The organism is Streptomyces sp. SKN60, assembly GCF_026236535.1.
Taxonomy (GTDB): Bacteria; Actinomycetota; Actinomycetes; order Streptomycetales; family Streptomycetaceae; genus Streptomyces.
Genome location: NZ_JAHTMW010000002.1, coordinates 279,495 through 336,779, shown reverse-complemented (window position 1 = coordinate 336,779; position 57,285 = coordinate 279,495). Strand labels below are relative to the sequence as shown.

54 protein-coding genes and 3 tRNA genes (1 of these 57 cut by a window edge) are annotated in these 57,285 nt (G+C 72.5%); 48 read left to right on the top strand and 9 right to left on the bottom strand.

Annotated features, from left to right (window positions below; translation table 11 throughout):
• The 8 genes from rfbA to KV205_RS04630 form a co-directional block, all read left to right on the top strand.
• Window positions 1–685, top strand: the 3' portion of a protein-coding gene (gene rfbA / locus KV205_RS04665; protein WP_265862339.1) for a glucose-1-phosphate thymidylyltransferase RfbA. The gene continues 206 nt to the left of window position 1, outside the view; the window shows 685 of its 891 coding nt (coding positions 207–891); its start codon lies off the left edge, out of view; the stop codon is at window positions 683–685.
• A 33-nt stretch (window positions 686–718) separates the two neighbouring features.
• On the top strand, window positions 719–1,324 hold the full coding sequence (rfbC, locus tag KV205_RS04660) for a dTDP-4-dehydrorhamnose 3,5-epimerase (protein ID WP_265862337.1): 606 nt from the start codon (window positions 719–721) through the stop codon (window positions 1,322–1,324).
• Between the two features lie 123 nt (window positions 1,325–1,447).
• The gene (galE, locus tag KV205_RS04655; RefSeq protein WP_265862335.1) at window positions 1,448–2,437 is read left to right on the top strand and encodes a UDP-glucose 4-epimerase GalE; all 990 of its coding nucleotides are present in this window, start codon (window positions 1,448–1,450) and stop codon (window positions 2,435–2,437) included.
• A gap of 145 nt (window positions 2,438–2,582) precedes the next feature.
• The gene (gene proB, locus KV205_RS04650; protein ID WP_265862333.1) at window positions 2,583–3,704 is read left to right on the top strand and encodes a glutamate 5-kinase; all 1,122 of its coding nucleotides are present in this window, start codon (window positions 2,583–2,585) and stop codon (window positions 3,702–3,704) included.
• 198 nt (window positions 3,705–3,902) lie between these two features.
• Window positions 3,903–4,379 carry a hypothetical protein gene (locus tag KV205_RS04645; protein WP_265862331.1) on the top strand — a complete coding sequence of 159 codons (477 nt, stop codon included), beginning with the start codon at window positions 3,903–3,905 and terminating at the stop codon, window positions 4,377–4,379.
• 166 nt (window positions 4,380–4,545) lie between these two features.
• Window positions 4,546–5,829: a glutamate-5-semialdehyde dehydrogenase gene (locus KV205_RS04640; protein WP_265862329.1), complete on the top strand. Its 1,284-nt coding sequence runs from the start codon at window positions 4,546–4,548 to the stop codon at window positions 5,827–5,829.
• 89 nt (window positions 5,830–5,918) lie between these two features.
• Window positions 5,919–6,491, top strand: coding sequence for a hypothetical protein (locus KV205_RS04635; protein ID WP_265862327.1), 573 nt, complete (start codon window positions 5,919–5,921; stop codon window positions 6,489–6,491).
• A 123-nt stretch (window positions 6,492–6,614) separates the two neighbouring features.
• Complete coding sequence (locus tag KV205_RS04630) at window positions 6,615–7,694, top strand: hypothetical protein (protein ID WP_265862325.1); 1,080 nt, start codon at window positions 6,615–6,617, stop codon at window positions 7,692–7,694.
• Here the strand turns inward: KV205_RS04630 and KV205_RS04625 are convergent.
• On the bottom strand, window positions 7,679–8,785 hold the full coding sequence (locus KV205_RS04625; protein WP_265862324.1) for a M48 family metallopeptidase: 1,107 nt from the start codon (window positions 8,783–8,785) through the stop codon (window positions 7,679–7,681). The two genes, KV205_RS04630 and KV205_RS04625, sit on opposite strands and share 16 nt — an antisense overlap.
• A gap of 128 nt (window positions 8,786–8,913) precedes the next feature.
• On the opposite strand from KV205_RS04625, the gene KV205_RS04620 reads away from it, so the two are divergent.
• The 7 genes from KV205_RS04620 (at window position 8,914) to KV205_RS04590 (ending at window position 13,214) form a co-directional block, all read left to right on the top strand.
• The gene (locus KV205_RS04620; RefSeq protein WP_265862322.1) at window positions 8,914–9,174 is read left to right on the top strand and encodes a hypothetical protein; all 261 of its coding nucleotides are present in this window, start codon (window positions 8,914–8,916) and stop codon (window positions 9,172–9,174) included.
• An 83-nt stretch (window positions 9,175–9,257) separates the two neighbouring features.
• Entirely contained in the window at window positions 9,258–9,422 is a 165-nt protein-coding gene (locus KV205_RS04615) for a hypothetical protein (protein WP_265862321.1), read from the top strand.
• Between the two features lie 69 nt (window positions 9,423–9,491).
• Window positions 9,492–10,112 (top strand): nicotinate-nucleotide adenylyltransferase, encoded by a 621-nt coding sequence (gene nadD, locus KV205_RS04610; protein ID WP_265862320.1) that lies wholly within the window; start codon window positions 9,492–9,494, stop codon window positions 10,110–10,112.
• A gap of 19 nt (window positions 10,113–10,131) precedes the next feature.
• Entirely contained in the window at window positions 10,132–11,877 is a 1,746-nt protein-coding gene (locus tag KV205_RS04605) for an LCP family protein (protein ID WP_265862318.1), read from the top strand.
• Window positions 11,878–11,960: 83 nt separating this feature from the next.
• On the top strand, window positions 11,961–12,398 hold the full coding sequence (rsfS, locus tag KV205_RS04600) for a ribosome silencing factor (protein ID WP_265862740.1): 438 nt from the start codon (window positions 11,961–11,963) through the stop codon (window positions 12,396–12,398).
• On the top strand, window positions 12,395–13,048 hold the full coding sequence (locus KV205_RS04595) for a histidine phosphatase family protein (protein WP_265862739.1): 654 nt from the start codon (window positions 12,395–12,397) through the stop codon (window positions 13,046–13,048). Before rsfS ends, KV205_RS04595 begins: the two co-directional genes overlap by 4 nt.
• A gap of 93 nt (window positions 13,049–13,141) precedes the next feature.
• Window positions 13,142–13,214: transfer RNA gene (locus KV205_RS04590), tRNA-Ala, on the top strand.
• A gap of 85 nt (window positions 13,215–13,299) precedes the next feature.
• Here KV205_RS04590 and KV205_RS04585 read toward each other — a convergent pair.
• The gene (locus KV205_RS04585; RefSeq protein ID WP_374214623.1) at window positions 13,300–14,172 is read right to left on the bottom strand and encodes a helix-turn-helix transcriptional regulator; all 873 of its coding nucleotides are present in this window, start codon (window positions 14,170–14,172) and stop codon (window positions 13,300–13,302) included.
• Between the two features lie 93 nt (window positions 14,173–14,265).
• Between KV205_RS04585 and KV205_RS04580 the strand changes: the two genes are divergently transcribed.
• Both KV205_RS04580 and KV205_RS04575 read left to right on the top strand, forming a co-directional pair.
• Window positions 14,266–15,699 (top strand): MFS transporter, encoded by a 1,434-nt coding sequence (locus KV205_RS04580; RefSeq protein ID WP_265862314.1) that lies wholly within the window; start codon window positions 14,266–14,268, stop codon window positions 15,697–15,699.
• Between the two features lie 203 nt (window positions 15,700–15,902).
• Window positions 15,903–16,136 carry a hypothetical protein gene (locus KV205_RS04575; protein ID WP_265862737.1) on the top strand — a complete coding sequence of 78 codons (234 nt, stop codon included), beginning with the start codon at window positions 15,903–15,905 and terminating at the stop codon, window positions 16,134–16,136.
• Here KV205_RS04575 and KV205_RS04570 read toward each other — a convergent pair.
• Window positions 16,115–17,446, bottom strand: a complete 1,332-nt coding sequence (locus KV205_RS04570) for a glycosyltransferase 87 family protein (RefSeq protein WP_374214622.1) — start codon at window positions 17,444–17,446, stop codon at window positions 16,115–16,117. The genes KV205_RS04575 and KV205_RS04570 overlap by 22 nt on opposite strands.
• Window positions 17,447–17,567: 121 nt before the next feature.
• Here KV205_RS04570 and KV205_RS04565 point away from each other — a divergent pair.
• The 10 genes from KV205_RS04565 to KV205_RS04520 all read left to right on the top strand — a co-directional run bounded on the left by KV205_RS04565 (window position 17,568) and on the right by KV205_RS04520 (window position 29,337).
• Window positions 17,568–17,640: transfer RNA gene (locus KV205_RS04565), tRNA-Ala, on the top strand.
• 14 nt (window positions 17,641–17,654) lie between these two features.
• A tRNA-Ala gene (locus KV205_RS04560) sits at window positions 17,655–17,727 on the top strand.
• 308 nt (window positions 17,728–18,035) lie between these two features.
• A complete protein-coding gene (gene leuS, locus KV205_RS04555; protein WP_265862312.1) occupies window positions 18,036–20,906 on the top strand; it encodes a leucine--tRNA ligase in 2,871 nt (956 codons plus the stop codon).
• Window positions 20,907–21,039: 133 nt separating this feature from the next.
• Entirely contained in the window at window positions 21,040–21,765 is a 726-nt protein-coding gene (locus tag KV205_RS04550; protein WP_265862310.1) for a hypothetical protein, read from the top strand.
• A gap of 166 nt (window positions 21,766–21,931) precedes the next feature.
• Complete coding sequence (locus KV205_RS04545; RefSeq protein ID WP_265862308.1) at window positions 21,932–22,777, top strand: DegV family protein; 846 nt, start codon at window positions 21,932–21,934, stop codon at window positions 22,775–22,777.
• 110 nt (window positions 22,778–22,887) lie between these two features.
• Complete coding sequence (locus KV205_RS04540; RefSeq protein ID WP_265862307.1) at window positions 22,888–23,961, top strand: ComEA family DNA-binding protein; 1,074 nt, start codon at window positions 22,888–22,890, stop codon at window positions 23,959–23,961.
• Window positions 23,958–26,384, top strand: coding sequence for a ComEC/Rec2 family competence protein (locus KV205_RS04535; RefSeq protein ID WP_374214621.1), 2,427 nt, complete (start codon window positions 23,958–23,960; stop codon window positions 26,382–26,384). The genes KV205_RS04540 and KV205_RS04535 overlap by 4 nt, the downstream gene beginning before the upstream one ends.
• Before the next feature lie 52 nt (window positions 26,385–26,436).
• Window positions 26,437–27,030: a helix-turn-helix domain-containing protein gene (locus KV205_RS04530; protein ID WP_265862306.1), complete on the top strand. Its 594-nt coding sequence runs from the start codon at window positions 26,437–26,439 to the stop codon at window positions 27,028–27,030.
• A gap of 3 nt (window positions 27,031–27,033) precedes the next feature.
• On the top strand, window positions 27,034–28,302 hold the full coding sequence (locus KV205_RS04525; protein ID WP_265862303.1) for an MFS transporter: 1,269 nt from the start codon (window positions 27,034–27,036) through the stop codon (window positions 28,300–28,302).
• Window positions 28,303–28,455: 153 nt separating this feature from the next.
• Window positions 28,456–29,337 (top strand): YceI family protein, encoded by an 882-nt coding sequence (locus KV205_RS04520; protein WP_265862301.1) that lies wholly within the window; start codon window positions 28,456–28,458, stop codon window positions 29,335–29,337.
• A gap of 7 nt (window positions 29,338–29,344) precedes the next feature.
• Here the strand turns inward: KV205_RS04520 and KV205_RS04515 are convergent, their stop codons facing one another.
• Entirely contained in the window at window positions 29,345–29,590 is a 246-nt protein-coding gene (locus tag KV205_RS04515) for a hypothetical protein (RefSeq protein ID WP_265862299.1), read from the bottom strand.
• 56 nt (window positions 29,591–29,646) lie between these two features.
• On the opposite strand from KV205_RS04515, the gene holA reads away from it, so the two are divergent.
• The gene (gene holA, locus KV205_RS04510) at window positions 29,647–30,636 is read left to right on the top strand and encodes a DNA polymerase III subunit delta (RefSeq protein ID WP_265862297.1); all 990 of its coding nucleotides are present in this window, start codon (window positions 29,647–29,649) and stop codon (window positions 30,634–30,636) included.
• Between the two features lie 203 nt (window positions 30,637–30,839).
• Here the strand turns inward: holA and rpsT are convergent, their stop codons facing one another.
• On the bottom strand, window positions 30,840–31,106 hold the full coding sequence (rpsT, locus tag KV205_RS04505; protein ID WP_265862295.1) for a 30S ribosomal protein S20: 267 nt from the start codon (window positions 31,104–31,106) through the stop codon (window positions 30,840–30,842).
• Between the two features lie 185 nt (window positions 31,107–31,291).
• Between rpsT and lepA the strand changes: the two genes are divergently transcribed.
• From lepA to hemW, 3 genes are all read left to right on the top strand, one after another.
• Window positions 31,292–33,160 (top strand): translation elongation factor 4, encoded by a 1,869-nt coding sequence (lepA, locus tag KV205_RS04500; protein WP_265862294.1) that lies wholly within the window; start codon window positions 31,292–31,294, stop codon window positions 33,158–33,160.
• Between the two features lie 170 nt (window positions 33,161–33,330).
• On the top strand, window positions 33,331–35,208 hold the full coding sequence (locus tag KV205_RS04495; protein ID WP_265862292.1) for a long-chain fatty acid--CoA ligase: 1,878 nt from the start codon (window positions 33,331–33,333) through the stop codon (window positions 35,206–35,208).
• 76 nt (window positions 35,209–35,284) lie between these two features.
• The gene (gene hemW / locus KV205_RS04490; protein ID WP_265862291.1) at window positions 35,285–36,517 is read left to right on the top strand and encodes a radical SAM family heme chaperone HemW; all 1,233 of its coding nucleotides are present in this window, start codon (window positions 35,285–35,287) and stop codon (window positions 36,515–36,517) included.
• A 14-nt stretch (window positions 36,518–36,531) separates the two neighbouring features.
• On the opposite strand, the gene KV205_RS04485 is transcribed toward hemW, so the two are convergent.
• Window positions 36,532–37,335, bottom strand: coding sequence for a DUF3097 domain-containing protein (locus KV205_RS04485; RefSeq protein ID WP_265862290.1), 804 nt, complete (start codon window positions 37,333–37,335; stop codon window positions 36,532–36,534).
• Between the two features lie 76 nt (window positions 37,336–37,411).
• Window positions 37,412–38,134, bottom strand: a complete 723-nt coding sequence (locus KV205_RS04480; protein ID WP_265862289.1) for an MBL fold metallo-hydrolase — start codon at window positions 38,132–38,134, stop codon at window positions 37,412–37,414.
• 167 nt (window positions 38,135–38,301) lie between these two features.
• On the opposite strand from KV205_RS04480, the gene hrcA reads away from it, so the two are divergent.
• The 7 genes from hrcA to KV205_RS04445 all read left to right on the top strand — a co-directional run bounded on the left by hrcA (window position 38,302) and on the right by KV205_RS04445 (window position 45,001).
• A complete protein-coding gene (gene hrcA / locus KV205_RS04475) occupies window positions 38,302–39,321 on the top strand; it encodes a heat-inducible transcriptional repressor HrcA (protein WP_265862287.1) in 1,020 nt (339 codons plus the stop codon).
• On the top strand, window positions 39,322–40,461 hold the full coding sequence (gene dnaJ / locus KV205_RS04470; RefSeq protein WP_265862286.1) for a molecular chaperone DnaJ: 1,140 nt from the start codon (window positions 39,322–39,324) through the stop codon (window positions 40,459–40,461). It begins immediately after the preceding gene.
• 227 nt (window positions 40,462–40,688) lie between these two features.
• Window positions 40,689–41,828 (top strand): nitronate monooxygenase, encoded by a 1,140-nt coding sequence (locus KV205_RS04465; protein ID WP_265862285.1) that lies wholly within the window; start codon window positions 40,689–40,691, stop codon window positions 41,826–41,828.
• Window positions 41,825–42,568: a 16S rRNA (uracil(1498)-N(3))-methyltransferase gene (locus tag KV205_RS04460; RefSeq protein ID WP_265862284.1), complete on the top strand. Its 744-nt coding sequence runs from the start codon at window positions 41,825–41,827 to the stop codon at window positions 42,566–42,568. The genes KV205_RS04465 and KV205_RS04460 overlap by 4 nt, the downstream gene beginning before the upstream one ends.
• A gap of 133 nt (window positions 42,569–42,701) precedes the next feature.
• Window positions 42,702–43,061: a histidine triad nucleotide-binding protein gene (locus KV205_RS04455; protein ID WP_265862734.1), complete on the top strand. Its 360-nt coding sequence runs from the start codon at window positions 42,702–42,704 to the stop codon at window positions 43,059–43,061.
• Between the two features lie 14 nt (window positions 43,062–43,075).
• Entirely contained in the window at window positions 43,076–43,990 is a 915-nt protein-coding gene (locus KV205_RS04450) for a ribonuclease Z (RefSeq protein ID WP_265862282.1), read from the top strand.
• A 12-nt stretch (window positions 43,991–44,002) separates the two neighbouring features.
• The gene (locus KV205_RS04445; RefSeq protein ID WP_265862281.1) at window positions 44,003–45,001 is read left to right on the top strand and encodes an adenosine deaminase; all 999 of its coding nucleotides are present in this window, start codon (window positions 44,003–44,005) and stop codon (window positions 44,999–45,001) included.
• A gap of 31 nt (window positions 45,002–45,032) precedes the next feature.
• Here KV205_RS04445 and KV205_RS04440 read toward each other — a convergent pair whose 3' ends face one another.
• Window positions 45,033–46,448, bottom strand: coding sequence for an MFS transporter (locus tag KV205_RS04440; RefSeq protein WP_374214620.1), 1,416 nt, complete (start codon window positions 46,446–46,448; stop codon window positions 45,033–45,035).
• A gap of 160 nt (window positions 46,449–46,608) precedes the next feature.
• On the opposite strand from KV205_RS04440, the gene KV205_RS04435 reads away from it, so the two are divergent.
• The 5 genes from KV205_RS04435 to KV205_RS04415 all read left to right on the top strand — a co-directional run bounded on the left by KV205_RS04435 (window position 46,609) and on the right by KV205_RS04415 (window position 51,225).
• Window positions 46,609–47,817: a carbohydrate kinase family protein gene (locus tag KV205_RS04435; RefSeq protein WP_370416725.1), complete on the top strand. Its 1,209-nt coding sequence runs from the start codon at window positions 46,609–46,611 to the stop codon at window positions 47,815–47,817.
• Between the two features lie 165 nt (window positions 47,818–47,982).
• Window positions 47,983–49,035, top strand: coding sequence for a PhoH family protein (locus KV205_RS04430; protein ID WP_265862280.1), 1,053 nt, complete (start codon window positions 47,983–47,985; stop codon window positions 49,033–49,035).
• 12 nt (window positions 49,036–49,047) lie between these two features.
• Complete coding sequence (gene ybeY / locus KV205_RS04425; RefSeq protein ID WP_116161066.1) at window positions 49,048–49,545, top strand: rRNA maturation RNase YbeY; 498 nt, start codon at window positions 49,048–49,050, stop codon at window positions 49,543–49,545.
• A gap of 13 nt (window positions 49,546–49,558) precedes the next feature.
• Window positions 49,559–50,875 (top strand): hemolysin family protein, encoded by a 1,317-nt coding sequence (locus tag KV205_RS04420; RefSeq protein WP_265862276.1) that lies wholly within the window; start codon window positions 49,559–49,561, stop codon window positions 50,873–50,875.
• Entirely contained in the window at window positions 50,872–51,225 is a 354-nt protein-coding gene (locus tag KV205_RS04415; protein ID WP_265862274.1) for an MmcQ/YjbR family DNA-binding protein, read from the top strand. Before KV205_RS04420 ends, KV205_RS04415 begins: the two co-directional genes overlap by 4 nt.
• A gap of 17 nt (window positions 51,226–51,242) precedes the next feature.
• Here the strand turns inward: KV205_RS04415 and KV205_RS04410 are convergent, their stop codons facing one another.
• Window positions 51,243–52,661, bottom strand: a complete 1,419-nt coding sequence (locus KV205_RS04410) for an MFS transporter (protein ID WP_265862272.1) — start codon at window positions 52,659–52,661, stop codon at window positions 51,243–51,245.
• 92 nt (window positions 52,662–52,753) lie between these two features.
• Between KV205_RS04410 and KV205_RS04405 the strand changes: the two genes are divergently transcribed.
• From KV205_RS04405 to KV205_RS04385, 5 genes are all read left to right on the top strand, one after another.
• A complete protein-coding gene (locus KV205_RS04405; protein WP_265862270.1) occupies window positions 52,754–53,638 on the top strand; it encodes a helix-turn-helix transcriptional regulator in 885 nt (294 codons plus the stop codon).
• A gap of 194 nt (window positions 53,639–53,832) precedes the next feature.
• A complete protein-coding gene (locus KV205_RS04400; protein ID WP_265862269.1) occupies window positions 53,833–54,570 on the top strand; it encodes a hypothetical protein in 738 nt (245 codons plus the stop codon).
• Window positions 54,571–54,659: 89 nt separating this feature from the next.
• The gene (locus KV205_RS04395) at window positions 54,660–55,022 is read left to right on the top strand and encodes a cytidine deaminase (RefSeq protein ID WP_265862268.1); all 363 of its coding nucleotides are present in this window, start codon (window positions 54,660–54,662) and stop codon (window positions 55,020–55,022) included.
• A 180-nt stretch (window positions 55,023–55,202) separates the two neighbouring features.
• Entirely contained in the window at window positions 55,203–55,682 is a 480-nt protein-coding gene (locus tag KV205_RS04390; protein WP_265862267.1) for a hypothetical protein, read from the top strand.
• A gap of 217 nt (window positions 55,683–55,899) precedes the next feature.
• Window positions 55,900–57,258, top strand: a complete 1,359-nt coding sequence (locus KV205_RS04385) for a beta-xylosidase (protein WP_265862266.1) — start codon at window positions 55,900–55,902, stop codon at window positions 57,256–57,258.
• Window positions 57,259–57,285: the final 27 nt, after the last annotated feature.

Sequence of the window (57,285 nt, the reverse complement as noted above, 5' to 3'; positions counted from 1 at the left end):
CGACTGGGGCCTGGACATCCGGTTCGCGACCCAGGAGAAGCCGAACGGCATCGCCGAGGCCTTCGTCATCGGCGAGGAGTTCATCGGTGACGACCCGGTCGCGCTGATCCTCGGCGACAACATCTTCCACGGCGTCGGCCTCGGCCGGCAGCTGGCGCGGTACAGCGAGCCGGAGGGCGGCGTCGTCTTCGCCCACGCCGTCTCCGACCCCACCGCCTACGGTGTCGTCGACTTCGACGAGAACGGCGTCGCCCGTTCCATCGAGGAGAAGCCGAAGAACCCGAAGTCCCGCTACGCGGTGCCGGGCCTCTACTTCTACGACAGCCGGGTCGTCGAGATCGCCAAGAACCTGGAGCCCAGCGCGCGCGGCGAGCTGGAGATCACCGACGTCAACAAGTACTACCTGGACCGCGGCGAGCTGCAGGTCTCGGTCCTCGACCGCGGCACCGTCTGGCTCGACACCGGCACCTTCCAGTCCCTCGTGCAGGCCTCCGAGTACGTCCGCGTGGTCGAGGAGCGCCAGGGCATGAAGATCGGCTGCCTGGAGGAGGCCGCCTGGCGGGCCGGCTTCATCGACGACGCGCAGCTGCGCGCCCTCGCCGAGCCGCTGACCAAGAGCGGCTACGGCGACTACCTGCTGAACCTGCTGGCGTACGAGGCCGAGCAGCGGACCGACAAGGCCTGAGGCCCGAGGCCTCAGAGAGGAACGGCTCTTTCCATGAAGGTCAACCCCCTTGGCATCGAAGGCGCCTGGGAGTTCGTGCCGCAGCAGCACGGCGACGCCCGCGGTCTCTTCCTCGAGTGGTACAAGGCCGAGCGCATGGCCGAGGCCGTCGGCCACCCGCTGGAGCTGAAGCAGGGCAACATGTCGGTGTCCGCCGCCGGCGTCGTCCGCGGCATCCACTTCGCCGACGTGCCGCCCGGCCAGGCGAAGTACGTGACCTGTGTGCGCGGCGCGGTCCTCGACATCATCGTGGACGTCCGGGTCGGCTCGCCGACCTTCGGCCGCTGGGAGGCCGTGCGCCTCGACGACCAGGAGCGCAAGGCCGTCTACCTCTCCGAGGGACTCGGCCACGGCTTCTGCGCGCTGACCGACGACGCCACCGTGACCTACCTCTGCTCCGAGGGCTACGCCCCCGAGCGCGAGCGCACCGTCTACCCGCTCGACGCGGAGATCGGCATCGAGTGGCCGGTCGAGGGCGAGCCGGAGCTGTCCGCCAAGGACGCCCAGGGCCCGACCCTCGCGCAGGCGCGCGAGGCCGGGATCCTGCCGGTGTACGAGGAGTGCGTCGCGTTCCGCCGCTCGCTGGCGGAGCGCGGCTGACCGCCTGCTTCTCTCGTGTGCGGGTTCTCTCGTGCGCGGTTCTTTCGTGTGCGGACCGGCCGTTCCCCGCGGGGAGCGGCCGGTCCGCGGTTTCCGCCGTCCGCTTCGCGTTAGGCTGCCCGAATGACGTGGCTCATCACCGGCGGCGCCGGCTACATCGGTTCCCATGTCGTCAAGTCCATGACCGAGGCCGGCGAGCGGGTGGCCGTCCTGGACGACCTGTCCAGCGGCGATCCGGCCCGCCTGCCCGCGGGCGTACCGCTGGAGCGCGGCAGCGTGCTCGACCGGCCCTTCGTCGACCGGGTGCTGCGCGAGCACGCGGTCCGCGGGATCGTGCACCTCGCCGCCAAGAAGGCCGTCGGCGAGTCCGTCGAGCGGCCCCTCCTCTATTACCGGGAGAACATCACCGGCCTGCAGGTGCTGCTCGAAGCGGCCGCCGGCGCCGGGGTGCGCTCCTTCCTCTTCTCCTCCTCCGCCTCCGTGTACGGGATGCCCGACACCGACCTGGTGACCGAGGACACCCCGTGCGCGCCGCTCAGCCCGTACGGCGAGACCAAGGTCGCGGGGGAGTGGATGGTGCGCGCCACCGGCCGCGCCCACGGCATGGCGACCGCCTGCCTGCGCTACTTCAACGTGGCCGGCACCGCCGACCCCGTGCTCGCGGACACCGGCGTCTCCAACCTCGTCCCCATGGTCTTCCAGCGGCTCGACGCCGGAGCGGCGCCGCTGATCTTCGGCGACGACTACCCGACCCCCGACGGCACCTGCGTCCGCGACTACATCCACGTCGCCGACCTCGCCGACGCCCACCTGGCCGCCGCCCGGCGGCTCGCCGAGCGGGCCGGGAAGGGCGAGTACACCGATCTGACCCTCAACATCGGCCGCGGCGAAGGCGTTTCGGTACGGGAGATGATCGACCTGGTCCGCGAGGTCACCGGCCGCGACATCGCGCCCGAGGTGGTCGCCCGCCGCCCCGGCGACCCGGCGAAGGTCGTCGCCTCCGCCGAGCGGATCTCCACCGAACTGGGCTGGACCGCCCGCCACGACGTCCGTTCCATGATCGCCTCGGCCTGGGCCGCGCACCCGGGCACCGTCGTCCAGCCCGCGGAATAGGCGGGCGGCGCCCGGAGCGGCTCGCGTAGATTGCCTGCCGGGCGGGGCCCGCGCGAGCACGGCGCCGGGCACCGCACAGCAGGCATGGCACAGCGCGCATGGCATGGCACGGCACGGCACGAGCAGGACGGCGAGGACGACGCAGGTGACAGTGGCAAGGCAGTACGTGACGGAAGCCCGCAGGATCGTCGTGAAGGTCGGCTCGTCCTCGCTGACCACCGCGTCCGGCGGCCTCGACGCCGACCGGGTCGACGCCCTCGTGGACGTCCTCGCCAAGGTCCGCAGCGGCGGCGAGAAGGAGATCGTCCTGGTCTCCTCCGGCGCCATCGCCGCCGGCCTCGCACCGCTCGGCCTCACCCGCCGCCCCAAGGACCTGGCCCGGCAGCAGGCCGCCGCCAGCGTCGGACAGGGCCTGCTCGTCGCCCGCTACACCGCCTCCCTCGCCCGTTACGGCATCCGCGTCGGCCAGGTCCTGCTCACCACCGACGACACCAGCCGCCGCGCCCACTACCGCAACGCCTACCGCACTCTGGACCAGCTGCTCGCCATGGGCGCCCTGCCGGTCGTCAACGAGAACGACACCGTGGCCACGGACGAGATCCGCTTCGGCGACAACGACCGGCTCGCCGCGCTCGTCGCCCACCTCGTGCGCGCCGACCTGCTCGTGCTGCTCTCCGACGTCGACGGGCTCTACGACGGCGACCCGTCCCGGCCCGGCACTTCCCGCATCGCCGAGGTGCGCGAACAGAGCGACATCGCGCACGTCGAGATCGGCTCGGCCGGCAAGGCCGGCGTCGGCACCGGCGGCATGGTCACCAAGGTCGAGGCGGCCCGGATCGCCGCCGCCGCGGGCATCCCCGTGGTCCTCACCTCCGCCGTCCGCGCCGCCGACGCCCTGGCCGGCCGCGACACCGGCACCTACTTCCACCGCACCGGCCGGCGCTCCGCCGACCGGCTGCTCTGGCTCGCCCACGCCTCCACCCCGCGCGGCCACCTCACCCTCGACGACGGCGCCGTACGGGCCGTGACCGAGGGCAAGAAGTCGCTGCTCGCGGCCGGAATCGCCGCCGTAGAGGGCGAGTTCAGCGCCGGTGACCCGGTGGAGCTGCGGGACACCGCGGGCCGCGCCGTCGCCCGCGGTCTGGTCAACTTCGACGCCAAGGAGATCCCCCAGCTCCTCGGCCGCTCCACCCACGAGCTCGCCCGCGAGCTCGGACCCGAGTACGAGCGGGAGATCGTCCACCGCGACGACCTCGTGGTGATGTGACGACCTCGTGGTGATGTGACGCGACGCCGGTGCGAACCGAAACGGCTGAAAGTCTGGTCATCCGGTAGGGACCTTTACCAAAACCGCCCCACGCGCCGCCGCGGGCTGGTCAACTTTGTCTCGGGGGCGACGACGAGGGTGGGGAACGACCAGCACGCGCAGCAGCACACAGCACAGGCATCACACAGGAGGCCGCCGGTGAGACGAGCGCGCCCAGGGGCCATGGCCCGCGGGACGACCGAACGCGCCCTGACGAGCGTCGAGGCCGGAGCCGACTTCGACGAGAAGTCCTTCGACGAGGAACCCCAGGACAACAGGACGCCGGAGCGGGAGGTGTCCAAGCTCTGGCACATCACCCTCAGCGTCTCCGGCGCTGCCGCCCCGCTGCAGGAGGTGCGCCGGGCCCTGGAGCAGCTGGCCCACGACCACCCCTTCCTGCTGACCAGCCGGTACGCCGACGACCACGCCGAGATCCGCTACTGGGAGGAGGCCCGCGACCTCCACGACGCCGCCGCCGTCGCCCTGCGCCTGTGGGGCGAGCACCGGCAGACCGCCCAGCTGCCGCCGTGGGAGATCGTCGGCCTGGAGGTCATCGACCGGGAGACCTACCACCAGCGGATCGCCGAGGGCTACGGCCCGCCGCCGGCCGCCCCGGTCGGCGTCCACCCCTACTGACGGACCGACGGCCGGGTGACGAACGGAGGAGTGACGGCGGGGTGACGGACGGCCTCCCGCGACCGTCGACTTCCGGTCACTCCGGCGCCCCGCCGGGTGTCTCGTAGTACGGGACGGCGGAGGGATACGTGAGGGATGTCCGCAGCGGTGCCAGTACCCTGCGGACATGACCTCGCTCATGCCCTTCGACAACATGTCCCCGGTCGCCCAGACCGCCTACCGGGCCCGTGCCGCGGCCGCCGACATCGCGCCACTGCCGCGCGCGGCGAAGGACGACGCCCTGCTGGCCATGGCGGACGCCCTGGAGGTCCGCACGGCCGAGATCGTCGAGGCCAACGCCGAGGACATCGCCCGCGCCCGCGAGGCCGGCACCAGCGAGGCCATCATCGACCGCCTCACCCTCACCCCCGAGCGGGTGCGGGCCATCGCCGCCGACGTCCGGCACGTGGCCGCGCTCCCCGACCCGGTCGGCGAGGTCGTCCGCGGCTCGACCCTCCCCAACGGCATCGACCTGCGCCAGGTCCGCGTCCCGCTCGGCGTCGTCGGCATCATCTACGAGGCCCGCCCCAACGTCACCGTCGACGCCGCCGCCCTCTGCCTCAAGTCCGGCAACGCGGTCCTGCTCCGCGGCTCGTCCTCCGCCTACTCCTCCAACACCGCCCTGGTGAAGGTGGTGCGCGACGCCATCGGCGGCGCCGGCCTGCCCGCCGACGCCATCCAGCTCGTCCCCGGCGAGTCCCGCGACTCGGTGCGCGAGCTGATGCGCGCCCGCGGCCTCGTCGACGTCCTCATCCCGCGCGGCGGCGCCTCCCTCATCAAGACCGTCGTCGAGGAGTCCACCGTCCCCGTCATCGAGACCGGCACCGGCAACTGCCACGTCTACGTGGACGCCCAGGCCGACCTCGACATGGCCGTCGACATCCTGGTCAACTCCAAGGCCCACCGGGTCAGCGTCTGCAACGCCGCCGAGACCCTCCTGGTCCACCAGGACATCGCCGACGCCTTCCTGCCGCGCGCCCTGGACGCCCTCGCCGAGGCCGGTGTCACCGTCCACGCCGACGAGCGGGTCCTCGCCCGCGCCGAGGGCAGCAAGGCCACCGTCGTCCCGGCCACCCCCGAGGACTGGGAGACCGAGTACCTCTCCTACGACATCGCCGCCGCCGTCGTCGACTCCCTCGACAAGGCCGTCGAACACATCCGGCTCTGGTCCTCCGGCCACACCGAGGCCATCGTCACCACCTCCCAGGCCGCCGCCCGCCGCTTCACCCAGCTGGTCGACTCCACCACCGTCGCCGTCAACGCCTCCACCCGCTTCACGGACGGCGGACAGTTCGGCTTCGGCGCCGAGATCGGCATCTCCACCCAGAAGCTGCACGCCCGGGGCCCGATGGGCCTTCCGGAACTCACCTCCACCAAGTACATCGTGACCGGCGACGGTCACGTCCGGTAACCGGCACCCACCCTCCGTGCCGCTGTCACGGGCAGGGACAGTTCGCGCTCTCCCTGCCCAAAACCCCCTCTCCGGTCTACTCTGAACCCGTGCCGGACGACGTGGGGGGCACGCCGTTCCAGGACGGCCAGGACCCCGAGGACTCTGTCGACCGCGGCGGCGCCGACGAGGAATTCGCCACCGTGGTCTTCGACGAGGACTTCGTACGGGCGGCGCGGTTCCACGAGCCCACCGCGGTCGAGCGGCTGCTCGCCGCCGCCCAGGCCCGCGCCGAAGCCGAGGCCGCCCGGGCCCGCGCCGTCGCCGGCCTCGCCGACGAGGACCCCTACGAGGACGCCTACGACCTCGGCCGGCACCACGACGGCTACGACCCGGACACCGCCGACGACGCCTTCGGCCCCTACGGCCCCCACGGCGGCGCCCTGCGCCCCTACCGCGGCAGCGCCCGCTGGCACCGCCCGGTCGCCTGGGTGCTCGCCCTGGTGATGGGCGTCGGCATGGTCGCCCTGGCCTTCAGCGCCGTCTACCGCGGCGCCTCCGCCAACCGCCAGGACCGCATGCCGCCCCCGGCCACCACCGGCGTCGACAAGGCCCCCGCCGCCCCCTCCGCGGCCACCAGGTCCTCCGCCCCGCCCGTCCCAGCGGTCCCGGGCGCCCCCTGACCCCTCCGCTCCGGCCCCGCCCGCAAGGCCCTTCGCCCATTCGCCGCAGCCGCGTCGGAAATCTTCCGAAGTTGTCGTGTACCTGGGCGTTTACCAGGGCTTCCGCCGACCTACCCTGAAGGTATGGCAGGGCGTGGCGACCCGCCTGAGGGGAATCCCGAGGGACTCCCCGGCGGTGAGGACGAGTACCGATCCGTCGTCTTCGACGAGTCGTTCGTCCGCGCTGCCCGGCTCCAGGAGTTCTCCGCCGAGGAGCGGATGGGGGAGCACGCCCAGGCGGTCCGCTCCCGCCCCGGCCGGGAGGGCCGCAGCGGCTCCCGGCAGGCCCTCATGCTCGTCCTGCTGATCCTTCTGGCCTTCGGCACCGCGGTCTACCTCGGCGTCCGCAACCCTTACCAGCCCCCGCTCGACCAGCGCGCCGAACCCCTGAGCACCACCCTGGTCCGGCTCGCCCCGCAGGACACCGTCCCCGGCGGCACCCCCGCCAGTCTCTTCGCGCACAGCCCCGCCGCCGAATACCGCACCGGCGCCGCCGGCATCAACCTCCCCCTCGCCGCCCGCACCACCGACTTCTCCGAGAGCCAGGTGGTCACCGCCCTCGGTATCGCCAAGGAGTACCTGGTCGCCTCCTCGCTCGAACCCGAGGTCCTGTCCGGACAGACGGTCCGCCCGCCGCGGCTCCTCCTCGACCCCGACCAGCTGGAGCAGTTCGACCGGAGCGTCGAATCGCCCCAGGACGACGGCCGGCACGCCGTCTCCGGCTGGCTGGTCCGCTTCGACCCGCAGACCGTGGTCCTCGCCGACCCGAACGTCCGGGTCCAGGGCACCCTGCGCTTCGCCGAGGTCAACGCCGACCTGCTGGACGTCACGGCCGACCACACCTTCACCTACGCGGTCCGGCCCGCGACCTCAGGCCCCGGCCCGGCGCCCCGCGCCTCGCTGTTCACCGTCCACCGCGAGCTGCACTTCCGCTTCGACCGCGAGGACCTGCGGATGCACCGCGCCGAACTGCTCACCAGCACCGTCCAGGCCGGCCCGCAGTCCTGCGACGCCGACCCGGCCGGAGCGCTCCGGCCGCTGCTGGCCGGGCAGCGGGCCGCCGACCCGAGCCGGCAGGCGGTCACCGACCCGTACGCCACGGGCCGGCCGACCACCTCCCCGCTCTGCGGGGCCCTGGCCCCGGGCGCTCAGCCCTCGCTCTGACCGTCCGGGCTCCGACCGTCCGGCTCGCCCTGGGAGCCCTTCGGGCCCTTGGCCCCCTGCCCGCCGCCGGAGCGGCCGAACAGTTTGTCGCCCAGGCCGCCCGCCAGGTCGCCGGCGCCCCCGGCTATGTCGCTGACCAGCTTCATCAGCGGATCCTTGCTCGTGCGTACCGTGTCCGCGTAGTGCCGCCCGGACTCGCGGAAGGAGTCGGTCACCGAGGTGTCCTTGTCCTCCGTGCGCTTCGGGTAGTGGCCGTCCATGATCCGCTGGTAGTCGCGGGTCTCGGACCACTTCTTCAGCTCGGCCGCCCGCACCGTGGTGAAGGGGTGGGAGCGCGGCAGCACGTTGAGGATCTTCAGGACGGAGTCCCGCAGGTCGCCGCCCTTCTCGTACTCGTCCGCCTGGGCGAGGAACGCGTCCACGTTCATCTCGTGCAGGTGGTTGCCGCCGGCGATCTTCATCAGACCGCGCATCGAGGCCTGGACGTCCTGCCCGACGAGCAGCCCGGCCCGGTCGGCCGACAGCTCCGACTTGCGGAACCACTCGCGCAGCGCCGTGACGATCGCCATGATCGCCACGTTCCCCAGCGGGATCCAGGCGATCTTGAGCGCCAGGCTGGTGAGGAAGAGCAGCACCGTCCGGTACACCGAGTGACCCGACAGCGCGTGGCCGACCTCGTGTCCGACGACGGCCCGCATCTCCTCCTCGTCGAGGAGCTCCACCAGTCCGGTGGTGACCACGATGATCGGCTCGTCGAGACCGATGCACATGGCGTTGGGCTTCGGGTCCTGCGTCACGTACATCGGCGGGACCTTCTCCAGGTCCAGGATGTAACAGGCGTCCCGCAGCATGTCGTTGAGGTGGGTGAACTGCGCGTCGCTCACCCGCACGGAGTCGGAGAGGAACAGCAGCCGCAGGCTCCGCTCCGGCAGCAGTCCGCTCAGGGCCTTGAAGACGGTGTCGAAGCCGCTCAGCTTGCGCAGCGCGACCAGCGCCGAGCGGTCCGCCGGGTGTTCGTAGGCCCGGGAGGAGATGCCGGGGAAGCGCTTGCGCTGCCGGCCCGGCAGGTGTCCCTCGTGGTGATCGGTCATGGATACCCCCTGTTCGTACGAGTCGATGCTCGTCCCCCTGACGCAACCCAGACTAGGGGAGGGGACTACCGTGTGCCGGAGCCTGTGGATAACTCGGGCAGTGTGGACAACCGAGGAGCACGACCGCCATGCCGGACATCGCGACCACCGCCGTCACGCACCTGCTCGCCGCCGCCACCCAGCAGGGCCCGGGCGACACGCTGCGCATCGTGCTGCTCGTCTCGATCGTCGGCGGCGCCTTCCTCGCCTGGTTCCTGCTCCGCGGCTACCGCAGCGACGCCGACACCGGCGGCAGCGCCGACAGCGCCGAACAGGCCGCGAAGCCGGAGCCGGCCGCCGGGACCACCGCGGCGCGCGGGGAAAACGGCCCCGGTGACGCCAACGCCTGAGTCGGCGTGAGCGCTCCGCGACGCGCCGCATACGATGTGCGCGAAGTCTCCGCTCCCATCCCCGATCGAAGGTCACGTCGAAGATGAGCCTCCACGCCACCGCCGCCAACCTGGTCACGCTCGCGAACGAGGGTGCCGAGCACGGCGGCAACCACGAAAGCCTCAGCCCGTACGTCACCGGTGGCGGCGCCCTGCTCGCGCTGCTGCTGCTGCTCTGGGTGACCACCCGCTTCAACCGCGACCGCTGAGCCGCGGGCCGGCCGAGCCGCGAGGCCGCTGATCCGGTGTTCGACGCCGTGCCAGTAGGCTCTGCACGCATGGGAGAGCAGGAAGTGCCTACTGGCGGTCGCGGCAAGCGCAGACTCGGCGTGATGGGCGGAACGTTTGACCCGATCCACCACGGACACCTGGTGGCCGCCAGCGAGGTGGCCGCCCTGTTCCACCTCGACGAGGTGGTGTTCGTGCCGACCGGGCAGCCGTGGCAGAAGAGCCACAAGGCGGTCTCGCCCGCCGAGGACCGCTATCTGATGACGGTCATCGCCACCGCGTCCAACCCGCAGTTCTCCGTCAGCCGCATCGACATCGACCGCGGCGGGCCGACGTACACCATCGACACCCTTCGGGACCTGCGCTCCCTCAACAGCGACTCGGACCTCTTCTTCATCACCGGCGCCGACGCGCTGTCGCAGATCCTCACCTGGCGCGACGCCGAGGAGCTCTTCGCCCTCGCCCATTTCATCGGGGTCACCCGGCCGGGTCACGACCTCACCGACGACGGCCTGCCCAAGGGCGGCGTGTCGCTCGTGGAGGTCCCCGCGCTCGCCATCTCGTCCACGGACTGCCGGGCGAGGGTCGCGCAGGGCGACCCGGTCTGGTATTTGGTCCCGGACGGTGTGGTGCGCTACATCGACAAGCGCCAGTTGTACCGCGGCGAGTGAGCCTCGGGGAGGGGCACCGGTGAACGATCAGCAGAACCCGTACGACCCGTACTATCCGCAGCCGCAGATCATCGGCTACGACGCGTACGGGCAGCCGGTGTACCAGCAGCAGGTCCCGCAGCAGCACTACGACCCGTACGGACAGCCCGTCCAGCCCGTCCAGCAGCAGCCGGAGCCACAGGCACCGCAGCAGCACTACGGCTACGACCCGTACGGGCAGCAGCAGGCGGCGCCCCAGCAGGCCCAGCATCCCCAGCAGCCGCAGTACGACCCGTACGCGCAGCAGCCCGCCTCGTACGACTACCAGCAGTACGACACGGGCCAGATGGGTCAGGTCGGCCAGGCCGGTCAGATCGACCAGACCGGTCAGCAGTGGGCGGTCCGCACCGAGTCCGCCCCCGCGCCGCAGGCCCCGCCGCCGCCCCGTCCGCCGCAGGCCGCCCCCGGCGCCCCGGCCGCCGTGCCCGGGCAGCGCCCGGCGCCCGAGAACGACGGGCGGGACTACCGCACCGAGCAGTTCTCGTTCATCGAGGAGCCCGACGAGGACTCCGAGGACGTCATCGACTGGCTCAAGTTCACCGAGAGCCGCTCCGAGCGCCGCGAGGAGGCCCGCCGGCGCGGCCGCAACCGCCTGGTCACCCTCGTCGTGGTCCTGGTGCTCGTCGCCGTCGGCGGCGTCGGCTACCTCTGGTCGGCCGGCAAGCTCCCCGGCCTGTCGTCCGGCGAGGGCGCCGCGCAGAACACCGCCACCGGCCCGCAGCAGCGCGACACGATCGTCATCCACCTGCACAACACCAAGGGCGGCGGCACCTCCACCGCCCTCCTCGTCGACAACAGCACCACCAAGCAGGGCACCACCGTCCTGCTGCCCAACTCCCTCGCCGTCGCCGACGAGGACGGCGCCACGACGACCCTCTCCAAGTCCGTCGAGGACGACGGCTCCAGCGGCACCCGCGAGGCCCTGGGCAACCTCCTCGGCGCGAAGATCGCCGGCACCTGGCGGCTCGACACCCCGTACCTGGAGAACCTCGTCGAGCTCGTCGGCAACATCGACATCACCACCGACACCGACGTGCCCGGTGACAAGCCCGGCGCCGAGCCGCTGGTCAAGAAGGGCGAGGACCAGACCCTCAACGGCCGCGCCGCCGTCGCCTACGCCACCTACCGGGCCTCCGGCGAGGCCGAGGCCAAGCAGCTCCAGCGCTTCGGCCAGGTGATGTACGGCGTGCTGCGGAAGATCTCCGACGATCCCAAGGCCGCCACCGTCACCATCGAGACCCTGGCCCAGATCCTCGACCCCTCGCTGCCCGAGAAGGACCTCGGCGCCTCCCTGGCCAAGCTGGCCGAGCACGCCAAGATCGGCGCCTACAAGACCGCCGTGCTGCCCGTCGAGACCGACGGCTCCCTCAGCGAGGCCACCGGCGACAGCGTCGTCAAGGACATCCTCGGCGGCAAGGTCACCGCCCCCGAGCAGGGCGCCGCCACCCGGGTCGCGATCCGCGACGGCAGCGGCAAGGAGGCCACCGAGGCCGCCCGCGTGGTCCTGATCAACGGCGGCTACGCCGTGGTGGGCGGCACCAAGGCCGGATCCCAGGAGAAGTCGCAGGTCCTCTACGCGGACGACGCCCAGAAGCCGGCCGCCGTGGAGGTCGCCAAGACCCTGGGGCTGCCCGCCGGATCCGTCACCAAGGGCAAGGCAGCCACAAACGCCGAGGTCACCGTGGTGCTGGGCGAGGACTACAAGGTCCCCGGAGGCAAGCCGTGAACCCCCTCCGGTAATCCTTTTCGGGCCCGTCGGCGGTACATGAGACCCTTGAGGTGACTCAGACCGCCGACGAAAGCCTGCTTGTGACCGCCACGGATCGCTCCATCGAGCTCGTCAACGCCGCCGCCCAGGCGGCGGCCGACCGGCTCGCTCACGACATCATCGCGTACGACGTCAGCGACGTGCTGTCGATCACCGACGCCTTCCTGCTCGCCTCCGCGCCCAACGACCGCCAGGTCAAGTCGATCGTCGACGAGATCGAGGAGCGGCTGCTCAAGGAGCTCGGCGCCAAGCCGGTGCGCCGCGAGGGCGACCGCGACGCCCGCTGGATCCTCCTCGACTACGTCGACATCGTGGTCCACGTCCAGCACAGCGAGGAGCGGGTCTTCTACGCCCTGGAGCGTCTGTGGAAGGACTGCCCCGAGCTGCCGCTCCCCGAGGACGCCGTGAAGACCCGCGGCAAGGCGGAAGAGCACGCCCGGCTCACGGGTGCCGAGGGAGCGGACGGTGAGCTGAGCTGACCAGCGGCAAGGGCGGCAACGGCCGCCGCATCGTGCTCTGGCGCCACGGCCAGACCTCGTGGAACCTGGAGCGCCGTTTCCAGGGGAGCACGGACATCGAGTTGACCGAGACCGGCGTCGCCCAGGCGCGCCGGGCCGCTCGGCTGCTCGCCGCGCTGAAGCCGGACGCGATCGTCGCCTCCGACCTCAAGCGGGCGGCGGCCACCGCCGCCGAGCTGTCCGCGCTCACCGGCCTCGCCGTCGCCCACGACTCCGCCCTGCGCGAGACGTACGCGGGGGAGTGGCAGGGCCTGACCCACGACGAGATCACCTCGAGGTACGGCGAGCAGTACGCGGCGTGGAAGCGCGGCGAGCCGGTGCGGCGCGGCGGCGGCGAGCTGGAGACCGAGGTGGCCGACCGGGCCGCCCCGGTGGTCCTGGAGCACGCCGAGAAGCTGCCCGTGGACGGCACGCTCGTCGTGGTCAGCCACGGCGGCACCATCCGCACCACGATCGGCCGGCTGCTCGAGCTGGAGGCCCGGCACTGGGAGTCCCTCGGCGGCCTGTCGAACTGCTGCTGGTCGGTCCTCGGCGAGGGCGCCCGCGGCTGGCGTCTCCTGGAGCACAACGCCGGCACGCTGCCCGAGCCGGTCCTCGGCGACGACGACTGAGCACCGCGTGTGGCCTGCCGGACCGATTTCACTTTCCGGCAGGTCACAGGCTAAAGTTCATCTTGTTCGCAGCGCGGAGCGCGAAGAACGCGCGGGGCTATAGCTCAGTTGGTAGAGCGCCTGCATGGCATGCAGGAGGTCAGGAGTTCAATTCTCCTTAGCTCCACAATCACCGGATCCCGTCCCCACCAGGGGGCGGGATCCGTCGTTTCCCCCGCCCCTCGCCCTCGCCCCCGCCTTCCCTCCGCACGTCAAGCACCGTTCAGCAGCAGGTCGATGGACCGCCGGCTCTCCTCGTCGTTCGGCGTGTAGGTGACGATCCGGCACTCCGGCATCCCGTTGATCGACAGCGAGACCGAGGTCATCCGTATCTCGCCCACCCGGTGGTGCCGGAAGGTCTTCACCCGGGTCCCCGGCGGCACCACGTCGCCGCTGCGCCACAGCTCCGCGAAGTACGGGCTCGCCTCGCTCAGCAACCGTACGAACGACTCCCACGCCGGCTCGCCCACATGACGCCCGTACGCACCTCGTAACTGGGCCACCATGAGCGGCAGCTCCAGATGCCTCTCGACCACCGGGCACTTGTCCGCGGGCATCGTGAACAGGCTCCACAGCACATTGCGCACGCCCAGCGGGCCGGTCCATGGCCTGCCGTCCTCCCGGAGGAACATCATCTCGTACGTCGCGTTCGTGGCCAGCACGTCGTACCGCGCGTTGTAGACCACCGCGGGAAGCGGCACCAGGGCGTCCAGGATGCCCTGGATCTCCGGGCCGGCCCCCACCACGTGCTCGGGCGCCGACTCCGGCTCGTACGGCACCTCCGCCAGGTGGTACAGATGCTCGCGCTCCGGCCGGTCGAGCCGCAGTGTGCGGGCCACCGCGTCGAGCACCTGCGACGAGGCGTTGATCGGCCGCCCCTGCTCCAGCCACGTGTACCAGGTGACACCCACCCCGGAGAGCTGCGCCACCTCCTCGCGGCGCAGCCCGGGCGTGCGCCGCCTCAGGCCCGGCGGCATGCCCACGTCCTGGGGCGTCACCCGCGCCCGCCGGCTCCGCAGGAACGCCGCCAGCTCCGGCCTCCGCCGCGTCTCTCCCGCCACTGCCACAGTCGTCACATCCCCCATGGTCGAGTCCCCGCGCCGCCGTTGCCAGGTGCTGTCAGTACCAGCATCGACGGGCTCTCGTTACCCGTATCCGGCCGGCGTCACGCTCCTCGTATGACGACGACCACCACACGTCCCGTACTCAGTAAAGACCCCGGCACCGACAACCGCCCCCGCGCCCTGCTCGCCGTCGTGCTCGCCGCCCAGTTCATGGCGCTGCTCGACGTCTTCATCGTCAACGTCGCCGCCCCCACCATCCGTACCGAACTCGCCGCCAGCGGCGCCGGAATCCAGCTCGTCGTCGCCGGATACACCATCGCCTACGCCGTGTTGCTGATCACCGGCGCGCGGCTCGGCGACCGGCTCGGCCACCGACGGGTCTACCTCGCCGGGCTGACGGTCTTCACCGTCGCCTCGCTCGCCTGCGGACTGGCCGCCGGAACCGGCCAGTTGATCGCCTTCCGGGTCGTCCAGGGCGCCGGATCGGCCCTGATGATCCCCCAGGTGCTCAGCCTCATCCAGCGCAACTTCACCGGCGAGGGCCGGGTCCGCGCGCTCAGCGCCTACTCCGCCGTGCTCGCCACCGGAGCGGCGGCCGGCCAGGTCGTCGGCGGCGTCCTCGTCAGCGCCGACCTGTTCGGCACCGGCTGGCGCCCGGTCTTCCTGGTCAACGTGCCCATCGGCCTGGCCCTGCTGGCCCTCGGCGCCAAGGTCCTGCCGCGCGACGCCGGCACCGGGGCCGAGCGGTCCCGCTCCCTCGACCTGCCCGGACTGCTGCTGCTCGCCGGCTCCGTCACGCTCCTCACCGTCCCCCTCGTCCTCGGCCAGGAGAAGGACTGGCCGCTGTGGACCTGGCTGTCCTTCGCCGGCGCGCTGCTCCTGTTCGCCGCCTTCGGCACGTACGAGGCGGGGCTCGCCCGGCGAGGCGGCGCCCCGATCGTCGCGCCCCGGGTCCTGCGCAGCCCCGGCATCGGCCGGGCCGTCGTACGGATCGTCGCCGTGATGGCCGTCAACGCGGGCTTCCTGTTCACCCTCACCCTGCACCTGCAGGGCGCGCTCGGGCACAGCGCGCTGCGCACCGGCCTCACCTTCGCGCCGACCGCCGCCGTCTTCGGACTCGTCGGCCTCACCTGGCGCCGTTGGCCCGCCCGCCTGCAGCCCTTCCTGGTGCCCGCCGGCTTCCTGCTCACCGCCGCCTCCTCGGTCGGCGTGGGCGCCGTCCTCAGGGACGGCGGCGCGGGCGGCTGGGTGCTCTATCCGGTGCTCTGCGCCATGGGCGCGGGTCTGGCGCTGGCCTTCAGCCCGGCCCTGACCGGCGCGCTCGCGACCGTACGGCCGGAGGACGCCGCCGACGCCAGCGGACTGCTCGCCACGGTGACCCAGCTCGGGCAGCTGATCGGCGTCGCCGCGTTCGGCGCGCTCTTCCTCGGCCGGATCACCGGGCCGGGGGCGCATGTGTCCGCCCACGCGCTGTGGGTATGCACCCTCGCGCTGGCCGCGGCGGCGGTCCTGGGTGCCTCGGCGAGCCTGCTCCGCCGACGACGCTGACCCCCTTGCGGGCCCATGGCAGAATCGGACCGCCGGTGGGGAAGAGGGTCCGGGCGGGAGGGAGCGCGCATGGCCGTGGACGGTGCCGACGAGGTCGCAGCCGACAGCCTCGCAGCCGATGCCGTCGCGGAATCCGTCCCCGGGCCGTGGAAGTCGCCCCTCACCCGTGCGGCGCGTGCCGCCTCCGTGACGGGAGCCGCATGATGGGGGCGCACCGGCGGAAGTGCGACTGGTGCGGCAGCGGGACGCCCATCGTCCGGGACATGGACCCCGTGAACCCCTCGTTCCAGTACTGGTGCGAGGAGTGCGCGCGGGCGCTGATCATAAAGGGCGACCCCATCGAGACCTACCGCGAGCTCGAAGGGGAGCCGATCTACGGCCGGCTCCTCGACGAGCACTGCACCCTGAAGCGGTTCTACTCGTTCGCGACGGCCTGAGGCTCCCGCCCCTGAAGCTCCCGCCCCTGAGGCTCCCGGGTCTCCTCGCGGGGCCCGGGGACCGTCTCCACCGGGTCCAGGCCGCCCGCCCGCCGCAGCGACAGCGCATAGCCGGCGAAGACCGCGAGCGCCGTCAGCGGATAGACCGCGGAGAGCAGCATCTGCCCGGCGTTCTGGTCGAGTTCGGGCCGGCCCGGGTCGTGCGGCACCCACCACAGCGCGAACGAGGCGAACGCCAGGGCCACCGCCCCCGTCACCAGCCACGCGCGCGTGGCGCGGTCGTACAGCAGGATCAGCAGCGGCACGCACCACACCCAGTGGTGCGACCAGGAGATCGGGCTGATCATCAGTGCCGCGAACGCCGTGACGACCACGGCCACCGCCCGGTCGCCGCGGACCGCCGCCCGTACCGCGAGCACCATGGCCGCGCCGCCCAGGAGGACCGCCGCGGCCAGCCACCACAGGCCCGGCGCGTCCGTGTGCAGCAGCCGGGCCAGGACGCCGCTGAGCGACTGGTTGGCGGTCTCCTCGGCGTGGCCGACCCGGCCGGTCTCGAACAGGGTCCCGGTCCAGAACCGCTTCGAGTCGGCGGGCAGCGCCACCGCCATCGTCAGCGTCGTCACCAGGAAGACGCCGGTCGCCGTGAGGCCCGTGCGGAGCCACTGGTTCAGGGCCCGGTCCCGGCGCCACAGCAGCAGCCCGGCGGCGAACAGCAGGACCACGAACAGCCCCGGGGTGAGCTTCACCGCGGTGGCCAGGCCGATGCCCAGACCGGCCCAGCGGCTGCCCTCGCGACGGGTCAGGTCCCACAGCACGGCCACCGCCACGAGCAGGTTGATCTGCCCGTACCGCAGCGTCGTCCACACCGGCTCGCACCACACCACGACCGCCGCGATCCACAGTGTGGTTCGCCACAGCTCGGCGCGGGCCGCCGGACGCGCCAGTGCCGGGCGGATCAGCCGCAGCGACAGCTGTACGAGCGCCACCACCAGGAGCAGGTTCCCCGCCGTGGTCAGCGTCCGCATCAGCGGCACGCCCACCAGCGTCAGCGGCAGGAACAGCACGGCGGCGAACGGCGGATAGGTCATGGCGAGGTTCGCCGAGGTGGCGCGCATCGCATAGAGGTCGCCGCCGGCCCGCAGCGTCTCGGCCTCGGCCCGGTAGACCATCACGTCCAGCATGTTCACGTGGGCGAGCCGCTGCGCCACCCAGAACGCCGTGAACGAGAGCAGACAGACCGCCGCGGCGACGGCCGGGGACCGGAGCCGGGCGCGGGACGGGGCGGGCGGGGGCGAGGAGGAGGCGGACACAGACGGCGACCCTACCCGCACCGCCGGACGGGCCCGCCAAATGGATTTGGCGAACGGACCGGCGGACGGTTACTGTTCTGTCCGTCGCCGCACGGGAAACCGGCGCGACACAACTAAACAAGGGGCTATAGCTCAGTTGGTAGAGCGCTTGCATGGCATGCAAGAGGTCAGGAGTTCAATTCTCCTTAGCTCCACAGAACCCGTACAGGGGGCTATAGCTCAGTTGGTAGAGCGCCTGCATGGCATGCAGGAGGTCAGGAGTTCAATTCTCCTTAGCTCCACAGAAGAGAAGTGGGCCGTCCACATCAGGACGGCCCACTTCTTCGTGTCCCGGCTCCTTACGGACGTTCCGGTGCCCGGTCTCGGCCCTGGTCCCGGTCCCCGGAACGTCGGTGCGGCCCGATCGGGCCCTGCGGTACCCTGACGCCATGCGTGCCGTACGCCTTCTGCTTAGCGAGCCGCGCTGATCAGTCCCGACGGATGAAGATCCGGTCGGCATCGGCGCGGCGTCCCCTCCTGTGCGAGGGGATTTTTCATTTCGTGGCAGTGCCGGCAGTGGGCAGAGACGATCGATGGAGCTTCAAGGACCATGACCGAGATCAACACGGCTGTCGAGACGGCGGCCCCGCATCGCTACACGGCGAGCCTGGCCGCCGACATCGAGGCACGCTGGCAGGACGCCTGGGACGCCGAGGGCACCTACGAGGCCCCGAACCCCAGTGGTGACCTGGCCGGGGACGCCGCCCTCGCGGCCCGCCCCAAGAAGTTCATCATGGACATGTTCCCGTACCCCTCCGGTGCGGGCCTGCACGTCGGCCACCCGCTGGGCTACATCGCCACCGATGTCTTCGCCCGCCACGCGCGCATGACCGGCCACAACGTCCTGCACACCCTGGGCTTCGACGCCTTCGGCCTGCCCGCCGAGCAGTACGCGGTGCAGACCGGCACGCACCCCCGCGTGTCCACCGAGGCCAACATGGAGAACATGAAGGTCCAGCTGCGCCGGCTGGGCCTGGGCCACGACAAGCGCCGGTCGTTCGCCACGATCGACCCGGAGTACTACAAGTGGACCCAGTGGATCTTCCTGCAGATCTTCAACTCCTGGTACGACGACGAGGCCGGGAAGGCCCGCCCCATCGCCGAGCTGGTCGAGCAGTTCGAGAACGGCACCCGTGAGATCCCCGGCTCCACGCGCGCGTGGAGCGAGCTGACCGCCGGCGAGCGCGCCGACGTCCTGGGCGAGTACCGCCTGGCCTACGCCTCCGACGCCCCGGTCAACTGGTGCCCCGGCCTGGGCACCGTCCTGGCCAACGAGGAGGTCACCGCCGACGGACGCTCCGAGCGCGGCAACTTCCCCGTCTTCAAGGCCAAGCTGCGCCAGTGGAACATGCGCATCACCGCCTACGCGGACCGCCTGCTCGACGACCTGGACGGCCTGGACTGGCCCGAGGCCATCAAGCTGCAGCAGCGCAACTGGATCGGCCGCTCCGAGGGCGCCCGCGTCGACTTCCAGGTCGGCGACACCGGCGCGATCACCGTCTTCACCACCCGCCAGGACACCCTGTTCGGCGCCACCTACATGGTGCTGGCCCCCGAGCACGACCTGGTCGAGAAGATCGTCCTGGCCGCCTGGCCCGAGGGCACCCACGACGTGTGGACCGGCGGACACGCCACCCCCGCCGAGGCCGTCGACGCCTACCGCAAGCAGGCCGCCGCCAAGTCCGACGTCGAGCGGCAGGCCGAGGCCAAGGACAAGACCGGTGTCTTCACCGGCGCCTACGCGACCAACCCGGTCAGCGGCGAGCAGGTCCCGGTCTTCATCGCCGACTACGTCCTGATGGGCTACGGCACCGGCGCGATCATGGCCGTCCCGGCGCACGACACCCGCGACTTCGCCTTCGCGCGCGCCTTCGAGCTGCCGATGCGCTGCGTCGTCGAGCCCAACGACGGCCGCGGCACCGACCCGGCCGAGTGGGACGACGCGTTCGCCTCCTACGAGGCGAAGCTGATCAACTCCTCCAACGAGGACGTGGCGCTGGACGGCCTGGGCGTCGTCGAGGCCAAGGAGCGGATCACCGCCTGGCTGACCGACCGCGGCATCGGCGAGGGCACCGTCAACTTCCGCCTGCGCGACTGGCTGTTCAGCCGGCAGCGCTACTGGGGCGAGCCCTTCCCGATCGTCTACGACGAGGACGGCGTCGCCCACCCGCTGCCCGAGTCCATGCTGCCGCTGGAGCTGCCGGAGGTCGAGGACTACTCGCCGCGCACCTTCGACCCGGACGACGCGGACACCCAGCCGGAGACCCCGCTGTCCCGCAACGAGGACTGGGTCAACGTCACCCTGGACCTGGGCGACGGCCCCCGGAAGTACCGCCGCGAGACCAACACCATGCCCAACTGGGCCGGTTCCTGCTGGTACGAGCTGCGCTACCTGGACCCGCACAACGACCAGAAGCTGGTCGACCCGGCCATCGAGCAGTACTGGATGGGCCCGCGCGAGGGCATGCCCACCGGCGGCGTCGACCTGTACGTCGGCGGCGCCGAGCACGCCGTGCTGCACCTGCTGTACGCCCGCTTCTGGTCCAAGATCCTGTTCGACCTGGGCCACGTCTCCTCCGCCGAGCCGTTCCACAAGCTGTACAACCAGGGCATGATCCAGGCCTTCGTCTACCGGGACTCCCGCGGCATCGCCGTCCCGGCCGCCGAGGTCGAGGAGCGCGACGGCGCCTACTGGTACGAGGGCGAGAAGGTCAGCCGCGTCCTGGGCAAGATGGGCAAGTCCCTGAAGAACGCCGTCACCCCCGACGAGATCTGCGGCGAGTACGGCGCCGACACCCTGCGCCTGTACGAGATGGCCATGGGCCCGCTGGACGTCTCCCGTCCGTGGGACACCCGCGCCGTCGTCGGCCAGTACCGCCTGCTGCAGCGCCTGTGGCGCAACATCGTCGACGAGACGACCGGCGAGGTCACGGTCGTCGACGAGGCCGCCGACGAGGACACCCTGCGCGCCCTGAACAAGGCCATCGACGGGGTCGCCCAGGACATGGCGGCGATGCGCTTCAACACCGCCATCGCCAAGATCACCGAGCTGAACAACCACCTGACCAAGTCCGGTGGCGCGGTGTCCCGCCCGGTCGCCGACCAGCTGGTGCGCCTGGTCGCCCCGCTGGCCCCGCACATCGCCGAGGAGCTGTGGCACCGTCTGGGCCACTCCGACTCGGTCGTCCACCAGGACTTCCCGGTCGCCGACCCGGCCTATGTCGTCGACGAGACCGTGACCTGCGTCGTGCAGATCAAGGGCAAGGTCAAGGCCCGCCTGGAGGTCTCCCCGTCGATCACCGACGCGGAGCTGGAGGCGCTGGCCCTGGCCGACGCGCACGTCGTCGCGGCGCTGGGCGGCGCGCAGATCCGCAAGGTCATCGTCCGCGCGCCGAAGCTGGTCAACATCGTCGCCGGCTGACGCTGTCGGCCGCTGATCCACGCCGTCCCCTAGGGGAGTGGTGGGGGCAGGTTGGGGGTTCATCTGGAACCACCGGCCTGCCCCTTCCGTTTACCGTGGAAGAACCACAATCCAGGCCGGAGGGGCGACGCTCATGGAAGCCGCGATCACGATCATGGCGCTGCTGTTCGTCGCCTTCGTGGCGCTCGGGATCTACGCCACGGTGAAGGTCGCCAAGGCGGCGAAGCGCGGGGTCGACCGCACGATCGACCAGGCCCGGCGCACGGTCGAGGACACCACGCTGCGCGCCAAGAGCCTCGGCCAGACCGGCGTCGCCGGCGAGCTGGCCCAGCTGCGTCTCTCGTTGCGCACCTCGATGCGCGCCACCCAGGACTCCCTGAACGCGGGGGTGGCCGAGGACGCCTCCCTGAAGGAGTCCCTCGACCTCTTCCAGCGGCTCAGCGCCCACGGGCGCGAGCTCGACGAGGACCTCAAGCGGCTGGAGCGCGAGCCGGACCGGGCCCACGTCGCGGCCCAGCTGCCCGAGCTGCGCCGGCGCACCGAGCAGATCACCCACTCCGCCGACGCGCTGCGCTTCGCCGCCCGCGACCGCGCCCGCAAGTTCGCCGAGGACGACCTGTCCTCGCTGAGCGCCCAGATCGACGTGGAGGCGGGCGCCCTGCGGCACTGGACCGGCACGGACGGCCTCGACGGGGCGACGGCCGGACCCGCGCAGAGCCAGGGGCAGAGTCAGAGCCGGCCGGGGGCGGCGAGCGGTCCGGCCGGACCGTCGGGGCAGCCGCAGGCGATCCAGGGGCCGGACCCGCGCCGCACGGCCTACCCGTGGGAGAAGTCGACCCGGCCCGAGACCACGACCTGAACCGTCGGCTCTCCGGGCGCCCGACCTCTGTGAGAGCCGTGCGGTATCGCCCGGGCGTACGTTCGTGCGCACGGCGGGCGGATTCCGTGCGGGTCACGGGTCGGACGGTGCCCGTGCCGGGGGCCCGGGCTGCCGTGCGGCGGCCCCTCCGGGTAACCTCCCGCTCATGTCCCGGCATGTCGCGATCGTCACCGATTCCACGGCCTACCTGCCAGCCCAGGCGATGGAGCGGCACGCCATCACCGCCGTTCCGCTCACCGTCGTCATCGGCGACCGCGCGCTGGAGGAAGGGACCGAGATCTCGGCCCGCTCGCTCGCGGACGCCTTGCAGAAGCGCCGACTGGTGACCACCTCGCGCCCTGCGCCCGAGGTCTTCGCGGCCACCTACCGGGCCGCCGCCGAGGCGGGCGCCCAGGGCGTCGTCTCGCTCCATCTGTCCGGCGAGATCTCCGGCACCTACGACGCCGCCGTGCTCGCCGCGAAGGACGCCCCCGTACCCGTACGGGTCGTCGACACCCGCATGGTGGGCATGGCCCTCGGCTTCTGCGCCCTCGCGGCGGCGCAGGTCGCCGACGCGGGCGGTTCGCTGGACGAGGCCGTCGCCGCGGCCGAGAAGCGGGCCTCCGGCACTTCCGCGTTCTTCTATGTCGACACGCTCGACTACCTGCGCCGCGGCGGCCGGATCGGCGCCGCCCAGGCACTCCTCGGCTCCGCGCTGGCCGTGAAGCCGCTGCTCGAACTCGAGGGCGGGCGGATCGAGCTGCGCGAGAAGGTGCGCACCGCGTCCAAGGCGATCGCCCGCCTGGAGGAGATCGCGGTCGAGCGGGCCGGCGCCGGAGCCGTCGACATCGCCGTGCACCACCTCTCCGCCCCCGAGCGGGCCGCCGCACTCGCCGAGCGGCTGCGCGAACGCCTGCCGGGCGTCGAGAACCTCCAGGTCACCGAGGTCGGCGCGGTCATCGGCGCCCACACCGGTCCGGGGCTGCTCGCAGTCGTGGTCTCGCCGCGCTGACGGACCGACATCCCCCATACGGGTGACGGAGTTTTCCACAACTCGGCGGTTGTCCACGGGAATCGACCGGCCCCGGCCGAGGGGTTCCGCGGCGGCCTACCGTCGATGTCATGACTCTTCGCACGCAGATCGCAACACGTCGTAGCGGCCCCACGAGCGGACCGGGCCGGGCGCCCGGCTCCGACGGCAGGTCCCGGGGCCGCGCCGTGGGCCCCAAGGCCCGCCGCCGGCGCACAGCCGGAGCTCTCGCCTCTCCTCCTTCGGTACGAAGCCGGGGCGAGGCCCTCTTCCCGTCCACCGCCCCACCACGCCCCGCCCCCGCGCCGCCCCCGGCCCCTCCCACGCCCCCGGCACCCTCTCCACCATCCTCGCCGCCGGCCCGTGAGCCCGAGGCGGACCGCGAGCCCGAGGCGGACCGGGAACGGGCCGGACCGCAACCGGAGCTGTCACGCGGGGAGCTGGCGAAGCTCGCGCTGCGGGACCGGCTGCCGTTGTGGGCGCAGTCCCGGTGCGGGCTCGAACGGCGCTCGCTGGCCGCGCTCACCGTGGTCCTGATGGTGGCCGCGGGCGGGGCCGGGGCCTACTTCTGGACGGGACGGCCGCAGCAGATCAGGGCGCCCGAGGTGGTCGCCGCGGCCCGGCCGCTGCCCGGGACCCGGTCAGCGGACACCGGTGTGCGCGGGGGATCGCCCGCCGACCCGAGCCCGAGTCCGCAGCTGAGTCCGAGTGCGGCGGCGGTGGTCGTGGTGGACGTCGGCGGAAAGGTCCGCACTCCCGGGGTGTTCACGCTGCCCGTGGGGTCGCGGGTCACCGACGCCCTGCGTGCGGCGGGCGGCATCCGCCCCGGCACGGATCTGACCGGGCTCAACCGGGCCCGGGTGCTGATGGACGGCGAGCAGGTCGTGGTCGGACTGCCGGCAGCCGCCGCCGGCGGTGGGGCGGGAGTCGGCGGTGCGGCGGGCGGGACCGCGGCCGGAGTGCCGGGGCCGGCCGCTCCGCTCAGCCTGAACACGGCGACCGTGGAACAGCTCGACGCGCTGCCCGGGGTCGGCCCGGTCCTCGCCCGGCACATCGTGGAACACCGGGTGGAGCACGGCGGGTTCCGGACGGTCGCCGAGCTGCGGGACGTCAACGGAATCGGCGCGCGCCGGTTCGCGGACCTCGCGCCGCTGGTCCGGCCGTGAGCGCCGTGGCGGAGGGGCCGGCGGATCTGCGGCTGGTGCCGCCGGCCCTCGCCGCCTGGGGCGGGGCGGCGCTCGCGGTGGGCGTGGCCGGCTGGTGGACGGTCGCGGGAGTGCTGCTCTGCCTCGGCGGAGCGGCGCTGCTCCTGGTGCCGGCCGCCCGGCGGGGGCTGCGGGCGACGGCCTGCGCGGGGGTGCTGCTCTGCGGGGCGGCGGGCGCGGCGTCCGCCGGACTGCACGCGGCCGACCTGCGGCGGGGGCCGATGCCCGAACTCGCGCGGGCCGAGGGGCGGGTGACGGCGGAGGTGACGGTCACCGCCGATCCGCGGCTCACCACCCCGAAGGTGCGCGGGAGCCGGACGGCGCCGGTGTCCGTGGTCCTGGAGGGCGAGGTGACCCGGGTCGAGGCGCGGGACGGCGCGGCGTACCGGACCAGGGCCCCGGTCCTCGTCCTGGTGACACCGGGGCGGGAACGTGCGGCGTGGCTGCGGCTGTTGCCGTCGACCCGGCTGCGGGTGACGGGCCGGGCGGCCGTGCCGGCCCGCCCGGGCGACCCGTTCGCGGCGGTGCTGCGGGCCGATGACGCCGGGCCGCCGCGGATCACCGGGCCGCCGAGCGCGCTCCAGCGCACGGCCGGCGGGCTGCGGGCCGGGCTGCGCGAGGCCACGGAGGGGCTCGCACCGGATGCCCGGGCGCTGTTGCCGGGCCTGGTGGTCGGTGACACCTCGCGGGTCGGTCCCGAGCTGAAGGGGGCCTTCGAGGCCACCGATCTGACCCATCTGCTGGCCGTCTCCGGCTCGAATCTGACCGTCGTCCTGCTGCTGCTCATCGGCAGGCCGGGCACGGCACAGCTGGTCGAGCGGGGCGGGCTGGCTCCCCGGATCGGGCTTCCGCTGCGGGGCACGGCGCTGTCCGGGGGAGTGCTCACGCTGGCGTTCGTGGTGGTGTGCCGACCGGATCCGAGCGTGCTGCGGGCGGCGGCCTGCGGGCTTGTCACACTGCTCGCCGTCGCGACCGGCCGGCGGCGCTCGCTGATCCCGGCGCTGGCCGCCGTGGTGCTCGTCCTGGTGCTCTACGACCCGTGGCTGGCGCGGAGTTACGGCTTCCTGCTGTCGGTGCTCGCCACCGGTGCGCTGCTGACCGTCGCCCCGCGCTGGAGCGACGCGCTGCGGCGGCGGCGGGTGCCGGGCCGGATCGCGGAGGCGCTGGCCGCGACGCTGGCGGCGCAGGCGGTGTGCGCGCCGGTCGTGGTGGTGTTCGCGGCCCGGGTGAGCCTGGTCGCCGTGCCCGCGAACCTGCTCGCGGAGCCGGCGGTGGCCCCGGCCACCGTGCTCGGGTTCCTCGCGCTCGCCCTCGCGGCGGTGTGGCCGGGAGCGGCGCAGGCGGTGGCCTGGTGCGCGGGCCTGCCGGCCGGGTGGATCGCGAAGGTGGCCCGCACCGGGGCCGGGCTCCCCGGGGCGGAGATCTCCTGGCCGGAGGGCTGGTGGGGCGGACTCCTGCTGGCGTTCCTCACCGGTCTTGTGCTGCTCGCCGTGCGACGGGTGCCGGGGCGCCGCTGGGTCGGTGCGGGCTGTGCGGTGCTGCTGCTCCTGGCGGTGGTGCGGCCGCCGCCAGTGGTACGGCTGGTCACGGGCTGGCCGCCGCCGGGGTGGGTGTTCGCGATGTGCCAGGTCGGGCAGGGCGATGCGACGGTGCTCGCGGCCGGCGGGGACACCGCCGTGGTGGTGGACGCCGGGCCGGATCCGGGGCCGGTCGACCGGTGTCTGCGCGAGCTGGGGGTGCGCCGGATCCCGCTCTTGTTGCTCACCCACTTCCACGCGGACCATGTGGCCGGGCTGCCGGGGGTGTTGCGCGGGCGGGAGGTGGGGGTGATCCAGACGACCGGCCTTGAGGAGCCGCCGGAGCAGGCGGAGTTCGTGCGGCGGACGGCGCACGCGGCCGGGGTGCCGATGGTGCGTGCCGGGGCGGGGGAGCGGCGCCGGCTGGGGCCGCTGGAGTGGTCGGTGCTGTGGCCGCCGTCGGGCGGGGGCCCGGTGGAGTCGGGGCCGAACGACGCCAGCGTCGCCCTGCTGGTGCGGGCCGCGGGCGGGGTGAGCCTGTTGTTGCTCGGGGATCTCGAACCCCCGGCGCAGCGGCTGCTGGCCCGGGCGTATCCCGGGCTGCGGCCGGTGGATGTGCTGAAGGTCGCGCACCACGGTTCGGCGCACCAGGACCCGGGGCTGATACGGGCGGTGCGGCCGCGGCTCGCGCTGGTGTCGGCGGGCCGGGACAACCCGTACGGACACCCCTCGCCGCTGACGGTGGGGGCGCTGCGGGAGGGCGGGGCGCGGGTGCTGAGCACGGACCGGGACGGGGCGATCGCGGTGAGCGGCGCGGGTGGCGGGCTCTCGGCGTACACGCTCCCGGGCGGGCCGGACCCCGTCTGAGTCATCTAAAAAAACCGTTGTAAAGGAATCTTTCTAAGGATACGTTTACATCATGACGGAGCAGCCTCGCAGCATCCAGCTCACCGATCCGCGCGCCCTGCGCGCCTACGCCCACCCGACGCGGATGACCCTCGTGGGCATGCTGCGCCGGGAAGGCCCGTTCACCGCCACCCGGGCCGCCGAGCTCACCGGAGAGTCCGTCGCCAGCTGCTCGTACCACCTGCGGATGCTCGCCAAGTACGGGCTCGTGGAGCAGGCGCCGGGCGGCAAGGGGCGGGAGAAGCCCTGGCAGGCGACGGCCCGGTTCACCGAGTGGCCCGACCACAGCGACGACGTGGCGGTCGCGCAGGCCGCCGACGCGCTCAACGTGGCCGCGGCCGAGGTGTACTTCGAGCGGATCGTCCGGGCCGTGGAGCACCGGCACACCCTGCCCCAGGAGTGGCAGGAGGCCGAGCGGTTCGGCGACACCCTGCTCCATCTCACCCCCGAGGAGCTCACGACCCTCGGTGAGCGGGTGGACGAGCTGCTGCGCCCCTACGAGGAGCGCGAGGCCGACCCCGCGCGGCGGCCCGAGGGTGCCCAGCCCGTGGCGATCGTCCACATCGCCTTCGTGGACCGGCTGCCCCCGGCCGGTGGGGAGGGGTGAGCGGTGGCCCTCACGGCGCGCGTGCCCGTACTGCTGCGGGAGAAGACCTTCCGCCGTTACTGGACCGGACAGACCGTCTCCATCCTCGGCGACCAGATCTCGCTCATGGCCCTGCCGCTCGCCGCCGTGCTCGTCCTGGGCGCGGACGCCGCCGAGATGGGCTGGCTGAAGACGGCCGAGCTGCTGCCGGCGCTGCTGTTCAACCTGCCGTTCGGCGCCTGGGTCGACCGGCAGGCCCGGCGGCGGCGCGTGATGATCCTCACCGACCTGGCCCGCGCCGCACTCCTGCTCACCCTGCCGGTCGCCTACCTCCTCGACCTGCTGACGCTCGGCCAGCTCTACCTGGTGGCCTTCGGGGTGGGGGCGCTCACCGTGCTCTTCGAGGTGTGCAACGCCACCCTGTTCGTGGCGCTCGTCCCCACCGAGCGGTATGTGCAGGCGAACTCCCTGGTCAACGGCAGCCGTTCGATGGCCTGGCTGGCGGGGCCGGGCATCGGAGGCGTGCTGGTGCAGGTGCTCACCGCGCCCCTCGCGCTGTTCGCCGACGCGCTCACCTATCTGCTGTCGGCGGGCTACCTCGCCCGGATCCAGCCGGCCGAGCCCGCCCCCGCGCCCGTCGAGAAGGGCCACTTCACCGAGGGGCTGCGCTGGCTGGTGCGGAACCCGTCGATGCGGGCGCTGTTCGCCGCCTCCGGCACGGTCCAGTTCTTCAACTTCATGTTCCACACCCTCTCCGTGCTCTACACCACGAAGGAACTCGGCCTGAACCCCGGCGTCCTGGGCGCGGTGCTCGGCACGGCCGCCGTGGGCGGACTGATCGGCGCGGCCTGCAGCGGAGCGGTGGTCCGGCGCATCGGCATCGGCCCCTCGCTCGTCCTCGGGTTCACCGGCTTCACCGTGCCGCTGGTGCTCATACCCGCGGCCCAGGGGCCGCTGCCGCTGGTCCTCGGGCTGCTCTTCGCCGCGGAGTTCCTGTCCTGCGCCGGCGTCATGGTGGTCGACATCGCGGCCGGCTCCCTGCAGATGGCGCTGATACCCGACGCCATCCGGGCCCGGGTGATGGGCGCCTACCGGATGCTCAACCACGGCTTCCGCCCCCTCGGCGCGCTCGCCGGAGGATTCCTCGGCACCGTCCTCGGACTGCGCCCCACCCTCTGGATCGGCACCGCCGGTGCGGTGCTCGCCGTGCTGTGGCTGCTGCCGTCGCCGCTGCCGCGGCTGCGCAAACTGCCCGAACAGCCCACGGAAGCGCCCGTGCCCGCGCGCTCCTGACACGGGAGTCGGGCTCCGGCCCACTCCGCCGAAAACGGACCTCCGGTAACACTTACGTCGTTTGCCTCGAACACGGCAAGGGTGATCGAATGCGTTTTCTCGTCAGGTTTCGTCGAAGCGAAAACGTCAGCTGGTCTTCCGGGGGTACGGAAAGTGTTCGGTCTGTTCGGCAAGCGTGGTGCGGGAGCCTCCAGGGGCGGTCCGCTGGCGGGCATCACGGTCCCGTCCTCGGCGGGGGTGCTCAGCTGCCGGGTCCTGGATCCGGTGGACGAGCCGGTCCGGCAGGCGGAGTTCACCGTGACCGACACGGCGGGGCGCAAGGTGCTGGCCGGGGAGACCGACCCGTACGGCAGCGTGCTCGCGACCGTGCCGGCCGGGGAGTACCGGGTCGCGGTGACGGCCGAGGGCTACACGCCGTACCACTCCAACGCCCTCGTCGAGGAGTCCGGGCACGCGGGCCTGGGCGACGTACGGCTCCGGATCGCGCCGCAGCAGACGCTGCCCGAGCCCGGCGACTGGGAGATCGACCCCACCCACTCGCAGATCGGCTTCACCGCCCGGCACATCGGACTGGCCCGGATCCACGGCCGGTTCAACAGCTTCGCGGGCGCCGTGCGGATCGCCGAGCGGATGGAGCAGTCGGCCATGCACGTCGTGATCGACGCGGCCTCCATCGACACCGGCGTCCAGATGCGCGACGACCACCTGCGCTCCGGCGACTTCCTCGACGTCGGCGCGTATCCGACGCTGGAGTTCTACAGCGACCGGTTCGTGCACCGGGGCGGCAGCCGCTGGGCCGTCACCGGCGCGCTCACCCTGCACGGCGTCAGCCGCACGGTCACCCTCGACACCCAGTACCTGGGCCTCGGCAACGGGCTGCAGGGCGAGACCCGCGGCGCCTGCCGGGCGACCACCGAACTGCACCGCGAGGACTTCACCCTCACCTGGCAGACCCTGCTCGCCCGCGGCATCGCGGCCATCGGCTCCAGCATCACCATCGACCTGGACATCCAGATCGTGCCCAAGGCGTCCTGAGCCGGCCTCAGGGGGCCTCCAGCCAGCCCTCGTGCTCGGCGGCCAGCGCGTCCAGGGCCGCCGGGTCGAGGCGGCCCTCCGGGTCCTCGACGACGACCAGCCACTGGGCGTCCTCCGCGTCGTCCTCGCCGGCCAGGGCGTCCCGGACGAGCTGCGGCTCCTCGGCAAGCCCGAAGCGGTCCACAAGCTCCTCCGCGACCTCCTCGGCCGCGTCGCGGTCGGGCAGCACCAGCACGTGTCTCACATCGCTCACGCGCACATTCTCGACGATGGACCGGCTGTCGGTGGCGCGTGGGATCCTTGACCGCGATGGCCACCAAGAAGTCTTCCCCCGACGACCTCCTCGCCCCGCTCACGCTCGCCGTGGGCCAGGAGGACCTGCTGCTCGACCGTGCCGTGCGCGAGGTGGTGGCGGCCGCCCGGGCCGCCGACGCCGACACCGACGTGCGCGACCTCGCCCCCGAGCAGCTGCAGCCCGGCGCGCTCGCCGAGCTGACCAGCCCCTCGCTCTTCGCCGAGCGCAAGGTCCTGGTCATGCGGAACGCCCAGGACCTGCCGGCGGACACCATCAAGGAGATCAAGGCCTACCTCGACGACCCGGCCGAGGAGATCACCCTCGTGGTGCTGCACGCCGGCGGCGCCAAGGGCAAGGGGCTCCTCGACGCGGCCCGCAAGGCGGGCGCCCGCGAGGTCGCCTGCCCGAAGACGACCAAGCCCGCGGAGCGGCTGACCTTCGTGCGGCAGGAGTTCCGCAGCCTCGGCCGCTCGGCCACGCCCGAGGCCTGCCAGACGCTCGTCGACGCCATCGGCAGCGACCTGCGGGAACTGGCCTCCGCCGTCGCACAGCTCACCTCGGACGTCGACGGCACCATCGACGAGGCGGTCGTCGGCCGCTACTACACGGGCCGCGCCGAGGCCTCCTCCTTCACCGTCGCCGACCGCGCCGTCGAGGGCCGCGCCGCCGAGGCCCTGGAGGCCCTGCGCTGGTCGCTGTCCACGGGCGTCGCGCCGGTCCTCATCACCAGCGCCCTCGCCCAGGGCGTCCGGGCCATCGGCAAGCTGTCCTCGGCCCGCGGCGGCCGCCCCGCCGACCTCGCCCGCGAGCTCGGCATGCCGCCCTGGAAGATCGACCGGGTCCGCCAGCAGATGCGCGGCTGGACCCCCGACGGCGTCTCCCTCGCCCTGCGCGCGGTCGCCGAGGCCGACGCCGGCGTCAAGGGCGGCGGCGACGACCCCGAGTACGCCCTGGAGAAGGCGGTCGTCGCGATCGCCCGCGCCGCCCGCATGCGCCGCCCCTGACGCGTAGCCGTACGCCGGGAAGGCCCTGGAAAAGCCACAGGCCCCGCCGCCTCCTGGGGAAGGAGGACGGCGGGGCCTGCGGGATGTTGCTCGGGTGGCCCGTACACGCGTGGCGAACGCGTCTCGCGTACGGAGCCGGGGTGGCCGTCGGGAGCGGTTAGAGGGCCCGCTGGAGTCCCGGACGGCCGGTCACATCAGAGAGCTCAGCCCTGGAGGGTGGCAACCTTGGTGGCCAGCGCCGACTTCTTGTTGGCGGCGGCGTTCTTGTGGATGACACCCTTCGAGACAGCCTTGTCGAGCTGACGCGAAGCGGCACGAGCGGCCACGGTGGCCTTCTCGAGGTCGCCGGCGGCGACAGCCTCGCGGGCCTTGCGGATCGCGGTCTTGAGCGACGACTTGACGGCCTTGTTGCGCAGGCGCGCCTTCTCGTTGGTCTTGTTCCGCTTGATCTGGGACTTGATGTTCGCCACGAAAAGAGCCTTTACAGGTTCGATGTTTCTTCAGGACGTGTCACGCAGCTGAGAGGGCACACGAGACACAGCCGTCCACGATATCAGCCGCCCACCAGACCGCCCAAACCGAGCACCCGCCCGCAGTCATGGGACGATGGAGCCTACGTATCCGTTCTGAACATCGCCCGAGACGAGAACCCTGCGTGCCCGCGACTCCTACCAACGTGCCCGAGCCGAGCCGTACCGACCCGGCTCTGATCCGCAATTTCTGCATCATCGCGCACATCGACCACGGCAAGTCGACCCTTGCCGACCGGATGCTCCAGCTGACCGGAGTGGTCGACCAGCGGCAGATGCGCGCCCAGTATCTCGACCGGATGGACATCGAGCGTGAGCGCGGCATCACGATCAAGTCCCAGGCGGTCCGTCTGCCCTGGGCCCCCACCGAGGGGCCGGAGCTGGGCCGGACGCACATCCTGAACATGATCGACACCCCGGGGCACGTCGACTTCACCTACGAGGTCTCCCGCTCGCTCGCCGCCTGCGAGGGCACGATCCTGCTGGTGGACGCGGCCCAGGGCATCGAGGCGCAGACCCTGGCCAACCTCTACCTGGCGATGGAGAACGACCTCACCATCGTCCCGGTGCTCAACAAGATCGACCTGCCGGCCGCCCAGCCGGAGAAGTTCGCCGAGGAGCTCGCCAACCTCATCGGCTGCCAGCCCGAGGACGTCCTCAAGGTCTCCGCCAAGACCGGCATGGGCGTCGAGGCGCTGCTCGACCGCGTCGTCCGGGACATCCCGGCCCCCGTCGGCAACGCCGACGCCCCGGCCCGCGCGATGATCTTCGACTCGGTCTACGACTCCTACCGCGGCGTCGTCACCTACGTCCGGGTCGTCGACGGCCAGCTCAACAAGCGCGAGCGCATCAGGATGATGTCGACCGGCGCCACCCACGAGCTCCTGGAGATCGGCACCAACTCGCCCGAGATGCTGCCGGCCGACGGCCTCGGCGTCGGCGAGGTGGGCTATCTGATCACCGGTGTGAAGGACGTCCGCCAGTCCAAGGTCGGTGACACGATCACCTCCCAGAGCAAGGGCGCCGAGGAGGCGCTCGGCGGCTACAAGGACCCGAAGCCGATGGTGTTCTCGGGCCTCTACCCGCTGGACGGCTCCGACTACCCCGAGCTGCGCGACGCCCTCGACAAGCTGCAGCTCAACGACGCCGCGCTGGTCTACGAGCCGGAGACCTCCGCCGCCCTCGGCTTCGGCTTCCGTGTGGGCTTCCTCGGCCTGCTCCACCTCGACGTGATCCGCGAGCGCCTGGAGCGCGAGTTCGGCCTCGACCTGATCGCCACCGCCCCCAACGTGGTCTACCGCGTCGTGATGGAGGACCGCAGCGAGCACACGGTCACCAACCCGAGCGAGTTCCCCGAGGGCAAGATCGACGAGGTGTACGAGCCGGTCGTGCGCGCCACGATCCTCGCCCCCGCCGAGTTCATCGGCTCCATCATGGAGCTGTGCCAGACCCGGCGCGGCACCCTCCTCGGCATGGACTACCTCTCCGAGGACCGCGTCGAGATCCGCTACACCCTCCCGCTCGCCGAGATCGTCTTCGACTTCTTCGACCAGCTGAAGTCCAAGACCCGCGGCTACGCCTCGCTCGACTACGAGCCCACCGGCGAGCAGAGCAGTTCACTCGTGAAGGTCGACATCCTGCTGCACGGCGACAAGGTCGACGCCTTCTCGGCGATCACCCACAAGGACGCCGCGTACGCCTACGGTGTGCGGCTCGTCGCCAAGCTGCGCGAGCTCATCCCGCGGCAGGCCTTCGAGGTGCCCATCCAGGCCGCCATCGGCTCCCGGGTCATCGCCCGCGAGACCATCCGCGCCATCCGCAAGGACGTCCTCGCCAAGTGCTACGGCGGTGACATCTCCCGTAAGCGGAAGCTGCTCGAGAAGCAGAAGGAAGGCAAGAAGCGGATGAAGATGGTTGGCTCCGTGGAGGTCCCCCAGGAGGCCTTCATCGCCGTCCTCTCCAGCGACGAGTCCGCGGGCAAGGCCAAGAAGTAGCCACGCCGTGCCACCGCGAACGGGTCTGTACGCCGACGGCGTGCAGACCCGTTCGTTATATGCAAGCCCTTACGCGCCAGTCCCCGGCGCTCTACTCTGAAGCCGCTCGAAGGTTACTCGCCAGTTAGTTACGCCCCGCCTGACCGCACCGCCGCCGCCCGGAGGACGTCGTGAGCGACACACAGACCCTGATCGAGAACCGGCCGCCCTCCGTGGCGGCGCTCTTCCTGGAGCGCGTGGAGCGGACCCCGGACGCCGAGGCCTACCGCTACCCGGTACCGGCCGCCTCCGGCCAGGGTCCCGACGAGTGGAAGTCGCTCAGCTGGGCGCAGGCCGCCGAACGCGTCCACGCCATCGCCGCCGGCCTCATCGACCTCGGCGTCGAGCCCGAGGAGCGGGTCGCCCTCGCCTCCGCCACCCGGGTCGAGTGGATCCTCGCCGACCTCGGCGTCATGTGCGCCGGCGCCGCCGTCACCACCGTCTACCCGCAGACCAACGCCGAGGAGTCGGCGTTCATCCTCTCCGACTCCGACTCGCGCGTCCTGATCGCGGAGAACGCCGCCCAGTACGCCAAGGCCGTCGAACGGCGCGCCGAGCTGCCCCAGCTCCACCACGTCGTCGTCATCGACGCCGAGGGCGTCGACACCTCCGACGAGTGGGTGCTCACCCTCGCCGACCTGGAGGCCCGCGGCAAGGCGTACCTGGAGAAGCACGCCGAGGTGGTCAAGGAGCGGGTCGCCGCCATCACCAAGGAGCAGCTCGCCACCCTCATCTACACCTCCGGCACCACCGGCCGCCCCAAGGGCGTGCGGCTGCGCCACGACAGCTGGTCGTACATGGCCAAGGCCATCGCCGCCACCGGCCTGGTCACCCAGGACGACGTGCAGTACCTCTGGCTGCCGCTCGCCCACGTCTTCGGCAAGGTCCTCACCTCCGGCCAGATCGAGGTCGGCCACGTCACCGCCGTCGACGGCCGCATCGACAAGATCATCGTCAACCTTCCGATCGTGCAGCCCACCTACATGGCCGCCGTCCCCCGGATCTTCGAGAAGGTCTACAACGGCGTGGCGGCCAAGGCCCGCGAGGGCGGCGGCGCCAAGTACAAGATCTTCCAGTGGGCGGCCGGCGTCGCCCGCGAGTACGCCAAGGTCACCCAGGACAACTTCCGCCGCACCGGCACCGCCTCCGCGCCCTTCGGCCTCTCCGCCAAGCACAAGGTCGCCGACGCGCTCGTCTACAGCAAGCTCCGCGAGGCCTTCGGCGGCCGGCTGCGCGCCGCCGTCTCCGGCTCCGTCGCCCTCGCCCCCGACATCGGCTACTTCTTCTCCGGCGCCGGCATCCACATCCTGGAGGGCTACGGCCTGACGGAATCCTCCGCCGCCTCCTTCGTCAACCCCGGCGAGGCCTACCGCACCGGCACCGTAGGCAAGCCGCTGCCCGGCACCGAGGTCCGCATCGCCGACGACGGCGAGATCCTGCTCCGCAGCCCCGGCATCATGGAGGGCTACCACGGCCTGCCGGAGAAGACCGCCGAGGTCCTGGAGTCCGACGGCTGGTTCCACACCGGCGACATCGGCGAACTGTCCGCCGACGGCTACCTGCGGATCACCGACCGCAAGAAGGACCTGTTCAAGACCTCCGGCGGCAAGTACATCGCCCCGACGGAGATCGAGGGCCAGTTCAAGGCCGTCTGCCCGTTCGTCTCCAACATCGTGGTCCTCGGCGCCGACCGGAACTACTGCAGCGCGCTCATCGCGCTCGACGAGCCCGCCATCCTCGGCTGGGCCGCCGAGCACGACCTCGCCGGCAAGACGTACGCGGAGGTCGTCGCCTCCCCGCAGGTCGAGCAGCTCATCGAGGGCTACGTCACCCGCCTCAACGAGGGCCTGCAGCGCTGGCAGACCATCAAGAAGTTCCGCCTCCTGCCCCGCGACCTCGACGTCGAGCACGGCGAACTCACGCCGAGCCTGAAGATGAAGCGACCGGTCGTGGAGCGGACCTACCAGCACCTCATCGACGAGATGTACGCGGGGGCACGGGAGGCCTGACCTGGGCCTTCGTAGGGCAGTGTGGAGTTATCCACAGGCTCGGCGGGACCGTCGGGCAGTACGGGACAATGGCTGCATGCCTTCCGTACTGCCCGATGGTGAGCCCATGCCCGAGGACGGGGCGCTGCCCGCCCACGCCCTTCAGGGCGCCGGGGAGCGACCGCTCGGGTTCTATCTGCACGTGCCGTACTGCGCCACCCGGTGCGGTTACTGCGACTTCAACACCTACACCGCGAGCGAGCTGCGCGGTGCCGGCGGGGTGCTCGCCTCGCGGGACAACTACGCGGGGCAGGTCGTCGAGGAGATACGCCTGGCCCGCAAGGTGCTCGGCGACGACCCGCGGCTGGTGCGGACCGTCTTCGTCGGCGGCGGCACGCCCACGCTGCTCGACGCGGGCGACCTCGTGACCATGCTCGCGGCCATCCGGGACGAGTTCGGGCTCGCCGAGGACGCCGAGGTGACGACCGAGGCGAACCCGGAGTCCGTCGACCCCGCCTATCTCGCCACGCTGCGGGAGGGCGGCTTCAACCGGATCTCCTTCGGCATGCAGAGCGCCCGGCAGCACGTCCTCAAGGTCCTCGACCGCACCCACACCCCCGGGCGGCCCGAGGCCTGTGTCGGCGAGGCGCGCGCGGCCGGCTTCGAGCACGTCAACCTCGACCTCATCTACGGCACGCCCGGCGAGACCGACGAGGACTGGCGGGCCTCCCTCGACGCGGCGATCGGCGCCGGACCCGACCACGTCAGCGCCTACGCGCTGATCGTCGAGGAGGGCACCCAGCTCGCCCGGCGCATCCGGCGCGGCGAGATACCCATGACCGACGACGACGTGCACGCCGACCGCTACCTGATCGCCGAGGACGTGCTGTCCGCGGCGGGCTTCCACTGGTACGAGGTCTCCAACTGGGCCACCTCGGACGCCGGCCGCTGCCTCCACAACGAGCTCTACTGGCGCGGCGCCGACTGGTGGGGCGCCGGCCCCGGCGCCCACAGCCACGTCGGCGGCGTGCGGTGGTGGAACGTCAAGCACCCCGGCGCGTACGCGGCCGCGCTGGGGGCGGGACGGTCCCCCGGTGCCGGACGCGAGGTCCTGTCGGACGAGGACCGGCGCGTCGAGCGGGTGCTCCTGGAGCTGCGGCTCCGGGAGGGCGTCGAGCTGGCGCTGCTCAAGCCGGCGGGGCTGGCCGCCGCCGAGCGGGCGCTGTCGGACGGCCTCCTCGCGGCGGAGCCGTACGCCGAGGGCCGGGCGGTCCTGACGCTGCGGGGTCGGCTGCTGGCCGACGCGGTGGTGCGGGACCTGGTGGACTAGCGGCGCCCCTGGCCCTACGGCGCCGTCACGAAATCGATCAGCTCCTCCACCCGGCCCAGGAGCTCCGGTTCCAGGTCCTTGTACGAGGTGACCCGGGACAGGATGTGCTGCCAGGCCGCGCCGGTGTTGGGGGGCCAGCCGAGGGCGTGGCAGATGCCGGTCTTCCAGTCCTGGCCGCGGGGGACGGTCGGCCAGGCGGGGATGCCGAGGGCGGCGGGCTTCACGGCCTGCCAGACGTCGATGTAGGGGTGGCCGACGATCAGGACGTCCGGGGAGGAGACCCGGGCGGCGAGGCGGGACTCCTTGGAGCCCTCGACCAGGTGGTCGACCAGGACGCCGAGCCGGGCGTCGGGGGCCGGGGCGAACTCGGCGACGACGGCGGGTAGGTCGTCGATGCCCTCCAGGTACTCGACGACGACGCCCTCGATGCGCAGGTCGTCGCCCCAGACGCGCTCGACCAGCTCGGCGTCGTGGCGGCCCTCGACGTAGATGCGGCCCGCGCGGGCCACCCGGGCCCGCGCGCCCGGGACGGCGATCGAGCCGGAGGCGGTGCGGGAGGGGAGGGAGGGGGCGGGGCGGGAAGGACGGACCAGGGTGACCGGCCGGCCCTCCAGGAGGAACCCCCGCGGCTCCATCGGGAAGACCCGGTGCTTGCCGAAGCGGTCCTCCAGGGTCACGGTGCCCGCCTCGCAGCGGATCACCGCCCCGCAGAAGCCCGTCGAGACCTCCTCGACGACGAGGTCGGGATCGGCCGGCACCTCCGGCACGGGCGCCGAACGCTTCCAGGGCGGCGTGAGATCCGGGTTGTAGCTGCGCATGGCTCGATTCTCGTCGAGAGTCCGTCAGTTCGAGAGTCCGTCAGTTCCCGGGCGTGGCCCGCCCATTCGGGCGACGCTACGACACCGCGAAGCGGCGTGCCAGTTCATCCCGCTGGCGCCGGACGAACGCCGCGTCCACCACCGCGCCGTGCCCCGGCACGTACACCGCGTCCTCGCCGCCCAGGGCGAGCAGCCGGTCCAGGGCGGCCGGCCAGCGGCCCGGGAGGGCGTCCGGGCCGGCCTGCGGCTCGCCGGACTCCTCCACCAGGTCGCCGCAGAAGACCACCTCGGGCGCGCCGGGCACGAACACCGCCAGGTCGTGGCCGGAGTGGCCGGGGCCGACGTTCGCGAGCAGGACCTGGCGGGCGCCCAGGTCGAGGGTCCACTCGCCGGTCACGGTGTGCTTCGGCGCGACGAGCACCTCGGCGGCCTCCGTCGCGGCCGCCTCGTCCACGCCCTGCCGTACCGCGTCCATCCGCAGTTCCTCGGCCTCCTCCCGCAGCAGCGTGTCCATGCCGACCGCGCCGAAGACCTCCGCGCCCGCGAAGACCGCCGTGCCGAGGACATGGTCGAAGTGCGGGTGGCTGAGTGCGACATGCGTCACCCTCCGCCCGCCCGTGAGAGCCGTCACCTGGGCGCGCAGCTCCGCGCCCTCCGCGAGCGTCGCGCCCGTGTCGTACAGCAGCACCGCGTCCCGTCCGATCACCAGGCCCGTCGTGGCGTCCCAGCCCGGCAGCCTGCGGCGTCCCACGCCCTCGCCGAGCCGCTCCCAGCCGTACGCTTCCCAGTCGAGATCCATACCAGGACGCTATCCGCTCCGGATCCGCTCCGGCCCGGTCGACGCCGCCTCCTTGCCAGGAGCGACGTCCGCCGCCGTACACTGGCCGGGGGATTGCTGGCACTCGGGCAGGGCGAGTGCCAAAAGCGGAGCAACCGGAACCGGAACGACAGCTGGAGGTGCGCGCGATGCTCAGCGAACGCAGGCTCGAGGTGTTGCGCGCCATCGTCCAGGACTACGTCGGCACGGAGGAGCCCGTCGGCTCCAAGGCGCTGACCGAGCGCCACCGCCTCGGCGTGTCGCCCGCCACCGTGCGCAACGACATGGCGGTCCTGGAGGAGGAGGGCTACATCGCCCAGCCCCACACCAGCGCCGGCCGCATCCCCACCGACAAGGGCTACCGCCTCTTCGTCGACCGGCTGGCCGGCGTCAAGCCGCTGTCCACCCCCGAGCGGCGGGCGATCCACAACTTCCTCGACGGGGCCGTCGACCTCGACGACGTCGTCGGTCGCACGGTGCGGCTGCTCGCGCAGCTGACCCGGCAGGTCGCCGTCGTGCAGTACCCGTCGCTGACCCGTTCGACGGTCCGGCACGTGGAGCTGCTTTCGCTGGCGCCCGCCCGGCTGATGCTGGTGCTGATCACCGACACCGGCCGGGTCGAGCAGCGCGTGATCGACTGCCCGGCGCCGTTCGGCGAGACCTCCCTCGCCGATCTGCGGGCCCGGCTCAACAGCCGCGTCGTCGGCCGCCGTTTCGCGGACGTGCCGCAGCTGGTGCAGGACCTGCCCGAGTCCTTCGAGGAGATCGAGGACCGCGGTACCGTCACGACGGTGCTCGCGACCCTCCTCGAAACGCTCGTGGAGGAGCAGGAGGAGCGGCTCATGATCGGCGGCACCGCCAATCTGACCCGCTTCGGACACGACTTCCCCCTGACGATCAGGCCCGTCCTGGAGGCCCTCGAGGAGCAGGTCGTGCTCCTCAAGCTCCTCGGCGAGGCCAAGGAATCCGGCATGACCGTGCGGATCGGGCATGAGATCGCCCACGAGGGCCTCACGTCCACGTCCGTCGTCTCGGTCGGCTACGGTTCCGGCGGCGAGGCAGTCGCCAAACTCGGCGTGGTCGGACCGACCCGCATGGACTACCCCGGAACGATGGGAGCGGTACGCGCAGTGGCACGTTACGTCGGACAGATCCTGGCGGAGTCGTAAGTGGCCACGGACTACTACGCCGTACTGGGCGTACGCCGCGACGCGTCGCAGGACGAGATCAAGAAGGCCTTCCGCCGACTCGCCCGCGAGCTCCACCCGGACGTGAACCCGGACCCGAAGACCCAGGAGCGGTTCAAGGAGATCAACGCCGCTTACGAGGTGCTGTCGGACCCGCAGAAGAAGCAGGTCTACGACCTCGGCGGCGACCCGCTGTCCGCCTCCGGCGGCGGCGCGGGGGCCGGTGGCTTCGGCGCGGGCGGCTTCGGGAACTTCTCGGACATCATGGACGCGTTCTTCGGTACGGCGTCCCAGCGCGGCCCGCGCTCGCGCACCCGGCGCGGCCAGGACGCGATGATCCGCCTGGAGATCACCCTCGAAGAGGCGGCCTTCGGCACCACCAAGGACATCCAGGTCGACACGGCCGTCGTCTGCACCACCTGCTCCGGCGAGGGCGCCGCGCCCGGCACCTCCGCGCAGACCTGTGACATGTGCCGCGGCCGCGGTGAGGTCTCCCAGGTCACCCGGTCCTTCCTGGGCCAGGTCATGACCTCGCGCCCCTGCCCGCAGTGCCAGGGCTTCGGCACCGTCGTCCCGACCCCGTGCCCGGAGTGCGCGGGCGACGGACGGGTCCGCTCCCGCCGCACCCTCACGGTCAAGATCCCGGCCGGCGTCGACAACGGCACCCGGATCCAGCTCGCCGGCGAGGGCGAGGTCGGCCCCGGCGGCGGCCCGGCCGGCGACCTGTACGTGGAGATCCACGAGGTCCCGCACGAGGTCTTCCAGCGCCGCGGCGACGATCTGCACTGCACGGTCACCCTGCCGATGACGGCGGCGTCGCTGGGCACGAAGGTGCAGCTCCAGACCCTGGACGGGCTGGAGGACGTCGACATCCGCCCGGGCACCCAGTCCGGCCAGTCGATCCCGCTGCACGGCCGCGGCGTCACCCACCTGCGCGGCAACGGCCGCGGCGACCTGATCGTGCACGTCGAGGTCCAGACCCCGACCAAGCTCGACCCGGAGCAGGAGCGCCTGCTGCGCGAACTGTCCAAGCTGCGCGGCGAGGAGCGTCCCCAGGGGCAGTTCCAGCCGGGGCAGCAGGGGCTGTTCTCGCGCCTGAAGGACGCCTTCAACGGGCGGTAGGCCATCTGCCGGGGGTCCGGGGGTTGTCCCCCGGGTCAGCACAGGCAGCCGGGGCAGCAGGGGCTGTTCTCGCGCCTGAAGGACGCGTTCAACGGACGCTAGACGTCCGGTCCGCCCGCTCGTCGGGCGCTGAGCCCGGTTGTACGTCCCCGAGGGGCGCCCCGCAACGTTGTGCGGGGCGCCTCTCGCGTTTCGGCGGCGTCGCGGCGGCATGACACGATGCCTGCATGTCCACCGCACTGAACGATCTCTCGCGTCTTCCGATCGTGCAGGCCCCCATGGCGGGTGGCGCCTCCTGTCCCGAGCTCGTCGGCGCCGTGTGCGAGGCCGGGGCGCTGGGTTTCCTGGCCGGCGGGTACAAGACCGCCGGCGGGCTGTACCAGGAGATCAAGCAGACCCGTGCGCTCACCGCGCGGCCCTTCGGCGTGAACCTCTTCATGCCGGCCGCCGGGCAGCCCGCCGACCGGGCCGCCGTCGAGGTCTACCGGCACCAGCTGGCCGGCGAGGCCACCTGGTACGAGACGGCGCTCGGCGATCCGGACCACGGCCGGGACGACGCGTACGACGCCAAGCTGGCGATCCTGCTCGACGACCCGGTGCCGGTGGTCTCCTTCACCTTCGGCTGCCCCGACCGGGACGCGCTGGACGCGTTCGCGCGGGCCGGTACGTACACGATCGTCACCGTCACCTCGGTCGAGGAGGCCCGGACGGCCGAGCGGGCCGGTGCCGCCGCGCTCTGCGTGCAGGGCATCGAGGCCGGCGGACACCAGGGCACCCACCGCGACGACCCGGCCGATGCGCCCGGCACGGGCAGCGGACGCGGGCGCGGGCTGCTCACGCTGCTCACCGAGGTCCGGGAGAGCGTGCGGCTGCCGATCGTCGCGACCGGCGGGATCATGCGCGGCCGGCAGATCGCCGCCGTGCTCGCGGCCGGCGCCGACGCGGCGCAGCTCGGCACGGCGTTCCTGGTGTGCCCCGAGTCGGGGGCGCACCCGCTGCACAAGCGGGCCCTGACCGATCCGCTGTTCACGCACACCGAACTGACCCGGGCGTTCTCCGGGCGTCCGGCGCGCGGACTGGTGAACCGTTTCATGCGCGAGCACGGGCCGTACGCCCCCGCCGCGTACCCCGAGGTGCACCATCTCACCGCGCCGCTGCGCAAGGCGGCCGCGACCGCCGGCGACCCGCAGGGGATGGCCCTGTGGGCCGGTCAGGGACACCGGCTCGCGCGCGAGCTGCCGGCCGGGCGGCTCGTCGAGCTGCTCGCCGCCGAACTCGCCGCCGTCCAGACCTCCTCCTTCACCACCGCCTCGTCCACCGCCTCGTCCACCACCTCCACCAGCGCCAGTACCAGGAGCACTTCGTGACCGCACCCGTCTTCGTCGTCGACGCCGTGCCCGCCGTCGGCGGCTTCCTCCTCGACGGGCCCGAGGGCCGGCACGCCGTGTCCGTGAAGCGGCTGCGGGCCGGTGAGGAGCTGGTGCTCACCGACGGGCGCGGCGCCTGGGCGGAGTGCACGGTCACCGCCGCCGAGGGCAAGGACCAGCTGGTCGTCGAGGTCACCGCCGTGCACGCGGACGCCGAGCCGGAGCCCCGGATCACCGTCGTCCAGGCCCTGCCCAAGGGCGACCGCGGCGAACTCGCCGTCGAGACCATGACGGAGACCGGGGTCGACGCGATCGTGCCGTGGGCCGCGTCCCGCTGCATCACCCAGTGGAAGGGCGAGCGCGGCCAGAAGGCGCTGGCCAAGTGGCGGGCCACCGCCCGCGAGGCGGGCAAGCAGTCCCGTCGCACCCGGTTCCCCGAGGTCGCCGAGCTGATGTCCGGCAAGCAGGTCGCCGCGCTGCTCGGGGAGGCGGACTTCGCGGCCGTCCTGCACGAGGACCGGGACCACCCGAGCGGTGCGCTGGCCACCGCCGAGCTGCCCGCCGAGGGCTCGATCGTGCTGGTCGTCGGGCCCGAAGGCGGGGTGTCGCCGGAGGAGTTGGCGCTGTTCGAGGCGGCCGGGGCCAGGCCGTACCGGCTCGGGCCCAGTGTGCTGCGCACCTCGACGGCCGGTACGGCGGCGGCCGCGCTGGTGCTCGGGCGCACCGGCCGCTGGGCGTAGGCGTCGCGGGCCGCTGTCATGGGCCGGTCTCGCGGCCCGGCGCCGTGGCCTGTGGATAACTCCGGGCTGTGGCGGCGGGGCCGGATAGCATGCGCGTGTACTGATGATCGACAGAGGCGAGGAGGTCCGGGCCATGGCCGGAGAGCCGCAGAGCGACTGCCTGTTCTGCAAGATCGCGGAGGGGGAGGTCCCGGCGACGATCGTGCGCGAGACGGAGACGACCCTCGCGTTCCGCGACATCAACCCGCAGGCGCCCACGCACGTCCTGATCATCCCGCGGCTGCACTACCCGGACGCCGCCTCGCTCGCCGCCGCCGCGCCGAGCGTCGCCGCCGACATACTGCGGGAGGCCGGCGAGGTCGCGGCGCAGGAGAAGGTCGACGGCAGCGGTTTCCGCATCGTCTTCAACACCGGCGCCGGTGCCGGCCAGACGGTCTTCCACGCGCACGCGCACGTGCTGGGCGGCCGCGGTCTCAACTGGCCGCCCGGATAAGGCGGGACGTCCCCTTGTCCGTACGCGAACTGGTCGTCCTCGGCACGGCCAGCCAGGTCCCGACCCGGCACCGCAACCACAACGGCTATCTGCTGCGCTGGGACGGCACCGGCATCCTCTTCGACCCCGGTGAGGGGACGCAGCGGCAGATGCTGCGGGCCGGGGTCGCGGCGCACGATCTGAACCGGATATGCGTCACGCACTTCCACGGCGACCACTCGCTCGGCCTGGCCGGGGTGATCCAGCGGATCAACCTCGACCAGGTGCCGCACCCGGTCACCGCGCACTACCCGGCGAGCGGGCAGCACTTCTTCGACCGGCTGCGGTACGCGACGGCGTACCGCGAGACGGTGAAGCTGGCCGAGGCGCCGGTGGCCGCGGACGGGCCGCTGGCCGTCACCGACACGTACACGCTGGAGGCCCGGCGGCTCTCCCACCCCGTGGAGTCGTACGGCTACCGGCTCGTCGAGCCCGACGGGCGCCGGCTGCTGCCCGAGCGGCTCGCCGCGCACGGCGTCAAGGGCCCCGACGTGGGCCGGCTGCAGCGGGAGGGCGTGCTCGGCGGGGCCTTCGGCGGGGTCACGCTGGAGGACGTGAGCGAGGTGCGGCGCGGGCAGCGGTTCGCGTTCGTCATGGACACCCGGCTGTGCGACGGCGTGCACGCGCTCGCCGACGGCGCCGACCTGCTCGTCATCGAGTCGACCTTCCTCGACGAGGACGCCCGTCTCGCCGCCGACCACGGACATCTGACGGCCGGCCAGGCCGCGGCGGTCGCGCGGGACGCGGGCGTGCGGCACCTGGTGCTGACGCACTTCTCGCAGCGGTACGCCGATCCGGCGGAGTTCGAGCGGCAGGCGCGGGCGGCGGGGTTCACGGGGGAGCTGAGTATTGCCCAGGACCTGATGAGGGTCCCCGTACCGAAGAGATAGATCGTTCAACCCATGCCCGTACCCAAGGCCGAACTGCACCTCCACATCGAAGGCACCCTGGAACCCGAGCTGGCGTTCGCGCTGGCCGCGCGGAACGGGGTGACGCTGCCGTACGCGGACACAGAGGCGTTGCGGGAGGCGTACCGCTTCAGCGACCTCCAGTCCTTCCTCGACCTCTACTACTCCCTGATGGCGGTGCTGCGCACCGCCGACGACTTCACCGAGCTCGCCGACGCGTATCTGGCGCGGGCGGCGGAGCAGGGCGTGCGGCACGCCGAGATCTTCTTCGACCCGCAGGCGCACGCGGCGCGCGGTGTGCCGATGGGCGTGGTCGTGGAGGGCCTCGGCGCGGCCCTGGACCGCGCGGAGGAGCGCCACGGGATCTCGACCCGGCTCATCATGTGCTTCCTGCGCGACGAGTCGGCCGAGTCGGCGCTGGCCACGCTCGATGCCGCGAAGCCGTATCTGGACCGGATCATCGGGGTCGGTCTCGACTCGGCGGAGGTCGGGCACCCGCCGGCGAAGTTCCGCGAGGTGTACGAGGAGGCGGCGCGGCTCGGTCTGCGCCGGGTCGCCCACGCGGGCGAGGAGGGCCCGGCGGCGTACATCCGCGAGGCCCTGGACGTCCTCGGCGTGGAGCGCGTCGATCACGGCCTGCGCTGCCTGGAGGACCCGGACCTGGTCGCCCGGCTCGTCCGGGACCGGGTGCCGCTGACGCTGTGCCCGCTGTCCAACGTACGGCTGCGGGCGATCGACGTCCTGGAGCAGCACCCGCTGCGGGAGATGCTGACGGCGGGCCTGGTGGCGACGGTCAACTCGGACGACCCGGCCTACTTCGGCGGCTACGCCGGCGACAACTTCGACGCGGTGCGCGGCGCGCTGGGCCTGGGCGAGGAGGAGCTGCGGACCCTTGCCCGGAACTCCTTCGAGGCGTCCTTCCTGGAGGACGACGAGGAGCAGCGCGAGCGGTACCTGGCGGAGGTCGAGGCGTACGAGTTCGAGCGGGCGTAGCCCCGCTCGGGCCCGAACCGGGGCTCCGCCCCTACCCCCGCGCCCTGCCCGCCAGGCGGAAGGCCGACTTCGAGCGGCGGCGGCGGGTGGCCGCGGCGGGGGTCGGGACCGGGACCGGGGTGATCTGCTGTTCCGGGGCGCCCATTTGGGGGACGAGGGCGGTCGGGGTGGTGGTGGCCGAGAGGACCGCGGCGGGGGCGCCGCCGCGGCGGTGGATGGAGCCGGGGACGAGGGGGCGGCCGGAGGCGTGGCGGGCGACGGCGGTCATGGGGGCGGCGATCAGGAGCAGCAGGGCGCAGAGGGCCAGGCCCATGCCGGGGTAGCCGGCGGCCTCGGAGAGCAGGCTGCCGGTGACGGGGCCGCAGGCCACGCCCAGGGAGGACGCCGAGCCGACGAGGACGGCCCAGCGGCCGTGCGGGTCGAGGGAGGCGGCGAGGCCGAGGAGGTAGGAGAGGACGACGGGGTAGAACGCGTTCCAGGCGATCTCGCCGGCCGCGAAGGACGCGGGGCCGCGCGCGGCCGAACTGAGCAGCACACAGGCCGCGATGAGCGCCGTGCCGACGCCGATGGGCACCGCACGCCCGAGCCGTGAGCCCAGGACGCCCGCGCCGATCACGCCGACCAGGCCCGCGCCGAGCGCCACCGCGAAGACCAGGCCGAGGGTGACCTCCGAGAGGCCCGCCTGGGTCAGGCCGATCCGGCCGCTGACGCCCCACAGCGCGTTCTGCGCCATCGACCAGAGCAGGATCGCGCCCGCCAGGACCGTGCCCGGGACGCGGTGGGGGAGCGGGCCCCGTTCCGGTTGGGCCGTCGCCGTCAGGCGGACCGCGCGGCCGTCCGGCAGCCACACCGTGGTCGGCGCCACGAGCAGCGCCGTCCCCGCGATCGCCGCGAACGGCAGCGCGTGCCCCCCGCCCAGGTGCGGCAGCGTCAGATACAGCGCGCCCGCCGCCGCCGACACGGACAGCAGGCCGAGCGAGGAGGCGCGGTGCGGGTCAGGGCGGCCCGCGATGCCCGCCGCGGCGACCGCCGTCGCCGTACCGGAGCCGAAGCCGCCGACGACCGCGCCCGCCACGACCAGCGGGACGAGACCGGTCGCCGCGGCCGTGCCGTACCCGAGGAGCATCAGCAGCAGACCGAGCCGGGCCGCCCGGCGCGGGCCGACACTCCCCCATAGCCTCCGGCATGGGTGGGGGTACCACCGGCGGAGCCAGAGGGCGTGCCCCCATCTCGCTCCGCTCGCGCGCGCCGCGAACGTGAAGCCCGCCGAGGCCGAGCCGAGCAGCAGGATCGAGCCGACCAGACCGGCCTGGGCGGGACCGAGACCGAGGCCCGCGGACAGCCGGCCGACGACCGTCGGGAGCAGGTACGGGGCGAGATAACCGGCCGTGAAGAGGGAGACGAGAGCGACGAGCGCCCCCAGGGCACGCGGGCAGCGCGACGACATGGGCGTTCCAGGGACTGAACAGGGAGATGAGACGGCGCCCGGAGGTCCACACGGTCGCGGCACCATGTGTATCAAGCATCCGAGTGGGCGGAGAAGCCGTTATCCCCCGATTCGGTCTGTGATGTGGGTCACAATCGGTTTGGGATGCGGTTGGGCGGGTATCGCGCGCGCAACACCCTTCCCCTCGGGCACACTGGCGAGATCAGCCTCAGCACCCACGGTGCCGATCCGCCGCACCACGACCGGGGAGCAAGCCGTGACCGAACGTGACAACAGCGTCGACCCGCTCGGGCGGCTGCGCGAGCCCACCGACCCCGAGTGCGACGTCTTCCTCACCGGCACCGTCTTCCTCGACATCATCTTCACCGGCCTCGACAGCGCCCCCGTCCGCGGCACCGAGTCCTGGGCCCGCGGCATGGGCTCCAGCCCCGGCGGCGTCGCCAACATGGCCACCGCGCTCGCCCGGCTCGGCCTGCGCACCTCGCTGGCCGCCGCGTTCGGCGACGACCACTACGGCGAGTACTGCTGGGACGCCCTGGAGCAGGGCGAGGGCATCGACCTCTCGCTGTCGCGGACCGTGCCCGGCTGGCACTCGCCCGTCACCGTCTCCATGGCCTACGAGGGCGAGCGCACGATGGTCTCGCACGGCCACGCCGCCCCGCCCCTCGACGGCGCCCTGCCCGCCGGGCCGCCCGCCTACCCGCCGCACGCCCGCGCCGCCGTCGCCTCCCTGGTGCCCGGCCGCAGCGAGGAATGGGTGGCCCGGGCCGCGGGCGCCGGCGCCAAGGTCTTCGCCGACGTCGGCTGGGACGACACCGGACACTGGGACCTGGCCGGCCTGACCGACCTGGAGCACTGCGAGGCCTTCCTGCCCAACGCCGCCGAGGCGATGCGCTACACCCGCACCGAATGCCCCCGGGCCGCCGCCCGCGCGCTCGCCGACAAGGTGCGCTACGCCGTCGTCACCCTCGGCTCCGAGGGCGCGTACGCCGTCGACGGGGCCACCGGCGAGACCGCCGAGGTGCCCGCGATCCAGGTCTCCGCGCTCGACCCGACCGGCGCCGGGGACGTCTTCGTCGCCGGTTTCGTCACCGGAACCCTGGCCGGCTGGCCGCTCGCCGACCGGCTCGCCTTCGCCGGGCTCACCGCCGCGCTCTCCGTCCAGGAGTTCGGCGGCTCGCTCTCCGCGCCGACCTGGGGCGAGATCGCCGCCTGGTGGGCGCACGTCCAGGACCACGAGTGCCAGGACCCGGCCGCCCTGCGGGCCCGCTACGCCTTCCTGGAGCGGCTGCTGCCCGCCCCGGCCCGCCCCTGGCCGCTGCGCCGGGCCGTCCCCACCATCGGCTTCCGCCCGGCGCCCGCCCCGTAGGACCCCCGTTCCCGGGCGCTCCCCGCCCCGTACTACCGGGCTTCGTGGAGGCCCGTAAAAACCGTTCAGCGTTGTCCGAGGCGAGTCGTAGGCTTGGTACCCGAGAGGTTGTCGAGCAGCGAGAACCCTGCAACGGGAGGTATGTGCAGGCCACAGTGCCGGCCCATGACTCAGACACCCACAGCCCAGACCCCCGCGCCGGGGCAGGCCCGTGCCCAGTTCAAGGTCCCCGCCAAGCACCCCATGGTGATGGTCCTGGGCTCCCGCGACGCCCTGCTGCGCGTGATCGAGGAAGCGTTCCCCACCACCGACATCCATGTCCGGGGGAACGAGATCAGCGCGATCGGTGACGCGAAGGAAGTCGCGCTCGTTCAGCGCCTGTTCGACGAGATGATGCTGGTGCTCCGCACCGGACAGCCGATGACGGAGGACGCGGTGGAACGATCGATCGCCATGCTGCGCGAGGAGACGGACGGAGCGGCGGTCGAGACGCCCTCCGAGGTGCTCACCCAGAACATCCTCTCCAGCCGCGGCCGCACCATTCGCCCCAAGACCCTCAACCAGAAGCACTACGTCGACGCCATCGACAAGCACACCATCGTCTTCGGCATCGGCCCCGCCGGCACCGGCAAGACCTATCTGGCCATGGCCAAGGCGGTCCAGGCCCTGCAGTCCAAGCAGGTCACCCGGATCATCCTGACCCGGCCGGCGGTCGAGGCGGGCGAGCGGCTCGGCTTCCTGCCCGGCACGCTCTACGAGAAGATCGACCCCTATCTGCGCCCGCTCTACGACGCGCTGCACGACATGCTCGACCCCGACTCCATCCCCAAGCTGATGGCGAACGGGACGATCGAGGTCGCGCCGCTCGCGTACATGCGCGGCCGGACGCTCAACGACGCGTTCATCATCCTCGACGAGGCGCAGAACACGAACCCCGAGCAGATGAAGATGTTCCTCACCCGCCTCGGCTTCGACTCGAAGATCGTCATCACCGGCGACATCACCCAGGTCGACCTCCCGGGCGGCACGAAGAGCGGTCTGCGGCAGGTCAGGGACATCCTGGACGGCGTCCAGGACGTGCACTTCTCGATGCTCACGTCGCAGGATGTCGTACGGCACCGGCTCGTCGGCCGTATCGTCGACGCGTACGAGAAGTACGACAGCGCCAGCGAGCAGCGCCGGCAGCACGAACAGCGCACCGGCCGCAACGGGAAGTAGACACAGCAGCACATGTCGATCGACGTCAACAACGAGTCCGGCACCGAGGTCGACGAGCAGTCGATCCTCGACATCGCCCGCTACGCGCTCGCGCGGATGCGCATCCACCCGCTCTCCGAGCTCTCGGTGATCGTCGTGGACGCGGAGGCGATGGAGCAGCTCCACATCCAGTGGATGGACCTGCCGGGCCCCACGGACGTCATGTCCTTCCCGATGGACGAGCTGCGCCCGCCGTCGAAGGACGACGAGGAGCCCCCGCAGGGACTCCTCGGCGACATCGTGCTCTGCCCCGAGGTCGCCACCCAGCAGGGCAAGGACGCCCCGACCCAGCACTCCATGGACGAGGAGCTCCAGCTGCTCACCGTCCACGGAGTGCTGCACCTGCTGGGGTACGACCACGAGGAGCCGGACGAGAAGGCCGAGATGTTCGGCCTCCAGGCCGCCATCGTGGACGGCTGGCGCGCGGAGAAGGGCCTCACCGGCCCGTCGCCGGCGCCCACCGTCTCCTGACCCCCCGCAGGTCATGAGCGCACAACTGATCATCGGGGCGGTCGCCCTCGTCATCGTCGCGTGGCTCGCCGCCTGCGCCGAGGCCGGCATCGCCCGCGTCTCCAGCTTCCGCGCCGCCGAGGCCGTACGGTCCGGGCGGCGCGGGGCCGAGAAGCTGGCCCAGGTCGCCTCCGACCCGACCCGCTATCTCAATGTGGCGCTGCTCGTCCGCGTCGCCTGCGAGATGGCGGCCGGCGTCCTCGTCACGTACGCCTGCCTGGAGGCCTTCCCGGAGACCTGGGAGGCGCTGCTCGTCGCGATCGCCGTCATGGTGCTCGTGTCGTACGTCGCCGTCGGCGTCTCGCCGCGCACCATCGGCCGCCAGCACCCGTTGAACACGGCGACCGCCGCCGCGTACGTCCTGCTTCCGCTGGCCCGGATCATGGGCCCGATCCCGCAGCTGCTGATCCTCATCGGCAACGCGCTGACGCCCGGCAAGGGCTTCCGCAAGGGCCCGTTCGCCTCCGAGGCCGAGCTGCGGGCGATGGTCGACCTCGCCGAGCAGGAGTCGCTGATCGAGGACGAGGAGCGCCGCATGGTGCACTCGGTCTTCGAGCTCGGCGACACCCTGGTGCGCGAGGTGATGGTGCCGCGCACCGACCTGGTGTGCATCGAGCGCTACAAGACGGTCCGTCAGGCCCTCACCCTCGCCCTGCGCTCCGGCTTCTCGCGGATCCCGGTCACCGGGGAGAACGAGGACGACATCGTCGGCATCGTGTATCTGAAGGACCTGGTCCGCAAGACGCACATCAACCGGGACGCCGAGGCGGACCTGGTCTCCACGACGATGCGCCCGGCGGCCTTCGTGCCCGATACCAAGAACGCGGGCGACCTGCTGCGCGAGATGCAGCAGGAGCGCAACCACGTCGCCGTCGTCATCGACGAGTACGGCGGCACGGCCGGGATCGTCACCATCGAGGACATCCTGGAGGAGATCGTCGGCGAGATCACCGACGAGTACGACCGGGAGCTGCCGCCCGTCGAGGAGCTCGGCGACGACCGCTACCGGGTCACCGCCCGCCTCGACATCGGCGACCTCGGCGAGCTCTACGGCTTCGGCCCCGACGAGTACGACGACGAGGACGTGGAGACGGTCGGCGGACTGCTCGCCAAGGCCCTCGGCCGGGTGCCGATCGCCGGCGCCAACGCGGTCGTGGAGCTGCCCGACGGGCGGACCCTGCGGCTCACCGCCGAGTCCCCGGCCGGCCGCCGGAACAAGATCGTGACCGTGCTCGCCGAGCCGCTCGGGAAGAGCGGCGACGGGGCCGAGGGGGAGGGTTCGGAGCGATGACGCCCGAGCAGCTGCGCGCGTTCTGCCTGGACTTCAACGACGCGACGGAGGAGTTCCCGTTCAATCCGGAGACCTCCGTCTTCAAGGTCGCCGGGAAGATGTTCGCGCTGTCGGCGCTCGACGCCGAGCCGCTCAGCGTCAACCTCAAGTGCGACCCGGACGACGCCGTACGGCTGCGCGAGGAGCACCCGGCGATCCTCCCCGGCTGGCACATGAACAAGCGGCACTGGAACACCGTGCGCGTGGGAGAGCTCCCGGACCGGATGGTCCGGGAGCTCGTCGAGGACTCGTACGACCTGGTGGTCGCCGGTCTGCCCAGGGCGGTACGGCTCCGCCTCGACCGGCCCTGACCCTCAGGCGCGCCTTCTCAGGCACGCTTCCGCAGGCCGAGGGCGACCAGCAGCGCCGCGACCAGCACGATCGCCGCGTCCAGGGCGATGACCGTACGGACCCCGGAGAACAGGTCGGCGCCGGTGGTGGCGAGCACGCCCAGCATCGGGATGCCGACGGTGAGGCCCACCTGCTGGGTGGTGGTGACCAGACCGGTCGCAAGCCCCTGCTCCTCGTCGCGGACGCCGGACGTGACGGTCACGCCGTACGAGATGATCGCGCCCAGGTGCAGCATCGAGGCCGCCGAGACGGCGACGGTCGCCACGATCGCGCCCGACTCGCGGCCCACGAGCAGCAGCGCGGCCGTCAGCAGGCCCTGGCCGGCCAGCGAGACGACCAGGGTGCGGTGGGCGCCCAGCCGGCCGATCACCCGCGGGGTGACCATCCCGGCGAGGACCGAGAAGGCGCCCTGGACGCCGAAGACGATGCCCGAGGCGAAGGCCGAGAGGCCCAGCGTCTCCTGCAGGTACAGGGTCAGCACGAAGACGATCGTCGACATCATCGAGAAGGTGACCAGACCGCCCAGGTTGCCGAAGGCGACCGTGCGGCGGCGCAGCACCGGCAGCGAGACCAGCGGGGCCGGGTGCCGGGACTCGACGACGCCGAAGGCCAGGAGCAGCAGCACGCCGAGGGCGAGCGTGACCAGGACGTCCGCGCCGCCGAAGCCGTGCTCGGCGGCCGTGGTCAGCGCGTAGATCAGCGAGAGCAGACCGCCGGTGACGGTCACCGCGCCCGGGATGTCGAGCCGCGGCCGCTCCGGGGTGCGGGACTCGGGCAGCAGGCCGGGGGCGAGCGGCAGCACGATCAGGGTGAAGACGGCGAGCAGACCCATGGTGGAGCGCCAGCCGAGGGTGTCGGTCATGACCCCGCCGAGCACCATGCCGATGGTGAAGCCGAGCGACATCAGGGCGCCTGAGATGCCGAGCGCCCGCTCGCGCAGCGGCCCCTCGGGGAAGACGGTGGTCAGCAGCGCCATGCCGGTCGGCACGATCGCCGCCGCGCCGAGGCCCTGCAGGGCGCGGCCGGCCAGGAAGGCGCCCGGGCTCCAGGCGAGGGTGGCGAGCAGCGAGGCGGCGCCGAAGAGGACGAGACCGGAGAGGAAGAGCCGCTTGCGGCCGAAGAGGTCGCCGATCCGCCCGAACAGCAGCAGGAATCCGCCGGAGGGGAGGGCGAAGGCGGTGACCGCCCACTGGAGCGCGGACGGGGCGAAGCCGAGGTCGGCACCGAGGACGGGGAGCGCGACGTTCAGTACGGAGAAGTCGAGCGCCACCATGAACTGGGCGGCGCACAGCACGAAGAGGACGAGACGGGCGCGGCCCGTGAGGCCGGCGGGGGAGACGGCGGCCGGGGAGCCGGAGGCCTGGTCGGGTGTCGGGGGAGAGGTGACGGTTGCCATGGCCACGACTCTCGTGGCACGGGAACAACGGTGGGGAGCGGGAACTTATCCTGTTGGTCGCACCACCAGGCATCCAGGGGGAGGAAGCACACGTGGCCACGGCACTGGAGACCACCGCCGCCAAGGCGCACCGACTGGCCGAGCTCCGCGAGTTCCTGATGAGCCGCCGGGCCCGGGTGAGCCCCGCCGAGGCGGGCCTGCCGGACGGCGGCAGACGCCGCACGCCGGGCCTGCGCCGCGAGGAGGTCGCGGTGCTCGCCGGGGTCGGGGTGTCCTGGTACCAGTGGCTTGAGCAGGGCCGGGACATCACGGTGTCCGCGCAGGTCCTGGACTCGGTGGCGCGGGTGCTCCGGCTGAGCCCGACCGAGCGGCGCCACCTGTACGTACTGGCCGCGCTGAACCCGCCGGCGCCCGAACTCGCCCCGGAGGACCGGGACATGTGCCAGGGGCTGCGGCGGCTGATCGACGCGTGGATGCCGTTCCCGGCGCACATCATGGACCAGTACTGGAACACCGTGATGTACAACGACGCGGCGGCGGTCGTGCTCGGCATGCGGCCGGAGATCGTGCAGAACTGCCTGATCGCCTTCTTCACCGACCCGCTCTACCGCGAGCGGTCGACGAGCTGGGAGGAGCTGGCCCCGAAGGTCGTGGCCCAGTTCCGCGCGGCCTGCTCGGAGTGCCCGGACGACGACGGCTTCCGGCAGGTCGTGGCGGAGGCCAAGGAGGCGAGCGCGGAGTTCGCGGAGCTGTGGGAGCGCCGGGACATCCTGCCCGGCGGCCAGAACCGCAAGGAGATGGCCCACCCGCTGGTCGGCCCGCTGATCGTCGAGGCCACCCAGCTCCGCGTCCCGGCCCGCCCTGACCTCGTCATCGTGCTGCACACCCCGCTCCAGGAGGCGGACACGGCGGCGAAGCTGGAGTGGCTGGTGTCGCCGGAGGGGCGGCGCGGGGCGATGTATCCGGTGGCGGGCTGAGGGCTCTGCGGGGCGGTCGGCGGCGGGCGAGGGCCTGACGCCGGGCGGTCGTTTCATTCGGCACGTACGCGTCACTTTATTCATCACGTCCGTGTCACCGACGCCGTATATGCTCCGGCCGTCCGGGCGTTGTCGATCTTGCGCGGCGCCCGGCGTCAACCGCTCAACTCCGCACCCTCAAGAGGTACTTCACCATGCGCACTCGCATCAGACGCGGCCTGGCCGCCGCCCTCGCCGTCTCCGCGCTCTCGCTGACCGCCGCCTGCGGTGGCGGCGACGAGAAGGGCGGTGCCGCGAAGGACGGCGCCGACAAGCCGGCCGCCGGAGCGACGACCACCGCCGCCCCCACGTCCGAGGCGCCGGCCGCCAAGCCGCTGACCGACGCCCAGATGAAGGCGGCCCTGCTTGAGCTGAAGGACCTGCCGTCCGGCTGGAAGACCACGAAGCACCCGGACGCCCCGACCGTCTACAAGACCGGCAAGACCGAGTGCCAGCCCTTCGCCGACATGATGAGCAACGGCGACATCGCCGGTGCCACCAAGGGCCCGAGCGCCGACTTCGCCCGCGGCAACAACGACGCGGAGATCAACGAGCAGGTCCTGAGCTTCACCGGCACCGGTGCGGCCGACCACCTCAAGCAGCTCAACACGGCCCTCGACACCTGCGCCGAGATCCCGGTCGAGGCCGACGGTCAGAAGATGAAGATCACGGCGAAGAAGCGCCCCGCGCCGCAGGGCGCCGAGGAGGCGCTCGCCTTCACCCTCGGTGTCGAGGTCTCCCCCGGCATCACCATCGCGCCGAACTTCGCGTACGCGCGCCAGGGCAACGGCGTGGTGCGCCTGATGGTGCTCGCGGCCCCCGCGGCCAACAAGGACTTCGACGAGCTCGCCAAGACGGCCACCGACAAGTTCGTCAAGGCCGCCCAGGGCTGAGCCCCCGGCCCCGCCCCGGCCCCGCCCGGCTCCCGCGCTGATCCCAGGTCCCCGGCCCGTCACCGCGGGCCCCGGCCTATCCTCGGATCATGACACTCAACCGCGAGCACGACGACCTCGGCGCCGAGGACCTGAAGATCATCACGCTGGCGCGCAGCGCCCGCGCCCGCAACGGGGTCGCCGAGGGCGCCGCGGTGCGCGACGAGACCGGGCGGACGTACGTGGCCGGGACCGTCGCCCTGGAGTCGCTGAAGCTCAGCGCGCTGCAGACCGCGGTCGCGATGGCCGTGGCCAGCGGTGCCGAGTCCCTGGAGGCCGCGGCCGTCGTCTCCGCCGCGGAGACCCCCTCGGACGAGGACCGCGCGGCGGTACGGGACCTGGGCGGGCCGGAGACGCCGGTGCTGCTCGCGGGGCCCGACGGGCGGCTGCGCGTGGCGGTCACGGCGGGCTGAGGCGCGGGCCGCCGCACCCGTCGTACCGCCTCACCCATGGCCCTTGTGCTCTTGTGAGGAATGCGCGTCAATGGCAGCGGTTCGTCCGACGGACCGTCAGATCCGCGCAGTGTCCGCTTCACGCAGCGTCCGCACCCCTGCGTCGTCCTTCACCGGAATCGGAAGGGGTACGACCACGCCATGAGAAGCAGAAGCAGCTTAGGGATCGTCGCGGCACTGTCCGGGGCGCTCGCCGCCTCGGCCCTCGCCTTCGCGCCGGGCGCCGCCGCCGTGTCGCCGGGCTCGGCCACGGCCACGTACGACTGCGGGGCCTGGGGCGGTGGCGGTGCCACGCTCACCGCCACGCAGAGCGGCGCCGCCGCGACGATCACCCTCACCTCGGCCGTCAAGACGCCGATCGCGGTCGGCGCCGACCAGATCAGCGCCACCCTGACCATGGCCAAGGCGGGCGGCGGCACCCGGGTCTTCAGCGGCAAGAAGAACCCGGCGCTCGCCGCGAACCAGTCCGTCACCATCGGCCCGCTCAGCGGGACCGTCGCCTCCGGCGACAGCCTCAACTCCTACTTCGCGGGCACCGCGCTCAAGATGGTGATCTTCGGCGTCACCGTGAACTGCGACGCGCTCACCTCGCAGTCGCCCGGGCCCTTCGTGTTCAGCTGAGCTTCAGCTGAGCCCGCCCCTCGCATGACCGACCGGTGCCGCCGCGGGCGGCACCGGTTCCTGTCGTGCCCGCAGCGTCTCTGACCTGCGGAAACGCAACGCCCACCCTGATCTTGACAGTATCTGATGGGTCATCAGTCGGTGCATTTCGATTCCATTGACTTCTCTCGGCCCGCAGCCGTCAATGGCGCCCTCTCATCCCTCAGGAGGGGCCCACATGGCACTCGGAACACGCCGCACACCGAGCGGTACGGCTGCGCGAAGACGGCGCCGCTGGACCGCCGCCCTCGGCGCCACCGCGCTCGCGCTCACCGCGGGCGGGGCGCTCGCCGCACCCGCCGGAGCGGCCACGACCGCCTCCGTGGCGGTCGACTTCGCGACCCACTGCGTACCGCCGCCGATCGCCGGCATCCCGCCCATCGACGGCACCACCACCGCGCAGATCACCGTCGACAACGCGGCGCCCAAGGTCGGCGACACGGTCACCGTCACCTACACGGTCACCAAGCCCGCCGCGTCCAACCCGGTCGACCTCGCGCTCCCGGAGAACATCATGACCCCGAGCGGCAAGGTCACCCTGGGCGGCGCCCAGACCGGCTCGGTCACCGTCACCGGCGAGAAGAAGAACCCGCCCGTCCCCGGCAAGGGCGCCTTCCCGCCCTTCTCGATGACCGGCACCTTCACGGTCACCGCGCCCGGCGCGATCCAGCTCTCGCCCGGCGACTACAACATCCACACCTCCTACATCATGGAGCTGGACACGCCCTGCACCGTGTCCAACCCGCCCGCCCCGGTCTCCGAGACCGTCACGGCGACCGCCCAGCCGGGCGCCAACGAGCGGGCCCTCCAGCTCGACAACGCCTCCGGCGCACCCGGCGTCCGGGTCACCGTCACCGGCACCAGGTTCACCCCGCTCACCGAGGTCACCGTCGCCGGCCGGGCCGGCGCCGCCGAGACCGCCGACAAGATGACCGTCACCACCGACAGCGAGGGCGGCTTCGCGGCGCGCCTGATGGTCTCCGACAAGGCGACCACCGGGATCGTGGCGTACGAGGGCGCCGCCTGGGACGCCGACAAGGGCGCGGGCCCCGTCGCGTACCAGGTCATCGACGACACCCCGGCCCCGCCGGGCAGCCAGAAGATCACCGCCACGGTCAAGGCGGGCACCCTGTCGATGACCCAGGCCGGCGACGCCGTCGCGCTCTCGGCCGTCGACTTCGGCACCGGCGGCGCGGCCACCGGCGCCCTGCGGACGGTGACCGTCAAGGACTTCCGCGGCGGCCCCGCCGGCTGGTCCCTGACCGGCAAGGTCACCGACTTCACCGGCCCCGGCGGCGCCATCGGCGCCGGGAAGCTCAGCTGGACCCCGGCCTGCGCCACCAAGGCCGGCAGCCCCAGCACCTGCGCCCCCGGCACCGCGGGACCCGTCGGCGGTGCGGGCGCGACCCTCGCGTCCACGCCCAACGGCACCGTCACCGGCGGCGAGTTCACCGTCGACGCCGGGCTCTCCCTCGACGTCCCCGCGTTCACCGCGCCGGGCTCGTACGCGGGCGTGCTCACGCTGACGCTGTCCTGACCGAGCCGCTGAAAACCGAGCAACCGA

Coding starts and splice junctions, on each gene's coding strand:
- rfbC (WP_265862337.1), top strand. CDS start 719: ATGAAGGTCAACCCCCTTGGCATCGAAGGCGCCTGGGAGTTCGTGCCG.
- galE (WP_265862335.1), top strand. CDS start 1,448: ATGACGTGGCTCATCACCGGCGGCGCCGGCTACATCGGTTCCCATGTC.
- KV205_RS04640 (WP_265862329.1), top strand. CDS start 4,546: ATGACCTCGCTCATGCCCTTCGACAACATGTCCCCGGTCGCCCAGACC.
- KV205_RS04630 (WP_265862325.1), top strand. CDS start 6,615: ATGGCAGGGCGTGGCGACCCGCCTGAGGGGAATCCCGAGGGACTCCCC.
- KV205_RS04625 (WP_265862324.1), bottom strand. CDS start 8,785: ATGACCGATCACCACGAGGGACACCTGCCGGGCCGGCAGCGCAAGCGC.
- KV205_RS04620 (WP_265862322.1), top strand. CDS start 8,914: ATGCCGGACATCGCGACCACCGCCGTCACGCACCTGCTCGCCGCCGCC.
- KV205_RS04615 (WP_265862321.1), top strand. CDS start 9,258: ATGAGCCTCCACGCCACCGCCGCCAACCTGGTCACGCTCGCGAACGAG.
- nadD (WP_265862320.1), top strand. CDS start 9,492: ATGGGAGAGCAGGAAGTGCCTACTGGCGGTCGCGGCAAGCGCAGACTC.
- KV205_RS04585 (WP_374214623.1), bottom strand. CDS start 14,172: ATGGGGGATGTGACGACTGTGGCAGTGGCGGGAGAGACGCGGCGGAGG.
- KV205_RS04580 (WP_265862314.1), top strand. CDS start 14,266: ATGACGACGACCACCACACGTCCCGTACTCAGTAAAGACCCCGGCACC.
- KV205_RS04575 (WP_265862737.1), top strand. CDS start 15,903: ATGGGGGCGCACCGGCGGAAGTGCGACTGGTGCGGCAGCGGGACGCCC.
- leuS (WP_265862312.1), top strand. CDS start 18,036: ATGACCGAGATCAACACGGCTGTCGAGACGGCGGCCCCGCATCGCTAC.
- KV205_RS04550 (WP_265862310.1), top strand. CDS start 21,040: ATGGAAGCCGCGATCACGATCATGGCGCTGCTGTTCGTCGCCTTCGTG.
- KV205_RS04545 (WP_265862308.1), top strand. CDS start 21,932: ATGTCCCGGCATGTCGCGATCGTCACCGATTCCACGGCCTACCTGCCA.
- KV205_RS04540 (WP_265862307.1), top strand. CDS start 22,888: ATGACTCTTCGCACGCAGATCGCAACACGTCGTAGCGGCCCCACGAGC.
- KV205_RS04530 (WP_265862306.1), top strand. CDS start 26,437: ATGACGGAGCAGCCTCGCAGCATCCAGCTCACCGATCCGCGCGCCCTG.
- holA (WP_265862297.1), top strand. CDS start 29,647: ATGGCCACCAAGAAGTCTTCCCCCGACGACCTCCTCGCCCCGCTCACG.
- hemW (WP_265862291.1), top strand. CDS start 35,285: ATGCCTTCCGTACTGCCCGATGGTGAGCCCATGCCCGAGGACGGGGCG.
- KV205_RS04485 (WP_265862290.1), bottom strand. CDS start 37,335: ATGCGCAGCTACAACCCGGATCTCACGCCGCCCTGGAAGCGTTCGGCG.
- KV205_RS04480 (WP_265862289.1), bottom strand. CDS start 38,134: ATGGATCTCGACTGGGAAGCGTACGGCTGGGAGCGGCTCGGCGAGGGC.
- hrcA (WP_265862287.1), top strand. CDS start 38,302: ATGCTCAGCGAACGCAGGCTCGAGGTGTTGCGCGCCATCGTCCAGGAC.
- KV205_RS04465 (WP_265862285.1), top strand. CDS start 40,689: ATGTCCACCGCACTGAACGATCTCTCGCGTCTTCCGATCGTGCAGGCC.
- KV205_RS04455 (WP_265862734.1), top strand. CDS start 42,702: ATGGCCGGAGAGCCGCAGAGCGACTGCCTGTTCTGCAAGATCGCGGAG.
- KV205_RS04445 (WP_265862281.1), top strand. CDS start 44,003: ATGCCCGTACCCAAGGCCGAACTGCACCTCCACATCGAAGGCACCCTG.
- KV205_RS04440 (WP_374214620.1), bottom strand. CDS start 46,448: ATGTCGTCGCGCTGCCCGCGTGCCCTGGGGGCGCTCGTCGCTCTCGTC.
- KV205_RS04430 (WP_265862280.1), top strand. CDS start 47,983: ATGACTCAGACACCCACAGCCCAGACCCCCGCGCCGGGGCAGGCCCGT.
- ybeY (WP_116161066.1), top strand. CDS start 49,048: ATGTCGATCGACGTCAACAACGAGTCCGGCACCGAGGTCGACGAGCAG.
- KV205_RS04420 (WP_265862276.1), top strand. CDS start 49,559: ATGAGCGCACAACTGATCATCGGGGCGGTCGCCCTCGTCATCGTCGCG.
- KV205_RS04415 (WP_265862274.1), top strand. CDS start 50,872: ATGACGCCCGAGCAGCTGCGCGCGTTCTGCCTGGACTTCAACGACGCG.
- KV205_RS04410 (WP_265862272.1), bottom strand. CDS start 52,661: ATGGCAACCGTCACCTCTCCCCCGACACCCGACCAGGCCTCCGGCTCC.
- KV205_RS04400 (WP_265862269.1), top strand. CDS start 53,833: ATGCGCACTCGCATCAGACGCGGCCTGGCCGCCGCCCTCGCCGTCTCC.
- KV205_RS04395 (WP_265862268.1), top strand. CDS start 54,660: ATGACACTCAACCGCGAGCACGACGACCTCGGCGCCGAGGACCTGAAG.
- KV205_RS04390 (WP_265862267.1), top strand. CDS start 55,203: ATGAGAAGCAGAAGCAGCTTAGGGATCGTCGCGGCACTGTCCGGGGCG.
- KV205_RS04385 (WP_265862266.1), top strand. CDS start 55,900: ATGGCACTCGGAACACGCCGCACACCGAGCGGTACGGCTGCGCGAAGA.